This is a genomic window from Streptomyces sp. NPDC016845, from assembly GCF_044332585.1.
Taxonomy (GTDB): Bacteria; Actinomycetota; Actinomycetes; order Streptomycetales; family Streptomycetaceae; genus Streptomyces.
In genome coordinates, this window is sequence record NZ_JBIRPI010000006.1 from 112,519 (window position 1) to 168,533 (window position 56,015).

At 71.9% G+C, this 56,015-nt stretch carries 49 protein-coding genes (1 of these 49 running past the window's edge); 26 read left to right on the forward strand and 23 right to left on the reverse strand.

The features are described from left to right. The 4 genes from ACH4RC_RS18565 to ACH4RC_RS18580 all read left to right on the forward strand — a co-directional run. Nucleotides 1-669, forward strand: the 3' portion of a protein-coding gene (locus ACH4RC_RS18565; protein WP_398201858.1) for an SDR family NAD(P)-dependent oxidoreductase. Its footprint begins 111 nt before the window's first position; 669 of the gene's 780 nt are visible here — the last part of the coding sequence; the start codon falls outside the window, past its left edge; its stop codon occupies nt 667-669. 133 nt (nt 670-802) lie between these two features. Beyond that, on the forward strand, nt 803-1,651 hold the full coding sequence (locus ACH4RC_RS18570) for an alpha/beta fold hydrolase (protein WP_398201861.1): 849 nt from the start codon (nt 803-805) through the stop codon (nt 1,649-1,651). 32 nt (nt 1,652-1,683) lie between these two features. Next, a complete protein-coding gene (locus ACH4RC_RS18575; RefSeq protein ID WP_398201863.1) occupies nt 1,684-2,538 on the forward strand; it encodes an alpha/beta fold hydrolase in 855 nt (284 codons plus the stop codon). Continuing rightward, entirely contained in the window at nt 2,538-3,485 is a 948-nt protein-coding gene (locus tag ACH4RC_RS18580) for a zinc-binding alcohol dehydrogenase family protein (protein WP_398201866.1), read from the forward strand. The genes ACH4RC_RS18575 and ACH4RC_RS18580 overlap by 1 nt, the downstream gene beginning before the upstream one ends. A 201-nt stretch (nt 3,486-3,686) precedes the next feature. On the opposite strand, the gene ACH4RC_RS18585 is transcribed toward ACH4RC_RS18580, so the two are convergent. Next, a complete protein-coding gene (locus ACH4RC_RS18585) occupies nt 3,687-5,198 on the reverse strand; it encodes an AMP-binding protein (protein ID WP_398201868.1) in 1,512 nt (503 codons plus the stop codon). 161 nt (nt 5,199-5,359) lie between these two features. Between ACH4RC_RS18585 and ACH4RC_RS18590 the strand changes: the two genes are divergently transcribed. The 11 genes from ACH4RC_RS18590 (at nt 5,360) to thpR (ending at nt 16,053) form a co-directional block, all read left to right on the forward strand. Then, nucleotides 5,360-6,628, forward strand: coding sequence for a Rieske 2Fe-2S domain-containing protein (locus ACH4RC_RS18590; protein ID WP_398201871.1), 1,269 nt, complete (start codon nt 5,360-5,362; stop codon nt 6,626-6,628). A gap of 115 nt (nt 6,629-6,743) precedes the next feature. Next, nucleotides 6,744-8,099, forward strand: a complete 1,356-nt coding sequence (locus tag ACH4RC_RS18595) for a M20 family metallopeptidase (protein ID WP_398201874.1) — start codon at nt 6,744-6,746, stop codon at nt 8,097-8,099. Further along, entirely contained in the window at nt 8,096-9,055 is a 960-nt protein-coding gene (locus ACH4RC_RS18600) for a catechol 1,2-dioxygenase (protein ID WP_398201875.1), read from the forward strand. Before ACH4RC_RS18595 ends, ACH4RC_RS18600 begins: the two co-directional genes overlap by 4 nt. Nucleotides 9,056-9,210: 155 nt before the next feature. Continuing rightward, complete coding sequence (locus ACH4RC_RS18605) at nt 9,211-9,963, forward strand: IclR family transcriptional regulator (RefSeq protein ID WP_398201878.1); 753 nt, start codon at nt 9,211-9,213, stop codon at nt 9,961-9,963. Nucleotides 9,964-10,124: 161 nt separating this feature from the next. Then, nucleotides 10,125-11,129 carry an NAD(P)/FAD-dependent oxidoreductase gene (locus ACH4RC_RS18610; RefSeq protein ID WP_398201880.1) on the forward strand — a complete coding sequence of 335 codons (1,005 nt, stop codon included), beginning with the start codon at nt 10,125-10,127 and terminating at the stop codon, nt 11,127-11,129. Between the two features lie 7 nt (nt 11,130-11,136). Then, nucleotides 11,137-11,457 carry a ferredoxin gene (gene fdxA / locus ACH4RC_RS18615; RefSeq protein ID WP_398201882.1) on the forward strand — a complete coding sequence of 107 codons (321 nt, stop codon included), beginning with the start codon at nt 11,137-11,139 and terminating at the stop codon, nt 11,455-11,457. Then, entirely contained in the window at nt 11,454-12,260 is an 807-nt protein-coding gene (locus ACH4RC_RS18620) for a 2-keto-4-pentenoate hydratase (protein ID WP_398201883.1), read from the forward strand. Before fdxA ends, ACH4RC_RS18620 begins: the two co-directional genes overlap by 4 nt. Beyond that, nucleotides 12,257-13,213, forward strand: a complete 957-nt coding sequence (locus ACH4RC_RS18625) for an acetaldehyde dehydrogenase (acetylating) (RefSeq protein ID WP_398201886.1) — start codon at nt 12,257-12,259, stop codon at nt 13,211-13,213. Before ACH4RC_RS18620 ends, ACH4RC_RS18625 begins: the two co-directional genes overlap by 4 nt. Beyond that, the gene (gene dmpG / locus ACH4RC_RS18630; RefSeq protein ID WP_398201888.1) at nt 13,210-14,226 is read left to right on the forward strand and encodes a 4-hydroxy-2-oxovalerate aldolase; all 1,017 of its coding nucleotides are present in this window, start codon (nt 13,210-13,212) and stop codon (nt 14,224-14,226) included. Before ACH4RC_RS18625 ends, dmpG begins: the two co-directional genes overlap by 4 nt. Then, on the forward strand, nt 14,223-15,017 hold the full coding sequence (locus tag ACH4RC_RS18635; protein WP_398201890.1) for an alpha/beta fold hydrolase: 795 nt from the start codon (nt 14,223-14,225) through the stop codon (nt 15,015-15,017). Before dmpG ends, ACH4RC_RS18635 begins: the two co-directional genes overlap by 4 nt. 415 nt (nt 15,018-15,432) lie before the next feature. Beyond that, a complete protein-coding gene (thpR, locus tag ACH4RC_RS18640) occupies nt 15,433-16,053 on the forward strand; it encodes an RNA 2',3'-cyclic phosphodiesterase (RefSeq protein WP_398201892.1) in 621 nt (206 codons plus the stop codon). A gap of 118 nt (nt 16,054-16,171) precedes the next feature. Here the strand turns inward: thpR and ACH4RC_RS18645 are convergent, their stop codons facing one another. Beyond that, nucleotides 16,172-16,963 carry an SDR family NAD(P)-dependent oxidoreductase gene (locus tag ACH4RC_RS18645; RefSeq protein WP_398201895.1) on the reverse strand — a complete coding sequence of 264 codons (792 nt, stop codon included), beginning with the start codon at nt 16,961-16,963 and terminating at the stop codon, nt 16,172-16,174. Between the two features lie 205 nt (nt 16,964-17,168). Here ACH4RC_RS18645 and ACH4RC_RS18650 point away from each other — a divergent pair, with 205 nt between their 5' ends. Continuing rightward, nucleotides 17,169-18,056, forward strand: coding sequence for an oxygenase MpaB family protein (locus ACH4RC_RS18650; RefSeq protein ID WP_398201898.1), 888 nt, complete (start codon nt 17,169-17,171; stop codon nt 18,054-18,056). Next, complete coding sequence (locus ACH4RC_RS18655) at nt 18,053-19,549, forward strand: aldehyde dehydrogenase family protein (RefSeq protein ID WP_398201899.1); 1,497 nt, start codon at nt 18,053-18,055, stop codon at nt 19,547-19,549. Before ACH4RC_RS18650 ends, ACH4RC_RS18655 begins: the two co-directional genes overlap by 4 nt. An 11-nt stretch (nt 19,550-19,560) precedes the next feature. Here ACH4RC_RS18655 and ACH4RC_RS18660 read toward each other — a convergent pair whose 3' ends face one another. After that, nucleotides 19,561-20,187 carry a TetR family transcriptional regulator gene (locus ACH4RC_RS18660; protein ID WP_398201901.1) on the reverse strand — a complete coding sequence of 209 codons (627 nt, stop codon included), beginning with the start codon at nt 20,185-20,187 and terminating at the stop codon, nt 19,561-19,563. 119 nt (nt 20,188-20,306) lie between these two features. Here ACH4RC_RS18660 and ACH4RC_RS18665 point away from each other — a divergent pair, with 119 nt between their 5' ends. Further along, nucleotides 20,307-21,446 (forward strand): acyl-CoA dehydrogenase family protein, encoded by a 1,140-nt coding sequence (locus ACH4RC_RS18665; RefSeq protein WP_398201903.1) that lies wholly within the window; start codon nt 20,307-20,309, stop codon nt 21,444-21,446. Between the two features lie 81 nt (nt 21,447-21,527). Here the strand turns inward: ACH4RC_RS18665 and ACH4RC_RS18670 are convergent, their stop codons facing one another. Further along, nucleotides 21,528-23,360: an AMP-dependent synthetase/ligase gene (locus tag ACH4RC_RS18670; RefSeq protein WP_398201904.1), complete on the reverse strand. Its 1,833-nt coding sequence runs from the start codon at nt 23,358-23,360 to the stop codon at nt 21,528-21,530. A gap of 430 nt (nt 23,361-23,790) precedes the next feature. On the opposite strand from ACH4RC_RS18670, the gene ACH4RC_RS18675 reads away from it, so the two are divergent. Together ACH4RC_RS18675 and ACH4RC_RS18680 are read left to right on the forward strand one after the other, a co-directional pair. After that, nucleotides 23,791-24,429, forward strand: a complete 639-nt coding sequence (locus ACH4RC_RS18675) for a TetR/AcrR family transcriptional regulator (RefSeq protein WP_398201905.1) — start codon at nt 23,791-23,793, stop codon at nt 24,427-24,429. A gap of 151 nt (nt 24,430-24,580) precedes the next feature. Beyond that, nucleotides 24,581-25,777 (forward strand): TetR/AcrR family transcriptional regulator, encoded by a 1,197-nt coding sequence (locus ACH4RC_RS18680; protein ID WP_398201907.1) that lies wholly within the window; start codon nt 24,581-24,583, stop codon nt 25,775-25,777. Nucleotides 25,778-25,798: 21 nt separating this feature from the next. Here ACH4RC_RS18680 and ACH4RC_RS18685 read toward each other — a convergent pair whose 3' ends face one another. The 3 genes from ACH4RC_RS18685 to ACH4RC_RS18695 all read right to left on the reverse strand — a co-directional run bounded on the left by ACH4RC_RS18685 (nt 25,799) and on the right by ACH4RC_RS18695 (nt 29,995). Further along, nucleotides 25,799-26,983, reverse strand: coding sequence for an oxygenase MpaB family protein (locus ACH4RC_RS18685; protein ID WP_398201910.1), 1,185 nt, complete (start codon nt 26,981-26,983; stop codon nt 25,799-25,801). 166 nt (nt 26,984-27,149) lie between these two features. Beyond that, nucleotides 27,150-28,367 carry a PP2C family protein-serine/threonine phosphatase gene (locus ACH4RC_RS18690; RefSeq protein ID WP_398201912.1) on the reverse strand — a complete coding sequence of 406 codons (1,218 nt, stop codon included), beginning with the start codon at nt 28,365-28,367 and terminating at the stop codon, nt 27,150-27,152. Then, entirely contained in the window at nt 28,364-29,995 is a 1,632-nt protein-coding gene (locus ACH4RC_RS18695) for a CHASE3 domain-containing protein (RefSeq protein WP_398201915.1), read from the reverse strand. The genes ACH4RC_RS18690 and ACH4RC_RS18695 overlap by 4 nt, the downstream gene beginning before the upstream one ends. Before the next feature lie 120 nt (nt 29,996-30,115). Between ACH4RC_RS18695 and ACH4RC_RS18700 the strand changes: the two genes are divergently transcribed. Genes ACH4RC_RS18700 through ACH4RC_RS18710 form a run of 3 tightly spaced genes read left to right on the forward strand, consistent with a single transcriptional unit; the run spans nt 30,116 to nt 31,324 of the window. Then, entirely contained in the window at nt 30,116-30,478 is a 363-nt protein-coding gene (locus ACH4RC_RS18700; protein ID WP_398201917.1) for a hypothetical protein, read from the forward strand. 1 nt (nt 30,479) lies between these two features. After that, nucleotides 30,480-30,908, forward strand: a complete 429-nt coding sequence (locus tag ACH4RC_RS18705) for a response regulator (protein WP_398201919.1) — start codon at nt 30,480-30,482, stop codon at nt 30,906-30,908. Between the two features lie 17 nt (nt 30,909-30,925). Beyond that, complete coding sequence (locus ACH4RC_RS18710; protein WP_398201922.1) at nt 30,926-31,324, forward strand: ATP-binding protein; 399 nt, start codon at nt 30,926-30,928, stop codon at nt 31,322-31,324. 18 nt (nt 31,325-31,342) lie between these two features. On the opposite strand, the gene ACH4RC_RS18715 is transcribed toward ACH4RC_RS18710, so the two are convergent. Then, nucleotides 31,343-33,019 carry a discoidin domain-containing protein gene (locus ACH4RC_RS18715; RefSeq protein WP_398201924.1) on the reverse strand — a complete coding sequence of 559 codons (1,677 nt, stop codon included), beginning with the start codon at nt 33,017-33,019 and terminating at the stop codon, nt 31,343-31,345. Between the two features lie 141 nt (nt 33,020-33,160). Further along, nucleotides 33,161-35,983, reverse strand: coding sequence for an AAA family ATPase (locus ACH4RC_RS18720; RefSeq protein ID WP_398201927.1), 2,823 nt, complete (start codon nt 35,981-35,983; stop codon nt 33,161-33,163). 225 nt (nt 35,984-36,208) lie between these two features. On the opposite strand from ACH4RC_RS18720, the gene ACH4RC_RS18725 reads away from it, so the two are divergent. After that, the gene (locus tag ACH4RC_RS18725; protein WP_398201928.1) at nt 36,209-36,976 is read left to right on the forward strand and encodes a hypothetical protein; all 768 of its coding nucleotides are present in this window, start codon (nt 36,209-36,211) and stop codon (nt 36,974-36,976) included. A gap of 69 nt (nt 36,977-37,045) precedes the next feature. Then, nucleotides 37,046-40,666 carry an NACHT domain-containing protein gene (locus ACH4RC_RS18730; RefSeq protein ID WP_398201931.1) on the forward strand — a complete coding sequence of 1,207 codons (3,621 nt, stop codon included), beginning with the start codon at nt 37,046-37,048 and terminating at the stop codon, nt 40,664-40,666. A gap of 10 nt (nt 40,667-40,676) precedes the next feature. Here ACH4RC_RS18730 and ACH4RC_RS18735 read toward each other — a convergent pair whose 3' ends face one another. The 13 genes from ACH4RC_RS18735 to ACH4RC_RS18795 all read right to left on the reverse strand — a co-directional run bounded on the left by ACH4RC_RS18735 (nt 40,677) and on the right by ACH4RC_RS18795 (nt 54,072). Beyond that, complete coding sequence (locus tag ACH4RC_RS18735) at nt 40,677-42,263, reverse strand: MFS transporter (RefSeq protein WP_398201934.1); 1,587 nt, start codon at nt 42,261-42,263, stop codon at nt 40,677-40,679. Nucleotides 42,264-42,736: 473 nt separating this feature from the next. Beyond that, complete coding sequence (locus ACH4RC_RS18740; RefSeq protein ID WP_398201937.1) at nt 42,737-43,834, reverse strand: glutamate--cysteine ligase; 1,098 nt, start codon at nt 43,832-43,834, stop codon at nt 42,737-42,739. Nucleotides 43,835-43,901: 67 nt separating this feature from the next. Beyond that, nucleotides 43,902-44,960 carry an LCP family protein gene (locus tag ACH4RC_RS18745; protein WP_398201940.1) on the reverse strand — a complete coding sequence of 353 codons (1,059 nt, stop codon included), beginning with the start codon at nt 44,958-44,960 and terminating at the stop codon, nt 43,902-43,904. 51 nt (nt 44,961-45,011) lie between these two features. After that, on the reverse strand, nt 45,012-45,587 hold the full coding sequence (locus ACH4RC_RS18750) for a transglycosylase SLT domain-containing protein (protein ID WP_398201943.1): 576 nt from the start codon (nt 45,585-45,587) through the stop codon (nt 45,012-45,014). A 297-nt stretch (nt 45,588-45,884) separates the two neighbouring features. Further along, nucleotides 45,885-46,712: an aldo/keto reductase gene (locus ACH4RC_RS18755; protein WP_398201946.1), complete on the reverse strand. Its 828-nt coding sequence runs from the start codon at nt 46,710-46,712 to the stop codon at nt 45,885-45,887. Between the two features lie 103 nt (nt 46,713-46,815). Further along, complete coding sequence (locus tag ACH4RC_RS18760; RefSeq protein ID WP_398201949.1) at nt 46,816-48,231, reverse strand: NAD-dependent succinate-semialdehyde dehydrogenase; 1,416 nt, start codon at nt 48,229-48,231, stop codon at nt 46,816-46,818. A 121-nt stretch (nt 48,232-48,352) separates the two neighbouring features. Then, nucleotides 48,353-49,066, reverse strand: a complete 714-nt coding sequence (locus ACH4RC_RS18765; RefSeq protein ID WP_398201952.1) for a GAF and ANTAR domain-containing protein — start codon at nt 49,064-49,066, stop codon at nt 48,353-48,355. Between the two features lie 185 nt (nt 49,067-49,251). Further along, nucleotides 49,252-49,917, reverse strand: a complete 666-nt coding sequence (locus tag ACH4RC_RS18770; protein ID WP_398201954.1) for an HAD family hydrolase — start codon at nt 49,915-49,917, stop codon at nt 49,252-49,254. Nucleotides 49,918-49,952: 35 nt separating this feature from the next. Next, nucleotides 49,953-50,519 (reverse strand): type 1 glutamine amidotransferase domain-containing protein, encoded by a 567-nt coding sequence (locus tag ACH4RC_RS18775; protein WP_398201957.1) that lies wholly within the window; start codon nt 50,517-50,519, stop codon nt 49,953-49,955. Between the two features lie 102 nt (nt 50,520-50,621). Beyond that, nucleotides 50,622-51,704 carry an iron-containing redox enzyme family protein gene (locus ACH4RC_RS18780; protein ID WP_398202317.1) on the reverse strand — a complete coding sequence of 361 codons (1,083 nt, stop codon included), beginning with the start codon at nt 51,702-51,704 and terminating at the stop codon, nt 50,622-50,624. Between the two features lie 5 nt (nt 51,705-51,709). Further along, complete coding sequence (locus tag ACH4RC_RS18785; RefSeq protein ID WP_398201959.1) at nt 51,710-52,000, reverse strand: CDGSH iron-sulfur domain-containing protein; 291 nt, start codon at nt 51,998-52,000, stop codon at nt 51,710-51,712. Continuing rightward, nucleotides 51,984-52,682, reverse strand: a complete 699-nt coding sequence (locus ACH4RC_RS18790) for a HemK2/MTQ2 family protein methyltransferase (RefSeq protein ID WP_398201962.1) — start codon at nt 52,680-52,682, stop codon at nt 51,984-51,986. Before ACH4RC_RS18790 ends, ACH4RC_RS18785 begins: the two co-directional genes overlap by 17 nt. A 205-nt stretch (nt 52,683-52,887) precedes the next feature. Beyond that, entirely contained in the window at nt 52,888-54,072 is a 1,185-nt protein-coding gene (locus ACH4RC_RS18795) for an alcohol dehydrogenase catalytic domain-containing protein (RefSeq protein WP_398201964.1), read from the reverse strand. Nucleotides 54,073-54,303: 231 nt separating this feature from the next. Here ACH4RC_RS18795 and ACH4RC_RS18800 point away from each other — a divergent pair, with 231 nt between their 5' ends. Next, the gene (locus ACH4RC_RS18800) at nt 54,304-54,690 is read left to right on the forward strand and encodes a hypothetical protein (RefSeq protein WP_398201967.1); all 387 of its coding nucleotides are present in this window, start codon (nt 54,304-54,306) and stop codon (nt 54,688-54,690) included. Nucleotides 54,691-54,718: 28 nt separating this feature from the next. Here the strand turns inward: ACH4RC_RS18800 and ACH4RC_RS18805 are convergent, their stop codons facing one another. Beyond that, on the reverse strand, nt 54,719-55,879 hold the full coding sequence (locus ACH4RC_RS18805) for an aromatic acid exporter family protein (RefSeq protein WP_398201969.1): 1,161 nt from the start codon (nt 55,877-55,879) through the stop codon (nt 54,719-54,721). Nucleotides 55,880-56,015: the final 136 nt, after the last annotated feature.

A 56,015-nucleotide genomic window follows, 5' to 3' on the forward strand; every position in this document is an offset into this window, starting at 1 on the left:
CGGCCCGTGATCGTCACCGGGCGCTCCCCGGAACGCTGCCGGGCGGCAGCGCAGCGGCTCCACCCCATCGCCGCCGACAGGCAATTGGCACTCGCGGCGGACACCACGAACGCCGACGATCTCGCCGAGGCCGTACGCCGAGCCGAGGAGCGGTGGGGCCCGGTCACGGGACTGGTGACGGCCGCCGGCCGGCTCGCCCGCGGATCGGTGCTGACGCTCACGCCCGGCGACTTCCGTGCCGCCCTGGACACCAATGTCATCGGCACCTGGCTGGCGATGCGCGCCGTCCTGCCCGCGATGACCGACGCGGGCTTCGGCCGCATCGTGACGATCGGCTCCGTGCTCGGCTCGACCGGCGCTCCCGAGCGGTCCGGCTATGCCGCCGCCAAGGGCGCGGTCGCCGCGCTCACCAGGTCGGCGGCGCTGGAACTCGCCGCCAGCGGCGTGACCGTGAACTGCGTGGCCCCGGGCCCGGTGCGCACCCCCATGAACGAGGGCGACACCGGTACCGACGCCGCCGCCCAGGCGGCCTTCACCGCCAAAGTGCCGCTCGGCCGCTGGGGCCGGCCCGAGGACGTCGCGCATACGGTGCTGCCGCTGCTCGCGGCGGGCTCGTCCTTCACCACCGGCGCCGTGATCCATGTGGACGGCGGCTACACCGCCCAGTGAGCCCCGGGCGAACGCCCGGTGAACCGTCCGATGGAAGGGGTTCGCTGAGCGGACCGCGGCGCTGGGCCCGGGCCCGGCTCGGTGATGGGCTCGGCACAGCACCCCCTCCCCGCACTCGTACGGAAGGACTCGCATGTCACCAGCACCGGAGAGCCGCTACGCGGACGGCGCGGGCATCCGCTACCACTACCACGACCTCGGCTCGGGGCCCGACACCGTGTTCCTGCACGGCGGCGGCCCCGGCTGCACCGCGTGGAGCGATTTCGGGCCCGTCGCGCCCCTGTTCGCGGCCGACCGGCGCTGTCTGCTCGTCGACATCCACCAGTACGGCAAGTCGGAGAAGTCCCGTATCGAGGGCCCCATGTGGGACCACCACGCGGCGAAGACGGTCGGCCTGCTCGACACGCTCGGTGTGGACCGCGCCGACTTCGTGTGCAACTCATGGGGCGGCACCATCGCGCTCAACCTCGCCGCCGCCTACCCGGACCGCGTACGGTCCCTGGTCATCACCGGCAGCATGCCCGTCTTCTACGGGCCGCTCGCCCCGCTCCCGGAGAACGGGCACCGTGGCCGCACGGCCCGCGACGTCTACTACGGCGGCGAGGGCCCGACCCGCGAGAAGATGCGGCAGCTCATCACGAAGCTGGAGTGGTACGACGGCGCGAAGCTCCCCGAGGGGACGTTGACGCTGCGCTACGAGCAGAGCCTCGACGAGGAGGAGCGCGCGCTGGCGGCCATGTCCGACTCGCCGCGCGGCGACTGGCAGGACCTCACCGAGGAGCTGGGCCGGATCCAGGCTCCGACGCTCTTCATGTGGGGCATGCAGGACGCGTTCCTCACCCCGGACTACCCGCTGATGCTGGCCCGGATGGTCCCGAACGGGAACCTCCACGTGATGGATCACGCCTCCCACCACCTCCAGGAGGAGCGGCCCGAGGCGTACCACTCGGTGGTCAGCGGCTTCCTCGGCTCCCTCAACTGACTGACCCTCAACTCACGTACGGAGCAACGCACATGTCCATCTGGACCGAGATCAGCCCCACCCCCTTCCGCGTGGAGTACGTCGACGCCGCCGGAATCCCCACGCGCACCCTGCGCGCCGGTGACCCGAACGCACAGGCCGTCGTCTTCCTGCACGGCACCAGCGGTCACCTGGAGGCATTCGCGCGCAACATCACCGCGCACGCGGCCTACGACCTGCACGCCATCGACATGCTCGGCCACGGCTACACCGGCAAGCCCGACAAGCCGTACGAGATCGCCGACTACGTGGCGCACCTGATCGACTACCTGGACGCCGTCGGCGTCGACAGCGTCCACATCGTCGGCGAGTCCCTGGGCGGCTGGGTCGGCGCGCGCGTCGCCATCGACCACCCCGAGCGGGTGCGGAGCCTCCAGCTCCTGTGCTCCGGCGGCACCGTCGCCAACCCCGAGGTCATGGACCGCATCCGGACCAGCACCAAGCAGGCCGTCACCTCCGACGACATCGGCCTCACGCGCAAGCGGATGCGGCTGCTCATGGCCGACGACGCCTCCGCCACCGAGGAACTGGTCGAGGTCCGGCACGCGATCTACCACACGCCGGAGTTCGTCGCGGGCGTCGACAACCTTCTCTCCCTCCAGCAGATGGAGCGGCGCCAGCGCAACCTGCTCCGCCCGGAGCACCTGACGCAGATCACCCAGCCGACTCTGGTGGTGTGGGGCCGCAAGAACCCGTTCGGTGACGTGCCCGAGGCGCAGGCGCTGCACGAGGGGATCCCCGGCTCCCGCCTTGAGCTGTTCGACGACTGCGGGCACTGGCCGCAGCACGAGCAGGCCGAGCTCTACAACGCGCTCAGCCTCGACTTCATCGGCAAGGCGGCCGGCTGATGCGGGCCGTACGGTTCCACCAGTGGGGCGGACCTCCGGTCCTCGACGAGGTGTCCGAGCCCGTGCGCGCCCCGGGCGAGGTACTCGTGCAGGTACTGGCGGGCGGGGTCTCGCACCTCGATGTCACCGTCGCCTCCGGTGAGTTCGAACTGAAGCCGTCCCTGCCGTACGTCGGAGGTGTCGAGGGCGCGGGTACGGTCCTGGAGGCCGACGCCGACTCCGACCTCACGCCGGGCGATCAGGTCGTGCTGCGCGGCGGCGGCCTGGGTCTGCTGCGTGACGGCACGTGGGCGGAGCGGGTCAGCGTGAAGCGCAAGGCCGTCACCCCGCTCGCGGCCCCGCTCGATCCCGCGGTGGCGGCGAGCTTCTTCGTCCCCGCGACGACGGCGTACGTGGCACTTCACGACGTCGGCCGGATCGAGAAGGGTGAGGAGGTCGTCGTGGTGGGCGCCGCCGGCGCGGTCGGCGCGATGGTGGCGCAGCAGGCGCTGGCCGCGGGCGCGCGGGTGACCGGCGTGGTCGGTCGCGAGGACCAGCTGGCCGACGTGCCGAAGGGGGTGGAGGCCCTGACGCTGGAGGGCGCGGAGGGGCTGGCGCAGGACCGTGCGGCCTCCCTGCTCGTCGACACACTCGGCGGTGCGGGCCTGGTCGGCCGCAGCAGGTGGGTGCGGCAGGGCGGGCGCGCCGTCGTCATCGGCTATGTGGCCGGTCCGCGCGTCGAGCTCGATCTGCCGAGCTGGCTCCTCGACGAGGTGGCGCTGCTGCCGGTGAACATGATCCGCCAGGAGCGCCGGGCCCGTGAGGTCTCCGGCGACCTGGCGAGGCGCCTCTCCGAGGGCGAACTGTTCCTTGCGGTGCAGGAGTTCGGGCTCACGGAGGCGGCGGCGGCGCTTGACGCTCTGCGGGGCGGGCGGGTGCGGGGGCGGGCTGTTCTGTTGCCCGGGTGACGTCTCGGGACTGCGCGTCCATTGCCGGCTGAAGGTCCGGTGGGGGCTGGTCGCGCAGTTCCCCGCGCCCCTGAAGCATGCGCTACGCGCAGCTTCCCAGACGGGATGCCGCACGAAGTGCGCATCCCAGGGGCGCGGGGAACTGCGCGACCAGCCACGACGAGCCCGCACCCGGCAACGGACCCGCACCCCCCGAAAACCTCACCCGCACCGGTCCCACGTCCCCCCGCTCACCCCTCGCCGCCGCAGCACGGACTTACGTACCTTCCCCGTCTCCGTGAGCGGCAACTCCGCCACCACGTCCACGAACCGCGGTACCGCGAACGCCGGCAACTCTCCCGCACAGTGCCGCGCCACCTCCGCCGGATCGAGCGTGCGCCCGGCTCGCGGTACCACCGCCACCATCACCTCGTCCTCGGCAAGGTCGGAGGGGACCGGGAACGCGGCGGCCTCGGCGACGTCGGGGTGGGCCCGCAGCGCGGTCTCGACCTCGTAGGAGGAGATGTTCTCGCCGCGGCGCCGGATGCAGTCCTTGACGCGGTCGACGAACCGGAACCAGCCGTCGGGCTCGCGCACGACGCGGTCCCCCGTCCGCCGCCACGCACCGGACGGCTGCTCCGGTTCGCCCAGGTACCCCGTGGCGAAGCCGTGCTCGCGATCGGTGCGGACGACGAGTTCGCCGGGGACACCGTCCGGCACCTGCGAGCAGTCCGCGTCCACGACCCGCGCCTCGAATCCGGCGCGCACGGTGCCCATGTAGCCGGGGCGGCAGTCCTCCGGCGCGGAGCCGATGACGAGGTTGGTCTCCGTGGAACCGAACCCGTCGACGAGCGTCACACCGAACCGTTCGCGGAACGTCTCCCACAGCGGTCCTGGCGTGCCGGGACCGAGCCCGCGCCATGCCCGGTGCGCGCGGTCGCCGGGTCCCGGCGGCTGCGCGAGCAGCATCGGCACCATGGCGCCGAGCACATACACGCAGGTGGCGCCCGTCTCGGCGACCCGCGCCCAGTGACGCGAGGCGGAGAATCGGCGGTCCACCACTGCCGAGGCGCCCACCGTCATGGCCTGGGCCAGCGCGTTGAGGGCGTTGGTGTGGAACAGGGGCAGGCAGGTGTACAGGGTGTCGTCGGCGGTCAGGCGCAGCGAGTCGGCCACGTTCCGGCCCCACCAGGCGAACTGGGCGTGCGGGCAGCGCACGCCGCGGGAGGGCCCTGTCGTGCCGGAGGTGAACAGGATGGCCGCCGTGTCGCCGGGACGGGACGGATACGGGTCGAGGACGGGCTCGACGCCAGGGACGGGAGCCTGCCGCGAACCGGTCACCCACACCTCCCCGGCGAACCCCGCGCCCACCGCGCCCACCGCGTCCTCCGCACGTGACGCCAGCTCCTCGTCCACGTACAGGGCTCGCGGTCGCGCCTCGTTCAGCGCGTGCCGGAGCAGCCGTCCGTGCAGCGCGGTGTTGAGCGGGACGACGACGGCACCGAGCCAGGCACAGCCGAGGACGAGGTCGACCAGTTCGACGCGGTTGGGGAGCAGCGCGGCGACCCGGTCGCCGGGTCGGCAGCCGCGGGCCGCGAGCGCGCCGGCCATCGTGGCCGCGGCCATGCGCGTCTGCGCGTAGGTGCGCCGGGTCCCGTCGACGGTGAGGAAGGGACGCTCGCCGTGGAGTGCGGCCGCCGCGTCGACCAGGCCGGGGATCGTCATGCGGTTCATGGGCGGATGCTGTCCGCCCGCGCCGGGGCGATCAAGGGCGCTGGTTCGCTGACCGGTCCGCTTCCGGCCATGGTCCGTTCACCGGAACAGGTTCATAGGCGGGCGCCGCGCCGCGCCGGATGCTCGTGCCGCACACCCACTGAGCAGGAGGCCACGACGAGATGACGACGAGCGAACAACCCCCCGCCGCCCGGAAGACCGCCGCGAAGGACGCCGCCGCCGAGAAGTCCGGCAAGGGCGAGGCCCGGACGCGCCGTGGTGCCGCCGCCGAGAAGATCGGCCGGCAGGACTGGTCGTCCTGGCCCCACTACGACAAGGCGGCGTCCGGATTCCGCGGCTACTGGTATCCGGTCACCTGGGCGTCCCACATCACCGGTGACCCGAAGCCGTTCACGATCTGCGGCGAGAAGATCACGCTGATCCGCGACAGCGGCAAGGTGTACGCGCTGCACAACCGCTGCCCGCACCGCGGAGTGCCGTTGTCCGAGGGCAACCAGCAGTTCCCCGGCACGGTCAGCTGCCCGTACCACGGCTGGACCTTCGACCTGCCCACGGGCAAGCTGTCCGCGGTCATCACCGACGGTCCCGGCTGCCGGCTCACGGGCAAGCTCGGCGTGCGGACGTATTCGGTCGAGGAGCGGCTCGGCATGGTCTGGGTCTTCGTCCCGGTCGCCGACGAGGAGCCGCACCCGATCGACGAGCAGCTCCCCGAGGAGCTGGTGTCGAACGCCTTCGTGATGGGCGGCCGTATCGAGCCGCGCGGCGGCAACTGGCGCTTCGCCTGCGAGAACGGCTTCGACGAGGGCCACGCGAAGTACCTGCACCGCACCGCCCTGTGGCGGCTCTTCAAGCCGATGCCGACGTGGAACATCACCCGGATCGTGCCGCAGGGCCGCTGGATCTACCGGGTGCAGGACGAGGTGTACTGGGAGGCCGACTTCCCCGGCGTGGGCCGCTGGTCCAACAAGCGGTGGTGGAAGAAGCAGCCGCCGAAGGAGACCTTCAACCTCGGCAACACCGGCAAGGCCGACGACGTCGACCCGGTCATCGAGGCCCAGGAGTTCCCCGGTTTCGCGTCCCTGTCGATGCCGGGCGTGCTGCGGATCGCGTACCCGAAGTTCATCCACTACGAGTTCTACGTCCCGGTGGACGAGGACAACCACCGCTACGTCGGCGTGATGGTCAACTTCACGCAGGGCTGGGAGACGCTCCGCTTCTACGGCAAGTACCTCGGCGCCATCCGCTGGCTGTTCCACGGTGAGTTCTCCGGCCAGGACGCCTGGATGGTCGACGTCACCGACGCTCCCCCGGAGAAGCTCTACCGCCCTGATGTGTCACTGACCTCGTGGCGCAATCTCAGCGAGGACGAGTACGGCAAGAAGCTCGCCGCCGCCGGTGTCACCGAACCCACCACCGACGAGGAGGCCTGATCATGGCCCGCACCCTGTTCAAGATCCTGCTCGGTGTCGCCGTCGCGGTGGCGCTGCCCCGCGCCAAGCGGCGATTCGCGCAGACCACCATGACCCAGGTCCACCGGGTCAACCAGTGAGCGGCGACGGACTGGCCGGCCTCGATTCGCGGCGTCGGGGCTGGGTGACGGAGGCGTGGAAGCACGTCACCGAGGAGCGGCTGCGCGAGCTGATCGTCGGCCTGGTCGGCGTTCCCAGCCCGACCGGTGACGAGCGGCCGCTGGCCGAACACATCGCGCGGGCGCTGGAATCGGTCGGCCTGCGCTCGGCCTGTCAGCCGCTCGACGCGCGGCAGGCGAACGCCTGGGCGCGCCTCGAAGGCGACGGTACCGGCCCCGACCTGATGCTGTACGCGCCCATCGACACCTTCACCGTGGGTGACGAGCGCGAGGACGTGCCGTGGATCGGGCCGAAGCTGCGTGAGGACATGCGCCCCGAGGCCACCGTCTACGACGATCTGGTGACCGGGCTCGGCGCCTCCAACCCCAAGGGCCACGCGGCCTGCGTGATGATGGCCGCCGAGGCGATCGCGCTCGCCGGGGTCCCGCTGACCGGGGATCTGGTGGCCGCGTTCGGCGCGGGCGGCATGCCGACCAACGCCCGGCCCGGCAGCGACCGGCTCAACACCGGTCAGGGCGCGGGTTGTTCGTTCCTCCTGGAGCAGGGCGTGTGGACGGATTACGCGGTCATCGCCAAACCCGGATGGACGGTCTCGTGGGACGAGGTCGGCCTGGTGTGGTTCGAGGTGACGGTGCACGGCACCCACACCTACGTGGGCTCGCGCCACCGGCTCCCGTACGACAACGCGATCCGCCGCGCCGGAGAGGTCGTCCAGCACCTGGAGGACTGGTTCGCCGAGTACGCGAAGCGGCACACCGGCGGCACGGTCGCCCCGCAGGGCGTCGTCTCGTCGGTGCGCGGCGGCTGGCCGCGTCTCGCCGCGGCGACCCCGGCTGCCTGCACCCTGCGCGTCGACCTGCGGATCGCACCGGGGACGACGCCGATGCAGGCGAAGCGTGAATTCAGCGCCGTGATCGCGGAGTTGAAGGGCTCCATGCCGGGGCTCGACGCCACGGTGGAGATGATTCTGGCGATCCCGGGGACGACCACCAGCCGGGAGAGCTGGATCTTCCGCAGCGCCGTGGCCGGGTGGGAGGCCATCGAAGGGCGTCCGCACGAGGCCGCGCGCGGCAACAGCGGCGCCACCGACGCGAACATCCTGCGCGGTCGCGGCATCCCGACGGTCCGCGTCGGCATGCCGAAGGTGGCCGAGGCGCCCTTCGACATCGACTTCGCCCGCGGCATGAACACCGTCTCCGTACGGGAGATGCGGAGACTGACCCGCCACCTGATCCGTACGGCGGTCGACACCGTCACCCGTTCCCGCGAGGAATGCGACTCCCCCACGGCACCGGAAGGAGCAACGGCATGAGCGAGATCGTGCTCGGCGTGGGAGCCTCCCACAGCACGCTGATGAACACGCACTGGGAGGAGACGGTCCACAAGGACCGGGCCGAGCGCTTCCGTGACGCGCTCGGCACGGCCCGCGACGAACTGGCCCGCACTCGCCCCGACACCGTCGTCCTGATCGGCTCGAACCACTTCCGCGGGTTCTGGCTCGACCTGATCCCGCCGTTCACGCTCGGCGTCGGGGAGTGTATTGCGAGCGGCGAGTCCGGGACGCCGAAGGGGCCGCAGCCGGTCGATGTGCCGCTGGCGCAGCACATCGCGGACTCGCTGGTGGAGAGCGGGCGGTTCGACCCGGCGTTCTCCGCGCGGCTCCAGATCGACCACGGGCAGTCCCACGCCATCCAGTACCTGCTCGACGGCCTGGACGTCGAGATCGTGCCCCTGGTGGTGAACGTCTTCGCCCAACCCCTGCCGACCCTCGCACGCTGCGAGGAACTGGGGCGCGCCATTCGTGAGGCCGTGCTCGCCTTCCCCGGCGAGCGGCGGGTCGCGGTGGTCGGCTCGGGCGGGCTCTCGCACCGGCTGCCCTGGCCGGACTGGCGCGAACCGCACGGCGAAGACGAGGAGTTCATGGTCGGCGCCTGGCTCGACGGCCGGAACAACTGGCAGGACTACGACGCCCGGCGCCGCGAGATCATCCGGGCCGCCGAGGCATCCCTCACTCCGGAGTTCGACCACGAGTTCCTGGCTCTTCTCGAACGCGGCGAGGCGCATCGGCTCACCGCGTACACGACGGACGAACTGGAGAAGGCGGCGGGCAACGGCGCGCAGGAGCTGCGTACATGGCTGCTGATGGCGGCTGCCCTGGACCACGCGCCCGCACGGCGTCTGGCGTACGAGCCGATGCCCGAATGGCTCACCGGGATGGGGGTCGCGGTCATCGACCCGGCGGCCGTGGACGCGGGGCAGTCGGCATGAAGGCGCCGGCCGGAGCACCGACGGCCGAGCACCGTCCCGCCGCCGCACCGTCCGCCGCACCATCCGCCGGATTCGTTCTCTCCTCCGTGCGACCCGGGCGACCGGCGGAATCTGAGCCGTCGGAGAGGTCGGAGCCGTCGGAGGAACCGGGGCCCGTGGCCGAAGCGGTCGGGGGCGATCCGATGAACTCCGTGCTGGGAAAAGTCCGTCCCATCCTGGAGGCTTTCACCTCCGACGACGCCGCGCTCTCGCTCGCGGAGCTGGTGCGCCGCTCGGGGGCGGCCAAGGCCACGGTGCACCGGCTGGCCCAGGAGCTGGTCACCTGGGGGCTGCTGGAGCGCGAAGGCTGCGACTACCGGCTCGGCCTGCGCCTGTTCGAGCTGGGGCAGCGCGTGCACCGCCAGCGCATCCTGCGCGAGGCCGTGCAGCCGTACATGGAGGACCTGCTCCTGATCACCCGGGAGACGATCCACTTCGCCATCCACGACAGCCTGGACGTGGTCTACCTCGACAAGATCTTCCCGCACCGCGGGCTGAACGCCGAGTCCCGGATCGCGGGCCGGCTGCCGCTGTACTGCACGGGTACCGGCAAGGCGATCCTGGCGCACTCCTCGCCGTCGCTCTTCGTCGAGGTGGTCCGCAGCGGCCTCAAGCCGCTCACCCGGCACACCGTGATCTCACCGGGGCGGCTCCGCGCCCAGCTCGACCGGATCCGGGAGGAGGGCATCGCCCTGGAGTCGGAGGAGATCAGACTCGGCTACGCGAGTCTGGCCGTGCCCGTGTTCGCCGGGGGCACCACGCTCGTGGGCGCCCTGTCCATCACGGCACCCACGTACCGGATGGACGCGGCCGGGCACGCGACCGCCCTGCGGACGGCGGCACTGGGGATCGGCCGGTCGCTGGCGTAGCGGTGTGACGCGCCACGCACGCGAAGGGGCCCACCGGACGGTGGGCCCCTCGCCGCGTTCAGGCGCTGTCCCGGCGCTGTTCCCGTGCTGTCCCGGTGCCGTCCCGGTCACCGGAACGACTCCGTAGGGGGAACCGCCCGCTCGTTCCTACGCTCACGGACATGAGCCAACTCACCGAGAACACCGGTGTCCTGACCACCGATGTCCTGATCATCGGCGCCGGTCCGGCGGGCCTCTACGGCGCGTACTACGCCGGGTTCCGCGGTCTGACCGTCACCGTCATGGACGTGCTGCCGCAACTCGGCGGGCAGGTCAGCGCGATGTATCCCGAGAAGCCGATCTTCGACATCGCCGGTTTCCTCTCCGTGCGCGGCCGCGACCTGGTGGACGGTCTCGTCGCGCAGGCCGAGCCGTACTCGCCCCGCTACCTCCTGGGTCACCGGGCCGCCGAGCTGACGTACGACGCGGAAGGGCTGCCGGTGGTCCGCAGCGACCAGGGGGCGACGGTGCGGGCGAGGGCCGTCGTGATCACGGGGGGCGTGGGTACGTTCACGCCTCGCCCGCTGCCTGCCGGGGAGGAGTTCCTCGGGCGGGGTCTGGAGTACTTCGTCCCGGACCCCTCCGTACACGCGGGCCGGGACGTGGTCGTGGTCGGCGGCGGCGACAGCGCCTTCGACTGGGCGGCGCTGCTCTCCCCGATCGCCCGCTCGGTCACCCTCGTGCACCGCACCGCCCGCTTCCGCGCCCACACGGCGTCCGTCGAAAAGGTCCGCGCCCTCGGCATCGGGATCGTCACCGACAGCGAGGCGAGCCGGCTCATCGGCGCCGACCGCGTGGAGGCGGCCGAGATCCGGCACCGTACGACGAAGGAGACCCGGATCGTCCCCGCCCAGGCCGTCGTCGCCGCCCTCGGTTTCCTCGCCGACCTCGGCCCGCTCCAGCACTGGGGGCTCGACCTCCAGGCCCGCAAGATCACCGTCGACACCCACATGGCGACGAACCTGCCCCGGGTGTTCGCCGCGGGCGACACCACCGACTACCCCGGCAAGGTCCGCCTCATCTCGGTCGGCTTCGGCGAGGCCGCCACCGCCGTCAACAACGCGGCCACCGTCATCGACCCGGAGGCGGCCCTGTTCCCCGGGCACTCCACCGAGAAGGAGCACTGAGCACACCATGGCGTACGTCATCGGCGCGTCCTGCGTCGACATCATGGACCGGTCCTGCATGGAGGAGTGCCCGGTCGACTGCATCTACGAGGGCGAGCGCAAGCTCTACATCAACCCGATGGAGTGCATCGACTGCGGGGCCTGCGAAGTCGCCTGCCCGGAACAGGCGATCACCGTCGACCGCAAGGCCGACCCCGACTTCCGCGAGGACAACCGGCGCTTCTTCACCGAGGCCCTGCCCGGCCGCGACGCCGCACTCGGCTCCCCCGGCGGAGCGACACCCCTCGGCCCGGTCGGCGTCGACACTCCGCTGGTGAGCGCCCGATGAGCGCCGCCGAGGTGACGAAGGCGGCCGACGCGCTGCGGGCGGCCGAGCGCACGGGTGAGCCCTGCCCGCCCGTACGGTCCCTGCTGACCGAGGGCGACATCGACGCCGCGTACCGCGTCCAGCGCGTCAACACCGAGCGCGGCCTGGCCACGGGCCGCCGCATCGCCGGACGCAAGATCGGCCTCACCTCCCCCGCCGTGCAGACCCAACTCGGCGTCGGGCAACCGGACTTCGGTACGCTCTTCGCCGACATGGCCGTCCCCGACGGCGGCACCGTCGCGGCCGGGCGGCTCATCCAGCCGAAGGTCGAGGCCGAGGTCGCGCTCGTGCTCGGTGCGGACCTGCCGCACCGCGACTGCACCGTGGCCGACGTGATCCGGGCGACGGACTTCGCGCTCGCCGCGCTGGAGATCGTGGACAGCCGCGTCGCCGACTGGGACATCACCATCGTCGACACCGTCGCCGACAACGCCTCCAGCGGCCTGTACGTACTCGGCGGCACGCCCGTACCGCTGTCGGGCCTGGACCTGCGCGCCGTACGGATGACGATGACGCGCGACGGCTCACCGGACCCGGTGTCCGAGGGCACCGGTGCCGACTGCCTGGGCAGTCCGCTCAATGCCGCCGCGTGGCTCGCCTCGACGCTGGCCACGGCGGGGGACCCACTGCGGGCCGGGGACGTCGTGCTCACCGGCGCGCTCGGGCCGATGGCAGTGGCCACGCCCGGGGACCGTTTCGAGGCGCGCATCAGTCAGCTGGGCCGGATCAGCGTGCAGTTCGCGCAGGAGGGACACACCGCATGAGTAGTACCCGCACCAAGGTCGCCGTCATCGGATCGGGCAATATCGGCACCGATCTGATGATCAAGGTCCTGCGCCTGTCCGAGTCGCTGGAGATCGCCGCCATGGCCGGGATCGACCCGGACTCGGACGGCCTGGCCCGCGCCCGCCGCCTGAAGGTCGCCACCACCCACGAGGGCGTCGAAGGGCTGGTGAGAATGGAGGAGTTCGAGGACATCGAGATCGTCTTCGACGCGACCTCGGCCGGCGCCCACCGCCACCACGAGGACATCCTGCGGCCCCTCGGCCGCACCCTGATCGACCTGACCCCGGCGGCCGTCGGCCCGTACGTCGTCCCGCCGGTCAACGGCGACGCCCACCTGGGCGCCCCGAACGTCAACATGGTCACGTGCGGCGGCCAGGCCACCATCCCGATCGTCGCCGCCGTCGACGCGGTGAGCCCGGTCCACTACGGGGAGATCGTCGCCTCGATCTCCTCGCGCTCCGCCGGGCCCGGCACCCGCGCCAACATCGACGAGTTCACCGAGACGACCTCCTCGGCCATCGAGCAGGTCGGGGGCGCCACCCGCGGCAAAGCGATCATCGTCCTCAACCCGGCCGACCCCCCGCTGATCATGCGGGACACCGTGCACTGCGTCGTCTCCGCCTGCGCCGAGGAGACCCTCACGGCGTCCGTCGAGGAGATGGTCGGCCGCGTCCAGGCGTACGTTCCCGGCTACCGCCTCAAGCAGAAGGTGCAGTACGAGACGGTCCGCCCCGGCGATCCCCTGCACGCGCTCGCCCCGGCCGGGACCGGCGAGGCCCTCAAGGTCTCCGTCTTCCTGGAAGTGGAGGGCGCCGCCCACTACTTGCCCGCCTACGCCGGAAACCTCGACATCATGACGTCGGCCGCGCTGCGCACCGCCGAGCGTATGGCCGCGCACCACGCCACTGCTGCGAAGGAGGCGGCCAAGTGACGAGTCTCTACGTCCAGGACGTGACCCTGCGGGACGGCATGCACGCCGTCCGCCACCGCTACACCACCGGCCAGGCCCGCTCCATCGCCGCCGCCCTCGACGCCGCCGGGGTCGCCGCCATCGAGATCGCCCACGGCGACGGCCTCGCGGGGTCCAGCGTCAACTACGGCGTCGGCGCGCACACCGACTGGGAGTGGATCGAGGCCGTCGTCGACGCCACGACCACCGCGATCCCCACCACGCTGCTCCTGCCCGGCATCGGCACCATCCACGACCTCAAGCAGGCCCACACGCTCGGCATCCGCTCGGTGCGCGTCGCGACGCACTGCACCGAGGCCGACATAGCCGCGCAACACATCGCCGCCGCGCGGGAGTTGGGTATGGACGTCGCCGGGTTCCTGATGATGTCCCACATGGCCGAGCCCGCCGAACTCGCCCGCCAGGCCAAGCTCATGGAGTCCTACGGCGCACACTGCGTGTACGTCACCGACTCCGGCGGCCGCCTCACGATGGACGGGGTACGGAGCCGGTTCCGTGCCTACCGCGATGTCCTCGACCCGGCCACCGAACTGGGCATCCACGCCCACCACAACCTCGCGCTCGGCGTCGCCAACACGGTCGTCGCCGTGGAGGAGGGCGTCACCCGCGTCGACGCCTCCCTCGCCGGGCAGGGCGCGGGCGCCGGCAACTGTCCCCTCGAAGCGTTCGTCGCCGTCGCCGATCTGATGGGCTGGAAGCACCACTGTGATCTGTTCCCGCTGATGGACGCCGCCGACGACCTCGTACGCCCGCTCCAGGACCGTGAAGTGCGGGTGGACCGGGAGACGCTGAGCCTCGGGTACGCGGGCGTCTACTCCAGCTTCCTGCGCCACGCGGAAGCGGCGGCCGCCCGCTACGGCCTGGACACCCGCACCATCCTGGTCGAGGTCGGGCGGCGCGGAATGGTCGGCGGTCAAGAAGACATGATCACGGACATCGCGCTCGACCTCACCACGAAAGCGACCCACGCATGACGGACACGGACGCCCTGCGGAAGGGCTACGTGCCCAGCCGCTTCGGGCAGTTGCACTACGTGGAGTCCGGCGACGGGGAGCCCGTGCTGCTGCTCCACCAGACACCCCGCTCCTGGACCGAGTACCTCGGCGTCCTCCCCCTGATCGGGGCCCGCCACCGGGCCATCGCGATGGACACCCTGGGCTACGGCGCGTCCGCGAAGCCCGCGGGGCCCCATTCCGTCGAGCGGTTCGCGGACGGCGTCGGTGATCTGGTCGAGGCGCTCGGCCTCGACCGGTTCCACCTCGTAGGCCATCACACCGGCGGGGTGATCGCCGTCGAGGTGGCGGCGCGGTTCCAGGACCGGGTGGCGAGCCTGCTGCTGTCGGCGACCGCGTTCGTCGACGACGAGAAGCGCGCCGGTACGGGCGGCCACGGCCGCGTCGACCACGTGGACCCGAAGCCCGACGGCTCGCACCTGCGCGAGTTGTGGGACAGACGGCGCGGCTTCTACCGGCCGGGCGAGGAGGCGGCCCTGACCCGGTACGTCATCGACGCGCTGACCGTCCTCGACCGGGTCGAGGAGGGCCACGAGTCGCTGCGCCGCTACGCCATGGAGCCCCGCCTGCCGCACATCACCGCGCGCACCCTCGCCGTCTGCGCACCGGACGACCACTTCTCGCTCCCCTCCCTGGCGAAGTTCGCGGCCGCGCTCGGTTGCGGGACGAGGGTGCTGTCCCATGGGCATGTGGCGGCGCCGGAGCAGGTGCCGGAGGAGTTCGCGCGTACGGTCCTCGCCTGGGTGGGGTGATCCCCTCGGCCCACGGTCACCCGATGCCGATGCCTGCCCTGAGCACGGCTGAGATCGCCGCAGGCAGCAACGTCTCGGGGGTCAGCGTCCGGGAAGGCCAGGCCACCACTTGCTGTGCGACACCGACTGGGAGCACACCGTCGACGCCGCGTCATCCGACGGCAGGCGCGAGCTCGAAAAGAAACGGAGCCCACGAACCAGGCGGCAGGCACCCTTGACCAGCCGCACGAAGAGGGGGCCCGCCGGTGATCCGGCGGGCCCCGGCACGGGGCGTCGGACCCGCAGCCCCGTTCGGCCGAGGCTTGTCGTGATGTCGCTGTGCCGCGCGGCACCAGGGGCGTACACCGTCCCTCCCCCTGGCTGCGGGCACAGTCGGTCTTCGGCCCGCGCGGACGCATGCGGTAAGAAGACATCCGTGACCGAACCGCACCGGACCATCACCCAGCACGCGTTCATCGCCCTCGCGCCGCCCGACGAGGCGAAGAACGAGCTGGCGCACGCCCTGGGCCCGGCCTACGCCGCCTTTCCGGACCTGCGCTGGAACCGCATCGAGGACTGGCACATCACCCTGGCCTTCCTGGGCGAGCTGCCGGTGCGAACCGTCCAGCGGCTTCGTCCGCCCCTCGCCGCCCTGGCGGCTGCCCGCCCCTCTCTCGAACTGGCGCTGCTCGGTGGCGGACATTTCGACGACCGAGTGCTCTGGAGCGGCGTCGAGGGCGATCTCGACGGACTGCACGAGCTGGCCGAAGCAGTACGGGCGCGGGTCAGGGACTGCGACGTCGCCTTCCCCGAACGTCCGCTGCGTCCGCACCTCACGCTGGCCCGCGCGCGCCGCTACGACAGCACGTCCATAGGAGCGGCCGCCGCCTGCCTCGACGACTTCACCGGAAGCCCGTGGCAGACCGAACGCCTCCACTTGGTCGGCAGCACACCACGAGGCCACGAGGGCCCGCGACGCTATCAGGACATCGACGCTTGGACCCTGGTCACCGGGGACTGGACGAAGGCTTCCCGATCCGGTCCGGTCGGACGGTGACGCCGCTGACGGGCGCAGCGGGCGCAGCAGGGGCAGCGGGCGCGGTGGTGCCCGCACACGGCGATTCCCACTTCGCCCGTCCGCCCATCCGCCCATTGGCCCATCCGGTGATCACGCCTCAGATGGCCAGGATTCCGCCGTCCACCGCGACATGGCTGCCGGTGGCGAAGGAGGAGCGGTCGCTGAGCAGCCACAGCGCGGCCTCCGCGACCTCCTGCGGCTCGGCCATCCGCTTCTGGACCTGCCGCGCGACGAACGCCTCTGCCAGCTCCGGAATCGCCTCGACCGCCAAGCTGATCATCTCCGTGCGCGTGGTCCCCACGACCAGGGAGTTGACGCGGATGCCCTGTGCCCCGTACTCGGCGGCGGCCGTCTTCGTCAGCCCCAGCACGGCGTGTTTCGCCGCCACATAGGGGGCCGGTGCCCCGGTGGCGATGAGCCCGGCCGAACTCGCCGTGTTGACGATCGCGCCCCGGCCGGCGGCCAGCATGACGGGGATCTGGTGGCGCAGGCAGTTCCAGGTGCCCCGCACGTTGACATCCATGATCCGGTCGAAGTCGTCCTGCGGCTGCTCGTGCAGCGGGCCGAAGACGCTACCGGAATAGCCGGCGTTGTTGAAGGCTCCGTCGAGTCCGCCGAAACGCTCCACGGCCGTGGCGACGGCTCGTTCGACGTCCTCGGGCCGCGCCACGTCGCCGGCGCTCGCCACGGCGCGTCCGCCGGACTTCTCTATTTCCTCGACGAGTTGGGTGAGGCGGTCCGCACGACGGGCCATCAGGACGACGGCCGCGCCCTCGGCGACGAACAGCCGCGCGGCGGCCGCACCGATTCCGCTGGACGCCCCAGTGATCATCACGGTCCGGCCGGCCAACTGCGCCGCGCCGCGCGACTGTTGCTCTCGATCATTCATGGATCCGAGTAAAGCATCCAGGACGTGGCGCCGGCCGCCTCCGCGCACTCGCCCCGGGGCATCCGCTGCCCCGGGCGCACTGGACGCTCGCTCAGCGGCTCGGGTAGCCCGTACGTGAGCGCCCTATTGACGCCCCATGAAACAAGTCAATAGTTTGCGTATCTCCGACTCACCTGGGGTCGCGCCTCCCCCGAAGGGACCGCGCATGGGCCGTTACAGCCGTCTTCGCCGCGTCCAGCACATGGATCCGGAGCAGGACTTCGAGCAGATCTACCGGTGGATCACGCAGTACGAGTTCCCCCGTGACTACCTGCACGGGACGTCGATCGCGTTCCTGCGGGACTACGGGGTGCCGCGGATCTCCCGGTTGCTGGACCGTACGCAGGAGTTCGAGCGAGCCGGGCAGAAGCGGTACGACGACACGGTGCTGATCATGTACGAGATGGTCAGGGACGGGACGGGGTCGGAGCGCGGGCTGGCCGCGGCCGAGCAGCTGAACCGGATCCACGGGCGGTATCGGATAGCCGACGAGGACTTCCTTTATGTGCTGGCCACCACCGTTGTCGGGCCGAAGCGGTGGATCGATCGGTACGGGTGGCGGCGGCTGGCCCCGCAGGAGACCGAGAGTCTGGCGCTCGTCGGGCGGCGGATGGGCGAGATGATGGGGATCACTGGTGCGCCCGGCACCTACGCCGGGTTCGAACAGCTCCACGACGACTACGAGCGGGCGATGTTCGCCTACGACCCGGCCAATCGGAGAGTCGCCGCGGCCACCTTGCGGATCATGGCCTCCTGGTACCCGGCCCCTGTACGGCGGCTCGCGTCGCGGGTCGCGCTCGCTGTTCTGGACGAACCGTTGCTGGAAGCGCTGGGCTTCCGGCCCGAGCCGCGATGGCTGCAAAGGGCCGCAAGGCGCGGGCTGCGTGTCAGGGCCGCCGTCATCCGGCTGCTGCCCGGGCGGCCCGAGCGGTTTCCGCGCCGGCCCGAAGCGCGTACGTACCCCTTCGGCTGGACACTGGACGATCTCGGTCCGCACTGGGCGCACCCCCGGCCCGCTACTTCGCCTCACCCCGACCGTCAGGAGACCCGATGACCGACACCGCCGCGCCCCGGACCGGGACCTTCCTCACGTACTCCCCCGCGACCGGGAAGCCGATCGCCGAGCACCCCGTGCACGGGCCGGAGGAGGTGGACCGTGCCGTGTCCCGCGCCCGCGTCACACAGGGCGGCTGGGCGGCGCTGCCCGCCTCGCGCCGCCGTGACCATCTGCTGCGCTGGAAGAAGGCGCTGGCGCATCGCCTGAACGCCGTGGCGCGGACCATCGCCGAGGAGACCGGGAAACCCGCCGGGGACGCCGCCCTCGAGGTCGTCCTCACGCTGGAGCACCTGGGCTGGGCCGCTCGGCACGCCGAGCGGGTGCTGCGCAGGCGGAGCGTGGGCACCGGGCTGTTCACCGTCCACCAGCGGGCCTCGCTCGTGCACCGGCCGGTGGGCGTGGTCGGGGTCATCGGGCCCTGGAACTACCCGCTGTACACGCCGATGGGATCGATCGGGTACGCCCTGGCCGCCGGGAACGCCGTCGTCTTCAAGCCCTCCGAGCTGACCCCGGGCACGGGCGTCCTGCTGGCCGAACTCTTCGACGCCGCCGTGCCCGCGCACGCGGGGCTGTTCACCACCGTCACCGGCGCGGCCGGCACCGGCGACGCGCTGGCCCGGTCCGGTGTCGACAAACTGGCGTTCACCGGGTCGCCCGGGACCGCCCGCAAGGTGATGGCGGTGTGCGCCGAGACGCTGACACCGCTCCTCGCCGAGTGCGGCGGCAAGGACGCGGTGATCGTCACCGGGGACGCCGACCTCGACGCGGCCGCCGACGCGATCGTGTGGGGCGCGCTGAGCAACGCGGGGCAGACCTGCGCGGGCGTGGAGCGCGTCTACGCCGTACGGGACATCCACGCGGCGCTGTGCGAGAAGGTCGCCGAGCGGGCCCGCGCGATCCACCCAGGCGCCGAGACGGACGCCGGCTACGGACCGATGACCCTGCCGGGCCGGCTCGACGTCGTCGAACGGCACGTGTCCGGCGCGGTCGCGGCGGGCGCGCGGGCCGTGCTCGGCGGGGCCGGGTCCGTGCGCGCCCCGTACGTCACGCCCGTAGTCCTCGCCGATGTCCCCGAGAGCGCGGCGGTGATGACGGAGGAGACCTTCGGGCCGGTCGTCGCCATCAACCCGGTGCGCGATGTGGACGAGGCGGTGGAGCGCGCCAACGCCTCCCGTTACGCGCTCGGGGCCGCGGTGTTCTGCCGTGGCGGGCGTGCCGGTGCGGCCATCGCGGCGCGGCTGCGCGCGGGCGCGGTCTCGGTCAACTCGGTGCTGGGGTTCGCGGCGGTGCCCGCCCTGCCGTTCGGCGGTTCGCGGGACTCCGGGTTCGGGCGGATCCACGGGGCGGAGGGGCTGCGCGCCTTCACCTCCGTACAGTCGACGACGGTGCAGCGGTTCACCCCGCCGATCACGCTGACCTCCTTCGACGTGCCGGCGGCCACGCGGGAACGCGCCGTACGCCTCGCCCGCGCACTGCACCGGCGCCGCTGAGGCGCACCGCGTCAGGCGTCGAGCAGCGGGGCCAGGTAGCGGCGGGCGAACGCGCGCGCCTGGTCCTCGTCCTCCAGCTCGATGCAGCTGACCGGGTTGAGCAGGAAGGACACGGCGACCCGCACCATCAGCTCGGCGACCGGGCGCAGGTCGCCGTCCGGGCGGCCCTCCGCCTGCTGTGCGCGGCGCAGACGGTCCGTCAGGTACTCGACGGTGACGGAGAGGGACGGGCCGCCCTGCACGGTGAAGAAGGGCAGCACCAGCTCGGGCTCGACGCGCAGGAGGCCGCCGAAGAGCGGGTGGGCGCGGGTGTGGCGCAGGGCGACCACGAACCCCTCGACGACCCGCTCCTTCATGTCGGGCAGCACGGCCACCGCGGCGTCGAGGCGCTGGAAGAACCGGCCGAGCTCGCGCAGCAGGACCTCTTCGACCAGCGTGTCCTTGTTCTGAAAGCGCCGGTAGACGGTGACCCGGGAGACCTTCGCGCGCTTGGCGACATCGTCCACGGAGGAGCGGCGCAGGCCGAGCAGCGTGAACTGTTCGAGGGCCGCGTCGAGGATGCGGCGCGCCGTGTGGTCCTCGGGCTCCGGGCGGTCCAGGGCGCGGGCGAGCCACGCGTCGTTCGTGTCAGGTCGCATGGTGCGGTCAGTTCTCATGGTGCCCCTCACGATACCGGTGAACCAGCCCCTCAGAGCCGTTGTTACATCTAACATATCTTTGTAACGCACGCTGTGTTCCGCTGGACCGGGAGGACCTGATGGGCAGTCGACTCACCGAGGAGCAGGCCGCGTTCGTCGCGGCCGTACGCGATTTCGCCAAGCGCGAGTGCGGCACCCGCGAGCAGCGCGGCACGCTGTCGGCGGACGGTCACGAGGCCCACCACCCGCAGGTGTACGGAAAGCTCGCCAATCTCGGCTGGCTCGGGGTCTGCCTCCCCGAGGAGTACGAGGGCTCCGGCGGCGGCCTCGCCGACGCCTGCCTCTTCCTGGAGGAGACCTCGTACGGCATGGTCCCCTGCGGCGGCTTCGTCACCACGGTCATCACCGCGAAGGCGTACGAGCGGTTCGGCACCGGGCGGCAGCGGCAGGAGGTGCTGCCGGGCGCGGCGCGCGGCGACGTCCTCGCGATCGCCATGTCGGAGCCGGAGGCCGGGTCGGACGTCGGCGCGCTGCGCTGCCGCGCCCGGCGGCAGCCGGACGGCACCTGGCTGATCGACGGCCAGAAGACCTGGATCTCCAACGCGCACCTCGCGCGGAGCATCCTGCTCGTGGCCCGCACCGGCGAGGACAAGCACGGGGGCCTGACCATGTTCCATCTGCCCGCCGGCACCCCGGGCGTGCGGGTGCGGGGCATCGGGACGATGCGCGGCCGGGAGGTCAACGACGTCTACCTCACGGGTGTCCGGCTGCCCGCGGACGCGGTCGTGGGGCAGGTGAACGACGGCTGGCGGCAGTTGATGGCCGGGCTCAACCACGAGCGGCTGTTCCTGGCCGCGAACATGCTGGGTCTGGCGCGCCGCGCCTTCGACGACGCCGTCACCTATGTCCGCGGGCGCGAGCAGTTCGGGCGGCCGGTCGGTTCCTTCCAGGCGCTGCGGCACCGGATCGCCGATCTCGCCACCGAGATCGAGTGCGCCCGGCTGCTCGTGCGCGAGGTGGCCCTCGACTGCGACGCGCGGCCGGACACGCTGTTCCCGCGCGAGGCGTCGATGGCCAAGCTGAAGGCCACCGAGATCGCCAAGCGGGCGGCACTCGAAGGGATGCAGATGATGGGCGGCTACGGCTACACCACCGAGTTCGACATGGAGCGCCATCTGCGGACCGCGGTCGTCTCCACGGTCTACGGCGGGACGAGCGAGATCCAGCGCGACGTCATCGGCAAGAGCTACGGCCTCTGACGGCCTCTGAACGGCCTCTGGAAAGACCGGTGCCGCCTTCCCCCGGCGGGCAGGGCGGCGCCGGTCATGACGCCGGGCGGCTCACCCCTCGTACAGCCCCGACAACTCCCGCGCGTACTTGTCCCGGATGACCCGCCGCCGCATCTTCAGCGGCGGCGTCAGCTCCCCGGTCCCCGGGCCCCACTCCTCGGCAAGCAGCTCGTACCGTTTGACCTGTTCGGTGCGGTTGAGGCGGGTGTTGGCGGCGGTGACGGCGCGGTCGACCTCCGCCCGTATCTCCGGGTGGCGGACGAGCCCGGCCGGTCCGCCGTCCGTCCGCACGCCGTGCGCCGCGGCCCAGGCGGGGGCGGCCTCCGCGTCGAGCACGAGCAGGGCGACCAGGTAGGAGCGGTGGTCGCCGTGGACCATCGCCTGGCCGATGAGGGGGTGTTCCTTGAGCGCGTTCTCCACCAGGGCCGGTGAGACGTTCTTGCCGGTGGAGGTAATGATCATCTCCTTCTTGCGGTCGGTGAGCCAGAGGTAGCCGTCCTCGTCGACGCGGCCGATGTCTCCGGTGGGCAGCCAGCCGTCTCCGTCGAGCGCGGAGCGCACCGAACCGTCTGGCCGCAGATAGCCGCTGAAGACGGACGAGCCCCGCACCAGGATCTCGCCGTCCTCGGCGACCCGGATCTCCACCGACTCCACCGGCCGCCCCACCGAGCCGATCCGGAAACCGGTCCTGGGGCTGTTGCTGGTGGCCACGCCGGTGGTCTCGGTCAGCCCCCAGGCGTCCATGACGACGATGCCGAAGCCGGCCCAGAACCTGACCACGTCGACCGGCATCGGCGCCGACGCGCTCGCCGCCCAGGTCACCCGGTCGAGGCCACCCGCGACCAGGAGCGGCAGCAGCACGTCCTTACGGGCGCGGAGGTAGCGCTCCTCCAGCTCGGCGGGCGGCGTCTCACCCCGCTCGCGGTACGCGACGTGCTCGCGGGCGACCTCGAACGCCCCCTCGATCACCGCCTGTTGCCCGGCGGGCAGCAGCGAGAGGGCACCCCGCACGGCGGCGGAGAGCTTCTCCCAGATCCTCGGTACGCCGAAGAACTGCGCGGGGCGCACCTTGCGCACCACCTCGCCCACGCGCGTGGGATCGGCGCAGAGGTACACGTGCGAGGCGCGGTGGCAGGGGAGGTAGAGGCCCAGCATCCGTTCGGCGATGTGCGCGAACGGCAGGTAGCAGATGTGCTCGACGTGCGGCGGCAGCTCCACCACGGCGTCGAGCGCCAAAGCGTTGGACAGCACCTCGCGGTGGGTGAGGACAACGCCCTTGGGCTCGCCGGTGGTGCCCGAGGTGTAGACGACGGTCAGCGGGTCCCCGGGGCGTGCGGTGTCCAGCTCCTCGGCGAACTCGTCCGGCGCCTCGGCCCGGAGCAGCGCGGCGTACGGGTGGTGGCCGCCCTCCGCCCCGGCCTCGACCACGACGAGGTCCTCCAGCGGGGTGCCGGCGTCGGACAGCAGCGGCTCCCACACGGCGACCTGCGAGGCGCCCTCCACGACGGCGAGGCGGGCGCGGCAGTTGCGGGCGATGTGCGTGATCTGCTCGGGCGCGGAGGTGCCGTAGACGCTGACCGGGACCGCGCCCAGGCGGACGAGGGCAAGGTCGGAGAGCCAGTGTTCGGGCCGGTTCGCCATCATCAGGAGCACGTGGTCGCCGCCGCCGACGCCGAGCGCGCGGTAGCCGGCGGCGAGACGACGGGTGTGCTCGTCGACCTCCGCCCAGGTGAGCGTCGTCCACTCACCGTCCCTGTCCGCCGACTGCCAGGACAGGGCCGGGAGTCCGGGGTACGAGGAGGCATCGCGGGCCAGCAGTTGTGGCAGGGTCCGCTCGGCCGGGTCGCCGGGCAGGTCGCCGGTGGTGCGGGGTGCTGACGGCATGGGTCTCCTCCAGGGGTCACAGCCAACTCCGGACGCGCTCGATCAGCCGCGCGGGATCGGGGCCGGCCGGGGTGACGTCGAGCGTCGTCACGCCGCCGCCCGGAAGACCTCGACGCGGTCGCGGACACAGCCCTCGGACCCCGCCAGGCACAGCCGTTCGCACAGCTCAGCCGGTACGGCGGCCTCGGCCACCCATGCGGCGTCGAGACCCGCGGGCTCCAGAGCGGCGGCCCGCGGACCGGCGGCGTACGCCAGGGGTGTGGTCAGATGCGTCAGCAGGGGCTCTTGGGCGGATACCGAGCGTTCGCTAAGAACGTAGGGGGAACGTATTGAGCGGTCAACTCCCTGTGCGGGTATGGATTTTGCGGGTCGGCCCTGGGAAGGTGGCGGAAGAACTGAACGAGCGCTAAGTGGCGGAGAAGGAGGGATCGTGGGTTCACGGACCGACGAGGTGCGATCCGGGGCGGAGGGCGTGGTGCGGCACTGGCGCGCCTACGGACCGCTCGACCTGCATCCGATCCTGGTCCACGCCATGGAGGCGTTCAACGAGCACGGCTACCACGGCACCTCGGTACGGGCCATAGCGGCGCGGGTCGGTGTCACCGTGCCCGCGCTGTACTACCACTTCGAGAACAAGCAGGCCCTCCTCGCCACCCTCCTGGAGACGTCCATCAAGGACGTCCTCGACCGCTGCCGCGCGGCGGCCGAGGAGGCCGGGGACGATCCGCTCGCACGGTTCCGCGGCATGGTCGAGTCGATCGTGCTGTCCATGGCGCACCGCCGCCGGCTGGCGTTCCTCGACACGGAGATCCGCAGCCTGGAGCCCGAGAACCGAGCGCGCTACGTCGCCCTGCGCGACTACCTGGAGCACATGCTGCTCGACACCGTCGAGGCGGGCCGCGCGCGGGGCGTCTTCACGACGCCGATCCCGGCCGACGCGGTGCGGGCGGTGCTCGTCATGTGCCAGGGCGTCGCCAACTGGTTCCGCGCGGACGGCCCGCTCAGCGCGGAGGAGGTCGCGGAGCGCCATGTGCTGCTCTGCCTCGGCACCGTGGGGCATCGCAGCTGACCGCTTCGCCCGTCATCGACGACGAGAGGCCACGTGTGGACGTGGCCGTGGCCGCCATGCGGGACGCCCGTGTGGTGAAGCCCGTCCTCACCTTCATCACGAGGCCCTGAGCAGGGCAGGTCCGTCATAGGCATGTGGTTGACTGACGCGCATGGCTCCCGGTTCCCCGTCCGCGCGGTCGGCCGCGACCGCCGGTGCGGCGGCGGCCGGCCGGCCCCGCAACCGCAAGCAGCTCATCGTCGACGCGGCCGGGCGGGTCTTCAGCGAGCGCGGCTACCACAAGGCGTCCATGGAGATGGTCGCCGCCGAGGTCGGGATCACGGCGGCGGCGCTGTACCGGCACTTCCCCAACAAGTACGCGCTGTTCGCCGAGTGCGCGCACGTCATGGTGGACGGGCTGGTCGCCGCGCTCGACGAGGTGGCGCCCGGGGCGCCGCTCGCGGACGTGCTCGCCGCCGCCGCCCGGGTCACCGTCGCCCATCGCGCGTCGGGCGGCGTGTACCGGTGGGAGGCGCGCTACCTGGAGCGCGAGGACCGGCGGCGGCTCGGCGTGCAGTTCGGGCGGCTCGTCGCGCGGGTCGACGAGGCGGTGCTGCGCGAACACCCGCTGTCCGACGACCGGTTGCGGGCCATGGCCGCGCTCGGGGCCATCGGGTCCATCACCATGCACCACACGTCCATCGGCCCGCGCGGCGCGGAGGAGCTCCTGGTCGGCGCCGCGCTGCGGGTGGCCGCGACCGACCCGGCGGCGGCCGTGCCGGGCGCGGCCCCCGTCGAGCTGCCCGCCCGGCCGGTGCCCGGCACCCGGCGCGCGGAGATCCTCGCGGCCTCGGTCCCGCTGTTCGCCCGCGACGGCTTCGCCAACGTGACCAACGGGCAGATCGCCCGCGCCGTGGGGCTCGCCCCGTCCGCGCTCTACCGCCACTACCCCGGCAAGATCGACATCCTGGCCGCCGCCTGCCTCCAGGCGGCCGAAATCCTGGCCCGGGGTGTGGAGGAAAGCCTGCGGGACGTGACGGGGCCGCGCGAGGCCGTCGCCGCGCTCGCCGCGACGTACGTGGCCTACAGCTTCGAGTACACGGAGCTGAACAGTGTCGCCGAGGCCGAGGTCGCCGGTCTGCCCGACGATCTGCGGCGGCCCCTGGTCCTCGCGCAGCGCAAGCACATCGCCGTGTGGGAGCGGCAGCTGTGGCGGGCCCGCCCGGAGCTGGCGCCGCGCCAGGCCCGGGTCCTGGTGCACGCGGGCTTCGGTGTGGTGGTCGAGGCGGGGCGCCGGCTGCGCTGGCGGGACACCCCCGCCCACCGCGCGGCGGTGACCGCGCTGGCCGTGGGCGCGCTCGGCCTGTGACGGCGCTCCGGGAACAGGCGCTCAGCCCGCCCTGTTGCCGGTCGGGATCGTGATCGGGGTGGTGGAGCCGGAGCCGCCCTTGTTCAGGAAGAGCATGGCCAGGGCGCGGATGAACTGGTCGAACATGTAGAAGGTGCCGGGCATGACGGGTGAGAGTCCCTCGCGGAACAGGATGAACGCGGGCCACACCGTACGGACCAGGGCCGCCGCCGCGTAGTCGCGCTTCAGGCCCAGCCAGTCGCCGACCTCGTCGCTGAGGACGTAGCGCACGAACTCGTTGAGGAACCCGCGCGTGACGCCGAGGTCGATCTGCGCGGTCAGGCCGAGCAGCTCCTCGGCCAGGGCGATGCCCTCGGTGGACGGGGTGAGGATCGGGGTGAGAACCCGCGCCGACTGCTTCTCGGCCTCCGCCCATGTCTTGGGGATGTGCGCGTCGGGCACGCCGAGCAGGTGGACGGCGACCTGCCAGGAGTACAGGAACGCCTCCTGGTCGGCGGCCGGGTACGGGATCTTCCAGTCGAGCAGTTTGCGGTGCACGTAGGTGCCGAGGCTGTGGAACGTGACGAGGATGTCGGCAGCGCTGATCGGCACGGTCTCGTCGGCGACCGCCCGCCAGTGCGGCGACTGCGGCAGCAGGTGGCGTACGGCGGCGTGCACGACGCGCGTCTTGTTGGCGGTGACGACGAACTGGCCCGTCGGCCTGAACGCACCGAGCTGGGACAGGTCGTAGCCGAAGGTGAACGTCTTGGCGGCACGGTCCCGCATATCGGCGCCGCCCGCCGACCAGTAGACGCTCTTGGCCTCGCGCGGGATGACGGTGCTCATGATCCCGCTGCCGAGTCCGTACAGCATGAAGAGGTACGTGTCCCTGCGCCGGTTGAAGTCGGCGGCGCGGGCCAGCTTGGTCCGGTCGGCCCAGCCGGGCAGCTGGTCGACCTGGCGCAGGTAGGCGGTGAAGTCGGCGGGCAGCCCGCTGGGCAGCGGGTCGTTGTTGTTCACCCAGGACGCCCACGCGGAGTTGATCGCCGGTACGTGCCCGTTGTCGAGCATCGACGCCATGAGGGGGTCGGCCGCGTCGTCCCAGACCCACTCAGGGCCGCTGCCCGCGCCCGTCGACGCCCTCGCCTGCTGGAGCGGGTCCACCACGCCCACGAGGCCGAGCGCGACACCCAGCGACAGAGCCCTTCGCCTGCTGAGGTTCTCCATTGACTTACCTTCTTCCCGGAAGGGGCAGATGGTGCAACTACCTAGGCAGACCTGCAGTTTGCGCGACCAGGGCGGCGTTATCCACCGTCGCACTGATGTGATTTCTGGTTAACATAGCGAGGCGTGCCGCAGTGGGCAATGGGCGTGCCGGTACGAAGCCCGAGGGTCAGCGGCGGTGTTCGAGCTGCGGCTCCGCGAGCAGCGACGTCCGCGGACCGACGCCGTTCCACTCCAGCCGGAGGATGGCGAGGTCGTCGGTGTGCCGGTTGGCGTTGAGCTCGCGGACCCGGGTGATCAGCTCGTCGAGGTGCGCGTCGGTGTCGTCCGCCGGGATGCGGTCCATCAGACGGATGAGCCCCTCGACGCCGAGGCGCTGCGGCTCCTGTCCCTCGTGGCCCTCGACCAGGCCGTCGGTGTAGATCATCAGCGCCCCGTGCTCGGGCATGAGGAGTTCGCTGGCGTGCCAGTTGGCGTAGCCGGGCGCGATGCCCAGGGCGATGCCGTGCCGGGCGGGCACCTCGCGCGTCCTGCCGTTCGTGGTCAGCAGCGGGGCGTGATGACCCGCGAGGTACAGGGTCGCGCGGGCCTCGGCCGGGTCCAGGCAGGCCAGGGTGACGGTCGCGAACAGGTCGCTCTGCGTGCGCTCGGCGACCAGCATCCGCTCCAGGAGCAGCAGCAGCTCCTCGGCGCGGTGGCCGCCGAGCGTGAGGGAGCGCCACGCTATGCGCAGGCACACGCCGAGCGCGGCGGCGTCGGGGCCGTGCCCGCTGACGTCGCCGACGATGGCGTGCAGTTGTCCGTCCGGGGTCTGGACGACATCGAGGAAGTCACCGCCCAGTAAGGCCCGCTCGCGGCCCGGCAGGTAGCGGCTGGTGGCGCGGATGCTGGAGGCGGAGATCATCGGCTGGGGCAGCAGGCCGCGCTCCAGGCGGGCGTTCTCCTCGGCGCGCAGCCGTCCGGCCTGGATGTCGGCGCTGGTGCGCTCGGCCTGCTTGCGGTGGACGGCGTAGCGCACGGCGCGGTGCAGCAGGTCCGGGGCGACCTGGCCCTTGACGAGGTAGTCCTGCGCACCGGCGGCGACGGCCTCGCCGCCCGCCTTGGACTCGGCGAGCCCGGTCAGAACGATGATCGCCGAGTCGGGCGCGATCTCCTGGACGGAGGCGACCGCGCCTATGCCGCTGGCGTCGGGGAGGTGCAGATCGAGCAGGATGCAGTCGGCGGAGTGCACGGCCGGTTCGGTGCGGACGGCGGCGAGCGAGGTGCACCGGACCAGGGTGTAGCGCAGTCCGGTGTCGATCAGGAGCTCCTCCACGAGGAGGGCGTCACCGTCGTCGTCCTCGACCAGGATGATCCGTACGTGCTGCTCGGACACGGGGGCGTTCATCGCGCGGCCGCGCCCTCGGCGGTGTCGTCCTGCGGGGCGGGCTCCTCGGCCGCGGCGAGCGTGAAGACGATCCGGGTGCCCGGCGTGTGGTCCGGGTCGATGCCGATGGTGCCGCCGTGGAACTCCGTGATCTTCTTGCACATGGCGAGGCCGATGCCGCTTCCTGGATAGGCGTCCTTGGTGTGCAGGCGCTGGAAGATGACGAACACCTTCTCCGCGAACTCCGGGGCGATCCCGATGCCGTTGTCGCTGACCGCGAAGTGCCACAGGGCACCGTCGCGGACCGCCTCGATCCTGATCTCGGGCGCACGGTCCGCGTGGCGGAACTTCACGGCGTTGGCGATCAGGTTCTGCCACAGGATGCCGAGCTGGGTGGCGTCGCCCGTCACGGTGGGCAGCGGATCGTGGACGACGCGGGCCCCGGACTCCTCGATGGAGACGCTGAGCGCGTCGAGCGTCTGGCCGACGACCTCCTCCAGGTCGACCTCGCGGTGGTCGTTGTGGACGCGGCCGACGCGCGAGAACTCCAGGAGGTCGTTGATGAGCTTCTGCATGCGGTTCGCGCCGTCCACCGCGAACGCGATGTACTGGTCGGCCCGCTCGTCGAGCTGTCCGGCGTAGCGGCGCTGCAGGAGCTGGCTGAAGCTGGAGACCTTGCGCAGGGGTTCTTGCAGGTCGTGCGAGGCGACGTAGGCGAACTGCTCCAGCTCGGAGTTGGAGCGGCGCAGCTCCGCCGCCTGTTCGTCGAGGCGGTGGCGGGCCTCCTCGGTGAACGCCAGTTCGTCCAGGAGGCGGCGGCGCATCGCGTCCATGTCCGCACCGAGGCGGCGCAGGTCCGCGGGCCCGGTGGCGACGACGGGGTGCTGGAAGTTGCCGCCGGCGACCGCGCGGGCGTCGGCGCCCAGCTGGGCGAGCGGGTTGGTGACGCCGCGCCGCAGACCCTCGAAGATCAGGACCGTGAGCAGCAGGATGACGACGGCGATGCTGATGAAGATGGAGTCGCGCAGCCGGGTCGCGCCGCGCAGGTCGTCCAGGGCCGCCTCGCGGGCGACGCGCTGGTGGTCCTGCTGGACGACCATCGCCTTGCGCAGCGCGTCGAACGAGGACTTGCCCTCGTTGGTGCGGCGCGTGGCGGTCTCCACCGGCTCACCCGCCGGGGCCTCGGCGATGGGCTCGGCGAAGGAGCGCTGCCACGCGCCCGCCTTGGCGAGCACGTCGTCGAGGTCGGCCCGTCCCTGGCGGTCGTCGGCGACCAGCGTGCGCAGTTCCTTCTCCGCTCCACGCTGGTCGTCGATGCCCTCCTTGTAAGGGGCCAGGAACGAGCGCTCCCCGGTGAGCCCGTAGCCGCGTACGCCGGTCTCCTGGTTGACCAGGGCCGCTTCCAGGCGCACGGAGTTGGACAGGGCGGGGCTTCGTTTGTCGACCAGTTCGTCGGTGAGGGCGGACGCCCGGTTCAGGGCCCACAGGCCGAGTCCGCCGAGGACGGTGAGCACGACGAGGGCCAGGGTGGCGCTCACCAGCAGCCAGCGGTGCGTCGTCCACGACGCGCGGGACGCCGCACGGGGCGCCGCGGGAGGCGTGGCCGCGCGAGCGGTTTCGGAACGTCGGCTTGTGACGTCGGTCGCCATTCCGGGGCGCTCCTCGGGGATCAGTCAGGGCCGCCTCATCTGCGCGCGGCGTGCATACTGTAACCGCAAACCGACAAGTCATGTTGTCGGACCGATGGCAGGTTCCCTAAGGTGGGCGGCATGCCTGGCAAGCAGTTCTCGCTACGCGTGACCGAGGAGGAGATCGCCGAGCTGACCAGCGGCGCGCTCGACGACCTCGTCCGCCGGCTCACCACCCACGCCCTCGATCCCCGTCCCGCCGACGGCACCGTCACGCCACAGTCGCAAGCACTGTCACGGCTGTACATGATCCTGCAGCTGCGCGGCGCGCTGGACCGCCTCGAGTACCAGGCGGCACAGGACGCGGTCGCGGCAGGTGCCGGTTACCCCCAACTCGGCGGTGTACTCAACATCACCCGGCAGGGGGCCAGGAACCGCTGGCCCGACCTGATCACGCACCCGTCCCACACCGCAGCCCCTTCCACCCCGCCCCGGAGCCCATGAGATGACCACGCCGCCCCGTCCCTACGACGTCCTCCTCGTCGAGGACGACCTCGCCGACGCCATGCTGGTCCAGGACGCGCTGACCGCGCGCGGCGCCCGTAATCTGCACCAGGTCGAGGACGGACTCGCCGCTCTGGAGTACCTGCGCTCGCCGCAGTCCACCCGCCCCGACCTGATCGTCCTCGACCTCAACATGCCGCGGATGAACGGGCGCGAACTGCTCGCCGTACTCAAGGGCGACGACGACCTGCGCACGATCCCGGTCGTGGTCCTCACGACGTCTGCGGCGCCGGACGACGTGACGGGCGCGTACCGCCAGTACGCCAACGCCTACGTCACGAAGCCGGTCAACCTCGACGACTTCGAGCAGGCGGTCCAGAGCATCGACGCGTTCTACCTCGACACGACCACGCAGCTGCCCCGTTCCTGAACGCTTGGAGGAATCCCGTGGGTGCTCCGGACGCATCCGACACGGAGCGCTTCACGTGCGCGCAGGCGCGGACAGAGACCAGTGAGGCCGTGCTCCCGCTCTGCGCCGACCTGCCCGCGCCGCGCGCCCGCCGTCTGCACGAGGACGCGCTCCTGGTCGCCAGCGAGCTCGCCTCGAACGCGCTGCGGCACGGCGGTGGCCTCGTCCGCTTCGGCGCCCGCGCGCACGATGGCGCGCTGGTGATCGAGGTCGCGGACGGGAGCCCCGAGGTGCCGCTCCTGCGGCCGCACGACCCGGCGGTCCCCGGGGGGTTCGGCTGGATGATGGTGAACAACCTGGCGCACTCCGTCACCGTCGAGCCGCACGGCGGCGGCAAGACGGTCCGCGCCGTTCTCGACCCGGCGTCCTACCGCTGAGCCCTTGCCCCGGGACCGTCACGCGTCGGAGTAGATCTCCAGGGCGGACAGCTGGCCCGCGGGCCATCCCGTGTTCGCGGTGAACCGCAGGCGTACGTGGCGGACGGTGGCGGCGGTGACCGTCAGCGTCACGGTGTTGCCCGTCGCCGGGTCGAAGGTGCGGGCCGCGGGCGCGAGCAGCGTGGTGAAGTCGCCGCCGTTCCCGCTGCCGAGCACTTCGAGGGTCTGGGTGCGCCTGGCCCAGGCCGGGTCGGGCGGCAGGGACAGGACGAGGCGGCGGACCGTCGTCGCGGCGCCGAGATCGACCTGGAACCACTGCGGGAACGCGTTGTTCGGGCTCTCCCAGTACGTCCGCGCGTCCCCGTCCACCGCGTTGCCCGGCGCGTAGACCTGGGTGTGTCCCGAGGCGGTCGCGGGCCTGCGCAGCGCGAGGTCCCCGCGCGGCGGCGTCGTGCCGCCGGGCATCGGCGGTGTGGGGCGGACGGCGGTGAGCGGGATCTGTCCCTTGAGCATCCGGCCGCCGTCACCGGTGAGCCGCAGGTAGTAGTCGGCGGAGCAGGCGGTGCCGTCCTCGTCCAGGCCGAGGAAGCCCGAGTCCGTGGGGACGAAGGCCGCGCTCTCGGCGGTCTTGGCGATCTGGTTGCCCTCGTTGTACTCGTCGAACATCGAGATGTAGATGCCCTGCGCGCCGAGGCGGACCATGTTGTAGAGCTGCCGCCACATGAAGTCGCCGTGGGCGCGCTGGCGCGACTGGACATCGCCGGGCAGGACGCAGGGCTGGTAGTCGATGCCATGGGCATTGCAGTCGGCCTCGTCCGGGGTGTTGACGTCGGTGAAGAACCGGTCGGTGTCGGCGACGGTGCCGATCCTGCCGACCATCCACGGCGAGAGCATGTCGAAGGCGTGGTAGACGTCGAGATAGCCGGGGCGCGAGTCCTCCCGGCCGGTGCGCCAGTGGGTGGGCACGCCGCCCATCACGTAACAGCCCTGCGCCTTGAACCAGTTGACGACCTCCAGGCAGTCGGCGGCGGGCCACGCCTTGTTCGGCTCGTTGAAGCCGAAGCCCCAGATGCCGACGACGGGCTTGCCGTTCTGCCGCGCGTAGGCGGGCGACGCGGTGTGGGCGCGCATCTTCGCGGTCCAGTCGGCCGGTATCCCGGTGCGCATGTCCGTCCAGCCGGTGGCGTCGTACATGATGTAGAACTTCCGCCCCGAACTCTCCGCCGCGCCGCGCACCTTGGCGGCCATGGCGTCCCGGGTCGGCCCCTCGGAGCTGTTGGGGTCGAAGCGCTGGAGCGCGGCCGTGTCGATGGCGTTCTCCCGCATCCACCGGAAGTGGGTGTCGACCGTCTGCTGGTCGTACGAGGAGAAGAGGGTGGCGGGCGAGCCGTTGCCGAGGTTCGCGTAGGCGGTGCGGTGGCCGGAGGTGTAGTCGCGCATGTCGGGCCAGCTGCGGATGGCGTTGTTGCCGGGCGAGGGCGGCTGCCCCCAGTTCCCGCTCCAGTGCCACCACCCGTCGATCGGCGCCCCGTCGCCCCGGCAGGCGAACCAGCCCTGATAGCCGACGGTGATCCGGCCGACGACGTCACCGGGCGGGGACGCGGCGGCCGCCCGGCCTGCGGCGGGGAGCCCGACGGCGGCGACGGCGCCGGTCGCGAGAGCGGATCCGAGGAGGGTGCGCCGCGTAAAGGTCATGGGGGGTCTCACCTTCGAAGGGGGCGGGGGCATGACAACTTTGCGTAGCGACGGCGTAGGCCACAAGATGTGTGAGCGCAAAGTATGGACTGGCCGACTCAAAAAACCTATGAACAGCCGGAGTCACCCCCGCGGAAGCCGTCAGCTCAGCGCGTCGGCCGTCACCAGATACCGGGCCAGTTCGGAGCGCGACCGTACGCCGAGTTTGCGGTAGACCCGGGTCAGATGGGCCTCCACGGTCTTGCGGGACATGAAGAGGGCCGTCGCCGCCTCACCGTTGCTGCGTCCGTCCCCGATGGCCAGGGCCACCTGCAGTTCCTGGGCTGTGAGCCGGTCGATGTGCGGCTCCGGAGTGCGCGTACCGGCGGCCCGGTGGCCGGCCGCGGCGAGCTCCACCGCCGCACGGCTGCGCCAGGGGACGGCGCCGAGCCCCGCGAAGGCCACCTCCGCGGCGAGGAGCAGCACCCGCGCCGCCTTCGGCCGCCGGAAGCGGCGCAGCAGCTCTCCGCAGACCAGTTGGGCCCGCGCGAACTCGAAAGTCATCTCCTCGCGTACGTGGACACGTTCGGCGGCACCGAACCACGTCTGCGCCTCGTCCGCGGACCCGGCCAGCATGATGCGGCAGTGCGCGTGCGCGGCCCGGGGCCAGGCGAGGCCGGTGGACCTGGCGCGCTCCTCGACCCAGTCGGCGAGGCGGACCGCTCCGTCCCGGTTGCCGGTGCGCAGATACGCTTCGGCCAGCTCCGTCAGGAAGGGCATCAGCCGGGGGTTGCCGAGTCCTGCCTCGTGCGCGAGGGACAGGGCACGCTCCAGGTGGACGGTCGCCGCTTCCGGCTCCCCCGCGGTGAGCGCCGCCGAGCCGAGCGCCGCCTGCGCGCAGACCTCCAGCCCGCGGATCTTGCCGCAGTGCTGCTCGTAGGCGGTGATCCGGTCCTCGCACCCCGCCCGGTCACCGCGCAGTCCGTCGAGCCGCGCCAGCAGGATCAGCGCGTAGCCGGCCATCGCCCGGTGGCCGAGCTCCTGGGCCCAGCGCAGGGCCTCGGCCCCCGCCGCCCGGGCCGACGGCCAGCGGTTCCACGACGCCGCTTCGCATCTGCCGGTCAGCGCGTACGGCAGCAGAACGGGAACGCTGTCGCGCCTGGCCCGGTCGATGACCGCGTCGAGGACCGTCGTCGCCGCCTCCGGCTCGTCCACCCAGGCAAGGGCCTGACCGATCTGCACGGCCAGCTGCTGTTCCTCCACCGGCCAGTCGCCGTGCAGCGCCGCCCGGCCGGCCAGCAGGAGCGTGCGGCCCTCCCCCACCTTCCCGGCCAGGGCCATGGCGCGGCCCCGCATCACTTGGGCGAGGTGACGGGACGCGGCCGTCCCCGGCGTCCGGCCCTCCCGCGCCTCCAGGGTGTCGGCCAGCGCCATGGACCGTGCGGAGATGTCGAGGGCCAGGGTGATGCGGCCGTCCATCGCCGCGGGCACGGTGGCCGCCCCGTACAGCGCGCAGGCCCGGGAGCGGTCCACCGGCTCCACCGCCTCGGCCGCGGCGAGCAGGCAGCGATGGGCCTGCGCCGGCTCGCCGAGCCAGGCGCGGGCCTGGCCGCGCAGCAGCTCGATGTCGGCGGTCAGGCGTGCGTCCGCACTCCAGCGCAAGGCGTTCTCGCACCAGTCGACGGCGTTCCGCGAGGCGCCGCCGTAGAAGGCGTCCCGCGCGGCGTCGAGCCACCGGCGGGCCCGGTCCGCGGGCGCGGGCGACAGTTCGGCGGCGCGGTTCCAGGCCTGGGCCGCCGCGCCTAGCGCCCCGCGGCGGCGGGAGCGTCCGGCCGCCCGCGCCAGCGCCGCGGCCACGCTCTCGTCGGGTCCCGTCGCGGCGGCGGCGAGGTACCACGTCCGTACCTCCCCGGTCGACAGGTCCGCCAGTGTCTGGTAGGCGCGCAGCCGTCGGGCGGCCGGGCAGTGCCGGAACACCAAGGGCCTGAGCACCGGATGACGCAGTTCGTAGCCGTCGTCCAGAAGCCGGACGAGGCCGCGCTCCTCCGCCTCGTCCAGGGCGGCGAGCGGCAGTCCGTCCGCGTTCAGCGCGCGCTCGAGGAGGGCGAGTTCGGGGACCCGGCAGGCCGCGACGTACACGAGGGCCGCACGCGTCTCGCGGGAGAGCGTCCGCATCCGTCCGAACCAGGCGCGCTCGACCAGCGGGCCGGGTGTCTCCCAGGCGGCTATGGGGAGTTCGCCGCCACGCTTCCTGGCTTCGGTGTGCGCCGCCGCGTACTCCACGAGGACCAGCGGGTTTCCCATGCTGAGCCGGATGAGGCGGGTGGCGGCCGGCTCGGCGGCGGCCACCCCGCGGCGCTCCAGGAGCTGTCGGCAGTCGTCCTCGTCGAGGGGTGCGACGGTCAGCCAGGGGACGCCCTCCCAGGCGACGTCGTCGTCGGCGGCCGGGCGCACGGCCATCACCAGTGCCACCCGCTCGGTGTCGAGGCGGCGGGCGACGAACTGCAGGACGCGTCGCGACGAGGGATCCGACCAGTGCAGGTCGTCCGCCAGCAGGACGAGTGGTTCGCGCTCCCCGGCGGCGGCCAGCAGGCCCACCGTTCCGGCACACACGGCGTACGGGTTCGGTTCGGCCGCGTCGACCAGGGCGAAGCACGTCTGCAGCGCCCTGCGCTGGGTCGCCGGCAACTCGTCGAAGTGGGCGCGCAGCGGCAGCAGCAGATCGGCGAGGACCGTGTAGGGCAGCACGGCCTCCGACTCGATGCCCCGGGCCCGCAGCACTCTGTGGTGCGTCGAGTCCGCGACGTGGCCGAGCAGATGGCTCTTGCCGATGCCGGGCTCGCCCCGCAGCAGCAGCGCCGCCCCCCGGTCGGGCAGCGACTCCAGCAGCCCTTCGAGCAGCGCGCACTCCCGGTCGCGCCCGACCGGCGCCCGTGCCCCGTCCTGTTCCGCGGTCCGTTCCCCGCGCAGCGTCGGCTTTTCCATGATGCCCCCGTGTGCATCATCGCCGCGGCCCTGCGCCGCTCGACCAGCATGCTCCTCGGGGGCGGTCACCCGGGGGCCGCAGACCGCCATTCATCCCGTGCTACGCCATCCTGCGGATGCTCGTGTCCGGCACGGGGAGCGGGGAGTTCCCCGATGCGCTCCCGTGTGCGCGGGCGGTCAGCTGTGGAGAGGTGCGTGCCTTGTGTGCTCCGCGTAGGAGGCGTCGTGGTCGTTGGCGAGAACTGGCCGGACGTCGTGGAGCTCAAGGTGGACCTGGACCCGGAACAGGCGCGCGACGCGGGGATCTGGGACGCCGCCGTGGGGCGTGGCCTCAGCCGCAGGATCTGGTTCTGCGAGCGGCCCGGAGCGTCGCCCGTACGGCTGCCGCTGCTCGACTCCGGTGTGATCCTGCGGCTGCGCGAGACGCGGGCGCGCCCCGACGAGACCACCGCGCGGCTGCGGCCCTGCCGCCGGTCCCGGCTGACCGCCGACTGGTTCACGCCACCGCACACCGGCAGCGAACTCCTCGACTGCGTGTCGGACTGGTGCGGCGACAGGCGGTGTCTGTCCGTGTCGGTCACGGCCCGGCACCCGGCCGGTACGATCGCCCGCGCCCTGGCCGAGGGCGCGCCGCCGGGCCGGCTGTTCACCGCCACGCAGCGGAAGTTCCTCACCGCCTGCGCGGACCGCCCCGTGCTGTCCGGGCCGGGGACGGTCCTCGGCCCCGTGCACGTCCGCCGGTGGCCGGCGCTCGTCTGGTGCCGTATCCCCGTGAGCGTCGAGCGGTGGGCGGTGACCGGGGCGTCGGGGGTCCGTCTCGACATCGTCGAGCTGTCCCGCCGCGTCGAGCGGCAAGGCGCGGAGATCGCGCAGCTCGCCCTGGAGAGCGGGCTGCGCAGGCGCGGCATCGAACCGGGTGACGCCGGACAGGGCTCCAAGACGCGCCGCTTCCTGGAGCTGCTGGAAGCCGCGCGCTGGGGAACTCCCGGATGACGGGGGCGGGCGGGGTGGGGTCCGCTGGTCCACGAGCCGGACCGCGCGGCCGTGAAAGGAGCTGTCCTCATGCCCTCCACCCTCCGCCCCCCGCGTGTCGGCGTCGTCGTGGGTCCGCCGGAGGGCGGCGTCCTCCGGGAAGCGTGGGCGCATGCGCGGCGCCCGTTCCTGGCGGTCTTCTGGCGGTCGCGCACGCAGTGGCTGCTGCGCCGCGGCACCTCGGAGCCGAACCGGTGGCGCAACCCGTTCTGGACCTTGGTGCTGGTCTGTGTCAACTGGCTCCTGGCCCTGCTCCTGACCGGCTGGGTCGTCCGGTCCGTGCTGACCATCGTGTTCCACCGCGACAGCGGCGGCTGGAGCTGGGGAGGGTTCGCCCCGGACAAGGGGTGCACGCAGATCGCCACCTCGTGCGGCGCCGTCACCTCGGTCACCATGCCCGTACTCCTGCTGGCCGTCTCGACCGTGCTGTTCCTGTCCTGGCGGCTCTGGCGCGTGAACCGCTTCTGCACGCTCCTGGCCAGGACGTCCCCGGACCGTCTGGTGCAGACGGCCGGCAGTCTCATGGACGACGTGGTCGGGCGCGACCACCTCTGCAACGCCATCATGAACAACCTCTCCGACCGGGACGCCCGCCGCCCGCACGTCGTGGTGGGCACGGTGGGCTCGGGGAAGACGGCGCTGCTGGTACGGCTCACCGGGAAGCTCGCCGCGAAAGGGGCCGTCCCCATTCCCCTGCGGCTGTGCGACGCCGACCGGGAGCTGGACTTCAGCCGGCTCGCGAGCGAACGCTTCCGCGAAATCGTGAAGCCGAAAGTCCGCTCCGACGCGGAGCTGGACAGGATCTGGCGCTGGCTCAGGCAGCGGGCGAACCGGATCGTCGTCCTCGCCGACGGGCTTGAAGAGGCCCTGAACCACGACAGGGTGCGCGGTCAGCGCGACAACCTGATCCGGGAGGCCATCCGCAAGGCCGACGCGGAGGGGCTGCCGCTCGTGATCGCGGCGAGGCCGCACGCTCCCCTGCGAGCCATGGAGTCGGCCGTCACCGAGCTCGAACCGCTGAGCGCGGAGGCGGCGCTGCACTACATAGCCCGTGGCGGCAGCTGGCGCTCCGATCCGCTGATGCTCGACCGGATCGTGGAAGTCGCCAACATGACGGAGTCCCCCCTCTATCTGCAGATCGCCAAGGACCTCCACCGCAGGGACCTGCTCGAACCGCTGTGGACGGAAGGGGTGGAGAACCCGCTCCTGCACGACACCTGGGCCCTGCGCACCGATCTGCTCGAGCAGTGGGTGGACGCGCTCGTCCAGGGGGACGTGCACCCCGAACTGCCGATCGACCAGGACACCCGACAGGCCGTGGTCCAGCACCTTTCGGCGCTGGCCTGCATCGGTCTGGCGACGGACCGGGCCCAGGTGGGGCTGTGGGAGCTCGACCCCGCGATCGGCGCGGGGCAGCACAGCACCGGCTTCCAGAACGGGGGCGCGCCACAGCCGCAGGCCAACAAGGACTGGGTGCGCCTGGTCGCCGAGGAGCTGGACCAGCAGCTGTCCCGGTACACCGAACCGTTCCCGGCCGGGTCCGGATCCACCGCGAAGGCCCCGTCGGGGCCCCGGGTGGACGTCCGGCTCGCCGCGACCTGGGGCGCACGGATGGGGCTGGTCCACGAGTACGGCGAAACCGTGCGCTTCCAGCACAGCATCATGCAGGCCCACCTCGCCGCCCGCTGCCTTCAGGCGGTCTTCCGTGGTTCGCCCGATACGCAGCAGCACATCAGTGAGGCGCTGAGGCGGGGCGGACGGGAACTGCTCATCGCCCTGTCCCTGTACTCGCGTCTGCCCGAGGGCCGCTGCACCTGCCTGGACTGCTGCCGGCGGGATCGACGGCGCACCTGCCCGGTCACACGTATGCGCGCCTTGTTGCTCGACGAGTGCGATGCCCTCCTGGAGCAGTCGAGGACGGCCAGGCTCGCGCCGCGGCACCGCGCGGCCCCCGGCGACCGCATCCTCGACGACCACGGCAGTCCCCGGCTGCGGGCCATCGAGGTCTACGGCACCGCCGTCGAGATCGACAGTGTCGACGAACACCCGGACCAAGCCGCCCTGTTCGCGGCGGTCCGGGAGCACTGGAGGGAGTTCGGGCGGGGCGAGGACCCCGACCGGCTCCGCGCGGCGAAGCTGGCGCTGATCGCCCAGTGCGGATTCGCGGCGCGCCGGGTGGCGGCCACCCGGAACGCGGGCGCGCCGTCGCGCCGGGTGGCCGCCACCCGGGGCGCGGGCGCGCCCCCGCCCTACCGGTCGCTGTTCGAGATCGGCCGCGGCGACTCCGACCGGCAGGTGCGCGGCGCCATCGCGCGCGAGATCGGGGCAGGGGGCCCCACGGCGTACCGGGCGATGTACAAGGATCTCGCCGAGCCCAGGACGGTGATCGACACGAACCGTCCGCCGACGACGCCGCCCGACCCCGGGAAGGCGCCTGAGGGCTGTCCGCCCGCAGCCCGCAGGGGCGACCAGCGGGAGCGCCGCGGCCGGTGGCGCCGCCGGACCCGGGACACGGAACAGCTGGAACGCAAACGCGCCGATCAGGAGATGACACAGGAATGGGAGGAGTGGAACCGCGAGATCATGTGCGCGTGGATGCTTCCCCTGCTCGTCGTCACGACCCCCATGAGCCACCACCTCGGCAGCCCCCGCGACGACCTGGAGAAGTGGGTGGCCGTCGCGATCCGCAACACGGCCGAGAGGGACGACGCGGGCCGGGCACGCGGTCTCGGCCTGGCATTAGCCCACGGCTTCAAGTACGCCGCCAACCTGCGCCCGGATCCGCGAGCCGGTGACGGCGCACGCGAATACCTCATCAAGCAGGCCCGGGAACTTTTGCAGCACAGCACGTTCTGGTACACCAGGCTGACGCTCCTTCAGGCGCTGACCCTCTGGGCGCTGCCCGACGACGTCACCGAGCCCTACCCGATCCGCGGCCACCACTCGGATCCGCGAGGACAGGTCCGGGAGTGGCTGGGCGACCGGCGACAGCACCCCTTGGTCGAAGCGGCCGCACGGCTGGCGGTGCGGGCTCTGCAGACCCGGCGCCCCGAGCGGTTCCTGTGGATCGACGAGACCGGTCTGGCCGCCGAGGTCGGCACGGAGGTCGGCCCGCCCGGGGAGCAGCGGGTCCACAACCTCTGGCTGCCGCCGTCCACGGGCTGGAGCACCCTCGACCCCGCCGCCCAGCAGCTCCTCGCGGACGTGCTGCTGCTCGTCGTCCTCAGCGAACGCAAATACCGGCCGAAGTACCTGTTCCGCTTCCTGGGCGGCGCCCCCGAGGCCCATGCGCAGCTGCCGTCCTGTCTCAGCAAGGACCGGACACGGCTGGATCCCGTACGCGCCACGGGCCGCACCGCACAGCCGGGGGACAACTGCACGGACGACTGCGTGCTGAAGATGTGCCCGTACCCCGCGAAGGTGGAGACGGTGCGGTCGGAGTTCACCGAGGTCTTCTGTCTGCGCCTGCACGAACTGCTCAGGCGGTGGCGCCCGCACGACTGGGTGTTCCTTCGCTTCCGCCGCAAGATGCCGTGGCAGCGCAGGGTTCCGGTGGCGGTCATGCGCCGGTTCTGGAACGAGATGGGCAGCCGGGCCCGGGACGCCGACCCGCGGAAGTCGGGCGACGCACGCGGCCGCCCGTCCGCCTGACGCGGCCGGTTCACGCCGCTGTGGTCTCCGGCGTCTCCTCGCGCTGCGCGCGCTGGGCCGTGGACCCCGCCTGCGTGACCCCCGGCGTCTCCGCCGGGAGCTGGGAGAGCGGGCCGCGGGTGTACTGGGCGGCGACCAGGGCGGCCGCCTCCTCCTTGGTGCCCACCGAGGGCGGGGAGCCCTCCAGGGGCTGGCGGGCGGTCTCCTTGATGAACAGGACGGCCACCGCGCCGACCACGGCCGCGAGCATGATGTAGAACGCCGGCATCAGGTTGTTGCCGGTGGCGCTGGTCAGGCCCTCCATGACCAGCGGTGTGGTGCCGCCGAAGAGCGAGCCGGCGACGTTGAAGGAGATCGCGAGCGCCGAGTAGCGCACCTCCGTGGGGAAGAGCGCCGGGAGGACCGCCGACATCGTCGCCAGGAACGTCAGCAGGCACAGTCCGAGCAGCAGCAGTCCCGCGTAGATCGCGACGTGGCCGCCGCTGCGCAGCAGCAGGAACGCCGGGACGGTCAGGACGACGAAACCGGCCATGCCCGCGAGCAGGATGGGCTTGCGTCCGACCCGGTCGGAGAGGGTGCCGAGCGGGTGCACCAGGCACATCAGCACGACCATGACGATGACCAGGGCGACGAGCCCGGCGGTGGAGCCGTAGTTCAGCTCGTCGGTCAGGTAGGTCGGCATGTACGAGAGCAGGCCGTAGTCGGCGATGTCGTAGGCGGCGACGAGGATCATGCAGAGCATCAGCGCGCGCCAGTGCTCGCGGAAGAACGGGCCGAAGCGGAACTTCGGACGGTCGGCGCCCATCTCCTGCTCGCGTTCGAGCTCCTGGTAGGCCGGGGTGTCCTCCAGCTTGAGCCGCATGTACAGGCCGATCAGGCCGAGCGGCCCGGCGACGAGGAACGGCACGCGCCAGCCCCAGGAGGTCATGGCCGAGTCGTCCAGGAACGTGGTGAGGACGGTGACGAGGCCGGCCGCGCCCACGTATCCGGCGAGCGTGCCGAACTCCAGGTAGCTGCCGAAGAAGCCGCGCTTCTTGTCGGGCGCGTACTCGGCGATGAAGGTGGCGGCGCCGCCGTACTCACCGCCGGTCGAGAAGCCCTGGATCACGCGGAAGAGCAGGAGCAGCACCGGGGCCCAGATGCCGATGGCGGCGTACGAAGGCACCAGACCGATGCCGAACGTGCCGAGCGCCATCATGATCATGGTGAGGGAGAGCACCTTCTTGCGGCCGATGCGGTCGCCGAGCGGGCCGAACACGAACCCGCCGATGGGCCGCAGCAGGAAGGCCGCGGCGAAGGCGCCGAAGGAGGCGAGGGTCTGCGCCGTCGGATTCCCGGACGGGAAGAACACCTTGCCGAGGGTGACGGCCATGTACGAGTAGATACCGAAGTCGAACCACTCCATGGCGTTGCCGAGCATCGCGGCCTTCACCGCGCGCCGTACCGTCGGCTCCTCGGTGACGGTGATGTCACTCTGCCGCAGCTTGGGGTTGCGCCGCCGTTCGATGACCCGGAAGAGACCGCGGTGGCGGCGTACCGCCTCCGGATCCCACTCCGGCTCGCTCTCGCTCGCCGCCTGCGTCGTCTCTGCGCTCACGGACGGTAGTCCTTCCTCCGGCCACCCGCCGGACGGGGAGTGCGGCCGGTTCACCCGGCCCGCACCGTCGACTCTCCTCGAACGACGACGCGCCTCCCTGTCGAGGAGACGCATCATCGTCCGAGCAGGAGGGCAATCGCCCTCAGGCGACCCGCTTGCCCACTGATCGTCCTTTCATGCAGGTCAGGGCCTCGGCCGTGCACTTCGTCGGCGCGGATGAAGGTGCGGGCCCGCCTTGTCGGGCCCGGCGAAGCGGTGCCGGCTCCGGTGCCGTGGCTTGCGGACATCCTCACTCCGGTCCGCGGGGCGGGCAACCGGCGGGGGCGGCGGAGGGCGGTGCCGGGGGCCGCCGCACAGGTCGAGGACGGGCAGTGGCACGGACGGCCGCGGCGGGCGTTCGTCGCGACGGTGCTGCTGCAAATGGAGGGCCGGGAACGGTCAGGCGGTCGCCGGGATCGCCCGGGCGCCGCTCCTCACGCCGGGTGGCTCGTGCGCCGTACGCACTCTTCGACCACGTCCCGCAGGCTGCCCGTGCGGGCGAAGACCTCGCGCTGGATGCGTGCGCCGTTACCGTCGCGCAGGACCCGGTCGAGGCGGGAGCGCGCCTCGTCGTAGTCACCGGCCTCCTCCAGGGCGGGCCTGACGTGCTCGAACAGCGACTCCACCGCGTCGAGCGCCGGTACGGGGCGCATGTCGACGGGGCTGACGAGCCGGTCGTCGAGGCCGGAGCGGCTCGCGCGCCAGTTGGCGAGGCGGAGCAGGGTCACCGGGTGCGCGGCCGGCGGCTCACCGGCCCGCCACTCGCGGGCCGCCGTCTCGACGAGGCCGCGTACGAGCATGGCGTGCAGCACCGTCATGGAGGGTTCCAGGCAGACGTCGGCCACCCGTACCTCGACGGTCGGGTGGTTGGCGGAGAGCCGGGCGTCGAAGTAGATCATGCCGTCGTCGAGCAGGGCGCCGGTGGCGACCATGGCGTCGACCTGCCGGTGGTACGCGGCGGCGTCGTCGAAGATCTCGACGGGCCCCGCGGACGGCCAGCGGCCCCATACCCGGCTGCGGTAGCTGCTGTAGCGGGAGTCCTTGCCCTGCCAGAACGGGGAGTTGGCGCTCAGGGCGACCAGGACGGACAGCCAGGGCCTGATGCGGTTGAGCACCGCCACGCCCTCCTCGTCGGACTCCACGTGGACATGGACGTGGCAGCCGCAGGTGAGCTGTTCCTGGGTGGTGAGGCCGAACTGGTCCTCCAGCCACTGGTAACGCTCGCCGCTGCCGACGGTCGGGCTGACCGGCAGCGGTGAGGTGGCGAGGGCGGCGATGGTGGCGCCGAGGGTCTCCGCGTGCCGGGCGGCCTGCTCGCGCCAGCGGACGATCTCCTGGGCGAGGTCGGGCATCTTCTCGTGCGGACTGGTGGCGAACTCCAGTTGCTGGCGGTGGAGTTCGGCCTCGAACGCCTCGCTGTCGCCCTGCCCGTCGCGTGCGGCCCGCGCCAGGACCGCGTGCGACAGGGCGCGCGCCTCACCGCTCTCGCCGTCGACGAGCAGCAGCTCCTCTTCGACCCCGACACTGCGCATCCGTACCGTCCCCATAGTTGAGTTGAATGGGCAAGTTAAGGGTCCGTTCCGGTGAACGGACCGGGCCTCAGGAGTTCGCCGACACCGGCGAGTCGGTCCTGTCGGCGACCGAGCCCTTCGTCGCCGACTCCGGTATCGGCCGGTCGTGGCGCAGCGCGCTCCACACCTTCCGCGACTCCTTGTCGAGCGGCAGCACCCGGCCCGAGTCCTGCGCGTCGAAGGTGACCGGCAACGTGACCATGTCCGTATGTTCAGGGCTTATGCCCTTCAGGTCCTTGCCCAGACCGAGAAGTTTGTCGGTGGAGGCCAGGCCGGAGTCGGCGCTGATCGTCTTGGTGGCGGTGTCGGCGAGGTCGTAGGCCTTGGCAGGGTGGCTCAGCGGGTCGACGGTGTTCGCGCGGTGGATCAGCGCCTTGATGAAGGCCTGCTGAAGCTGGATGCGGCCGAGATCACTGCCGTCGGCCACGCCGTGGCGGGTGCGGACGAGCTGCAGCGCCTGCTTGCCCTTGAGGGTGTGATGGCCGGCGCTCAGGTCGAGGCCGCTACTCGGGTCGTCGATGGCCTTACGGGTGGTGATGTCGACGCCGCCGAGTTCGTCGACGAGTTTCTGGAAGCCCTTGAAGTCGACCTCGAGGTAGTGGTCCATGCGGATGCCGGACATCTTCTCGACCGTCTTCACGGTGCAGGCGGGGCCGCCGGCCTCGTAGGACGAGTTGAACATGGCCTCGTGCGCGGCGGGCGTGGTGGAGCCGCCCTCGGTCGCGCACCGCGGCCGTTCGACCATCGTGTCGCGGGGGATGCTGACGACCGACGCCTTCTTGTGGGTCTTGTCGACGTGCAGCACCATCGCCGTGTCGGCGCGGGCCCCGGCGACGCCGCGGCCGTACTCGCCGTTGGTTCCCGCCCGGGAGTCGGAGCCGAGCAGGAGGATGTTCATCGCCCCGTCGTGCTGGGCGCCGGGCCGGTCCTCGCCGAGGACGGCGTCCACGTCCGTGCCCTTGATGTTGCCGTTGAGGTGCTGCCAGGCGTACGCGGTGCCGCCCGCTCCGGCCAGGACCAGGCCCAGGGCGCCCCAGGCGGTCCAGCGCAGGGCCTTCTTCCGCCTCGTTCTGTCGTGCTGCGGCATGCGCTCCCCTTCGTCGTCGGGCCCGTGTACCCGGTTTCGTCGGTTTGCTGCTCAGTAAGCCGAGTTCACATTGTCGATGGAGCCGTAGCGGTGGGCGGCGTAGTTGGCGGCCGCGGTGATGTTGGCGACCGGGTCGGTCAGGCTGTCCTTGGTGCCCGCGACGTGGAAGCGGTCGAAGGTGGGCTGGATGACCTGGAGCAGACCCTTGGAGGGGATGCCGTTGCGGGCGTTGATGTCCCAGTTGTTCACGGCGTTCGGGTTGCCGGAGGACTCGCGCATGATGTTGCGGTGCAGCCCCTCGTAGGAGCCGGGGATGCCCTTGGACTTCATGATGTCGAGGGACTGGCGGATCCAGCCGTCGAGGTTGTTCGCGTAGGTCTTGGCGGCCGCGGGCTTGGCGGCGGCCTTGGCGGCGGGCTTCGCGGCGGCCTGGGCCGGGGCCTGCGACGTCTTGGCGCTTGCCGCGGCGGCCGGGGCGGAGGCGTTCGCGGTCGAGGGGACCAGCGTGAGGGCGGCGGCGACGGCACCGGCGGCGGCTATGCCGGAGAACGAGATCTTGCGCAGGCGCATGGCGCTGTCGGTGCGGTCGGTGCGGTCGGTGCTGGTCTGCGTCAGGGCGATCGACATGCGGGGTGACTCTCCAATGCGAGCGGTACGTGGTGAGGAGCCCGGCGCGGTCTCGGCGACCGGAACGTTCACCAGGTTTAGGGACGCCCGGAAAGAGATGCAAGAGTGTGACGTACTACTCCATTACGCAGAAAAGTCCGGTTCTGACGCCTATAAGGGCTCAGGAGGCGCGAATCGGGCGTATGCCGCACTACTACCCTTCTTCGCATGTGATCTGGCTCCTATGGGTGGGGTCACGGAAAACAGGCACGAAAAAGGCCCGGTCCAGGGGACCGGGCCTTTCTCTGGGGGCTGTTCTCAGCCGTTGAACGTGTCCGGGTCGGGGCCCGTGCGCTCGTCGCGGTTGAGGGCGGAGATCTCGCCCATGTCGCCCTCGCTCAGATCGAAGTCGAAGAGGTCGAAGTTCTCCGCGATCCGCTTGTGGGTGGAGGACTTCGGGAACACGATGTCCCCGCGCTGGAGGTGCCAGCGCAGCGTCACCTGTGCGGGCGTCTTGCCGGCCGCCTGCGCGATGCGGTTGATCGCGGGGTCGTCGAGAACCTTGCCCTGCGCGATGGGCGACCAGGCCTCGGTGGCGATGTCGTGCTCGGCGCCGAACGCCCTGGCCTCCTCATTGGTGAGGTAGGGATGGACCTCGATCTGGTTGACCGCCGGCACCACGTCACTGCCCTCCAGGAGGCGGCGCAGGTGGTGGGGCTGGAAATTGGAGACGCCGATGGCCTTGGCGCGGCCGGAGCGGTAGATCTCCTCCATCGCCTTCCACGTCTCGACGAAGTCGCCCTTGCCGGGCAGCGGCCAGTGGATGAGGAAAAGGTCCAGGTGGCCGATGTTCAGCTCGTCCATGGTGGTGTCGAACGCCTTGAGGGCGTCGTCGCGGGCGTGGGCGCCGTTGTTCAGCTTGCTGGTCACGAAGATCTCGGAGCGGTCGATCCCGGAGTCGCGGACGGCCTCGCCGACGCCCTTCTCGTTGCCGTACATCTCCGCCGTGTCGATGTGGCGGTAGCCGGCCTCGAGCGCCGCCAGCGTCGTCTCCCGGGTGTCCTCCGGCGGGATCTGGAAGGTGCCGAAGCCGAGCTGGGGGATCTTGACGCCGTTGTTGAGCATGATGGTGGGAACTGCGGTCACAGTCATTCTCCTGACGCGTGTATGTGGAAACGGGTGTGGGAGCGGGAGCGGCGTACGGGGACGGGGCCGGGCTCCGGCCCCGTGCTGCCTCGGCCGCCGCGCCTCAGCCCGCGATGCCGCTCAGCTTCGCGTCCGGCGGCAGGACGCGCACCAGCTTGCGGTTGACGAACTCCTGCATGCCGAGCTTCGACAGCTCACGGCCGTAGCCCGAGCGCTTGACGCCGCCGAACGGCAGGTCGGGCTGGGTGGAGGTCGGGTGGTTGACCCAGATCATGCCGGTCTCCACGCGCTCGGCCACCCGGCGCCCGCGCTCCACGTCGGCGCAGAACACGGAGCCACCGAGGCCGTACTGGCTGTCATTGGCGAGCGCGACGGCCTCGTCCTCGTCGGCGACGCGGTAGACCACCGCGGCCGGGCCGAACAGCTCCTCGCTGTAGGCGCGCATGCCCGGCTTGACGCCGGTGAGGACCGTCGGCTCGACGAAGGCGCCGGGCCGGTCGATGCGATGGCCGCCGGTGACCAGCTCCGCGCCCTGCTCCACCGTCTCGCGGATCTGGTCGGCCAGGTCGGCGGCGGCCTTCTCCGAGGAGAGCGGGCCGAGGGTGGTCGACTCGTCCGCCGGGTCGCCGGGGCGCAGCTCCTCGAACTTGCGGCGCAGCCCTTCGACGAAGTCGTCGTAGACCTCGTCGAGGACGATGAACCGCTTGGAGGCGACGCAGCTCTGGCCGGTGTTCGCCATCCGGCCCGCCACGGCGGCGCCGACGGTGCGCTCCAGGTTCTCGCCGTCGAGGACGATGAAGACGTCGCTGCCGCCGAGCTCCAGGAGGCTGGGCTTCATGTTGCGCCCCGCGCGCTCGGCGACCTGGGCACCGGCCCGCTCGCTGCCGGTCAGGGAGGCGCCGCGCACCACGGGGCTGTCGATGATGCGCTCGATCTCCTCGTGGCTCACGAACAGGTTCGTGTAGACGCCCTCGGGGGCTCCGGCGTCGCGGAACAGCGACTCCAGGGCGAGCGCGGACTGCGCGCAGATACCGGCGTGCTTGACGAGGACGGTGTTGCCGAGCACCAGGTTGGGCCCCGCGAAGCGGACCACCTGGTAGAGCGGGAAGTTCCACGGCATGACGCCGAGCAGGGCGCCGAGCGGCTCGCTGACCAGGTACGCCTCGCCGTCCCGCACGTCGAGGGGTTCGGGGGCCGCGAAGCCGGGGCCGTGCTGCGCGTAGTACTCCAGGATCGAGGCGGCGAGGTCCACCTCGCCGCGCGCCTCCGAGATGAGCTTGCCCATCTCGGTGGTGATGGTCCGCGCCAGCTCTTCCTTGCGCTCCTTCATCAGTTCGGCCGCGCGTCCGACGACGGCGGCACGGTCGTCGATCGGCCGCTCGCGCCAGGCGTCGAAGGCGTGCCCCGCTGTCTCCAGCGCGGCATCGACCTGGGCCCCCTCGATGGCCGGAAACTCCGCGAGGGTCTCCCCGTTGTAGGGGTTGACGGTCGCGAACGAGCTCTTCCGCTGGTCCGACATGAGACATCTCCAGAACGACTGCTGAGGGTGTACGACGGAACGCGGTGTTCCGTCTCCTTTCACACGGGTCGGGGTACCCGGAGGCCCAGGCGAAAAACAGGACAAACGTCCTGATTGAGCCCTACGTCGGCAGGAAGTCGGGGTTCTCGAGGATGTCCTCCGCGATGTCCGGCAGGGAGCGGCCGGTGCCGAAGGCGCGGGCGCGCATGCGGGTCAGCGCCTCCTCGGCGCTGATGTCGAGCTGGACGACGAGGACGCCGACGGCGGCGTGGGTGGGGCCCCAGTACGAGTCCATGATGTCCTCGGGCTCCCACATCGGCAGGCCGCCCTGGTCCACGGTCTCCTGGTAGGAGTGGACGAGGGCCTGGCTCGCGGCGCGCGCGGCGATGACCCCGGCCTGCACGACGTCCGGGTCCGGGTCGAGCGGGTCGCGGCACAGCACGTCGACCGCGCCCAGGGTGCGGCGGGCGTCGAGCCGCAGCGGGAACGCGTAGATGGCGCCCACGTCGCGGAGCTGTTCCTGGGCGCAGGAGCCGAACACGGGCCAGCCCGTCATCTCCTTGTGCAGATCGCCGACCACGACCTTGTCGCCCGTCCGCGCGGCCGTGACGCACGGCCCCTCCCCCACGCCGAACTGGAGCTTCTCCAGACGCAGCGCCGCGTCGCTGGTCGCGCAGAGCAGCTGACGGTGCGGGGTGTCCGTGAACAGTGACAGCGTGCCGGCCTCCATCGACACGCTCTCTTTTATGGCCTCGCACAGACGCCGGGGCAGACAGGCCGGATCACCCTCGGCAGCCTCCCGTACCGACTGCTCCACAGCGGAGCGGTCCACCATGGCGTCCCTCCTGCCTCGTTGTGCCACGTTCGTACTGCTCTCGAAGTGGCCGGGTGTCCCACTGAACCCGGGGCAAACAGGGCATGGCATCGGCGCGCACGAGAAAGTCCCGGGGCCGGCGTGGTGCCGGGCCCGGGACTGCCGCTCGCGCCTCTTGTCCTACGCGCTTCCGCGCAGGCCGGCTCTCAGGCTCGGCCGAAGGCGCTGTCGTTCAGCTCGCGCAGGAGTTCCGCGGTGTCCGCGTAGACCGCCTCCGCTCCGGCCTTCTCCAGTTCGGCGCGGCTCACCCCGCCACTGAGGACGCCGAGGGGGACGACGCCCGCGCGCCGTGCCGCCCGCATGTCCCAGACGGAGTCGCCGACGAAGACGCTGTCCCGCGCTTTCGCGCCGACCAGGTCGAGGGCGTGCTCCACCGGTTCGGGGGCGGGCTTGCCCTCCTCCACGTCGTCGGAGCTGGCGGTCGCGTCGATCGCGTCGTCCGCGTCGATCGCCGCGCGCAGCGCCTCCAGCTCGGAGCCCTCGGCCGAGGTGGCGAGGACCACCGACCAGCCGTCGGCGTGCAGCCGTCGCAGCAGGTCGGCGGCGCCCTGGACGGGGGCGAGGCGCTCGAACCAGGTGGCGTACAGCGTCTTGTGCGCGGCGCTGAGCGAGGCGTCCTCGTCGCGGTCGCGGTCCTTGCCGAGCAGGTGGTCGAGGAGGTCGGAGGAGCCGAGGCCGATGGCGCCGAGCACCGAGACCATCGGCACCTGGTGGCCGGCCTGCCGGAGCGCCTCCCACCAGCACACGGTGTGCAGCGGGGTGGTGTCGGCGAGGGTGCCGTCCACGTCGAAGACGGCCGCGCGTGCGCTCATGGGGCTCCTTCCGGGTCGTAGCCGGTGGTGTGTGTTCAGGCGGCCTTGAGGGCCTCGCCGATCGCGCCCACGAAGTCGTCGAGGTCCTTCGGCGTGCGCGACGTGATCAGCGTGTAGCCGGACGCGGTGCACCGCACGACGGACTCGTCCACCCATGCCTTGGCACCCGCGTTGCGGATGTCGGTCCGCAGGGAGGGGTAGGAGGTCAGCGTCTTGCCGTCGAGGATGCCCGCCTCCACCACGAGCCAGGGGCCGTGGCAGATCGCGGCGACCGGGCGCCCGGAGGCGGCGAATGCCTTGGCCGTGGCGACCGCCTTCTCGTCGAGCCGCAGCGTGTCGGCGTTGAGCGTGCCGCCGGGGAGGAGGAGCAGGTCGTACCCGTCCGCGTCGACCGCCTCGATGGTGGTGTCCGGGTCCACGTGCTGGCCCGGGTCCTTGTCGCCGACGAGCGTCTGTACGGCGTCCGGGGACTGGGCCGCGATCGTGACGTCCGCGCCCTGCTCCTTCAGTTTCTTGACCGGGACCACCAGCTCGTCCTGCTCGACGCCGTAGTTGGTGACGAGTGCGAGGACACGACGGCCGTTCAGCTGGATGTCAGCCATGATGGTGCGCCTTTCTCTCTGTTCTCTCTGTGCGGGTCTCTATTTCTCTGTGCGGTCTCTATAGGGAGTGCTCGCTACGGCTCCGGTCATTCCTCCCGATTTTCACCCGTTTTGTCCCAGCGGGGCCAGCGGGGCCGGCGGGGCCGACGAATCCACGGGTGACGGCAGCGGGATACGCAGCGCGCTCTCCTCCTGGCGCCACTGCGCCAGCAGACGGGCGCCCAGACGGTCCTCCAGGAAGCCGGTGGCGGTGACGCCGAAGGCCACGTCGGCGTCGAGGCCGGGCTCGGCGCTCAGCAGCCCGCCGACCACCTCGCGCCGCACGATCTGCTCGTGCACGGCGTCCGCCTCGACGTGCTCGTCGTAGAACCGCTGGGCGGCCGGGCCCGCGCCCATGCGGCGCAGCGCCTCCGCGAGGCGGCGCGAGCCGGGCGAGGAGGTGATCTCGACGGTGGCGAAGTGGCCGACCAGGGCGCCGCGCAGGCCGCGGTGCAGGCCGAGGAGGGACATGAGGTTGACGGTGGCGAGCGCCTGCGCCGGGGCCGCGTCGAGGTAGCGCCCGTACGTCGGGTCCAGGCCGAGGTCGGCCATCAGGGCGGCGAAGAGGCCGGCGTGGATCTCGTCGGCGCGGCCCGCGCCGAACTCGTCGTACTCGACCGCCACCATGGCCGCCTTCGCCCGGCCGTGCAGCCGGGGTATGACCCAGGCGTGCGGGTCCGCCTCCTTGAGGTGGTAGAGCGAGCGCAGGGCGGCGTACTCGCGGAACTGCCACAGCTCGCCGTCGCGCCGCAGATGGTGGCTGACGCTGTTGTCGTCGAAGCCCGCGGGCTCGATCTGGAGCGCGGCGAGCGTCCGCTCCGCGTCGGCCTCGGGCGCGGCGTCGATGCGCAGCGCGTCCAGGAAGCGGCGCTCCAGGGTGCGGCGCAGGTCGAGCAGGCGCGGCTCCCACTCCTGGTCCGCGTCGACGCCGTCGAAGCCCTGGTAGTGCAGTTCGTAGAGCACGTACAGCGCCAGCTGGAGGTCGAGGCCGTACGGGTCCGCGCCCCGGGCGCTCTCCTGTGCGGCGGCGAGGGGGCCGGACGGCAGCTCGCCCTCGCGCAGCGCGGTGACGACGGCGCCGGACAACTGGCCGATCGGGGACGGGAGTTCGGGCTGTGTGCGCCGGGACTCCGGCAGCGTGCTCACTGCGCTCACCGCTCGCTCCTCTCCGTCGTGGTGGCGCGGTCCGCCGTTCCTTCCTCGTCCGGGCGGCGGCGTCCGCGGTGGCTGGTGTCGCACCAGGGGTAGGTCTTGCTGCGGCGGCAGGTGCAGATCGCGGCCTGGAACCGGCGGGAGACGTGGGTGGTGCCGTCGGCGTCGACCACCTCGACGGGGCCCTCGATGAGCAGGGGGCCTTCCGCGCGGTCGACGGTGACGCGGCGCGGGCGTTCGGAGGGACGCGGGCGTTCGGAGGAGTGCGGCCGGTCAGAGGAGTGCGGCACGGATCACCACCAGTTCTTCGTGGGTCGCGGCGTCGTCGAGCCGGCCCTGGGCGCACAGCCACGAGCGGCGTGCGAGGGTGACGGGACCGAACGGCACGTGTGCCTTGTCGATGACCGCCGCGCTCATGCCGTGCCCCGCGAGGCGCATGAGGCTGGCGTCGGCGTCGCACAGCTGGGAGTGGACCATCAGGAGGGTGCCGCCGGGGCGCAGCGCACGGGGTGCGGCGTCGCAGACGCCGTCGACGACGGAGCGGCCGTCGAGCCCGCCGTCCCAGGCACGGGCGGGTCCGCGCGACGGGAGGGCCGCCGACGGCGAGGGCACGTAGGGCGGGTTGCTGAGGATCAGGTCGAAGGAGGCGGGCGGGAACGCCGAAGCGAGGTCGCCGTGGCGGACCGTGACCGGCGCGCGGTTGAGGCGGGCGTTGAGGCGCGCGGTCCACACGGCCCGCCACGACCGGTCGACCGCGGTCACGCGGGCGCCGAGCCGGGCGGCGGCGACGGCGAGGGCGCCGGTGCCGGTGCCCAGGTCGAGCACGTCCGTCCACGCGTCCACCCGCTCCTCGTGCAGGGCCCGCAGGAGCAGGTCGGTGTCGTACTGCGGGGCGTAGACGCCGCGCGGGGCCAGCAGGCGCGGCGTCCCGAGTGGTGCACGGGGCTGCCTGGGCCGGGCATGTGTGGTCATCAGCACCTCACCCTGCTCTGTTCCGGTTCTCGGACAGGAACACCTGCCCCTCCGCCCTCCGCCGGGCCGCACCCGGTCACCACTCGGGGAAACACCCACCGTGAGTGGTCGGGGCGGAGGGAGTGACAGGCGTTCGCTACCGGGACGGAGTGCCCCTTTCAGCTGCGCGTACACCCGGGGCCGGCGGCGCCGGGCGGGCGGGCGGTCAGGGCGTCAGGAGCGTCTTGACCATGCCGTCCTCCTTGGCCTGGAAGGTCGCGTACGCCTCCGGGCCCTGCGCCAGCGGCAGGTGGTGGGTGGCGAAGCCGTCGACGCCGAGCGGGTCCCCGTCGGTGAGGAGCGGCAGGATGTCCTCGACCCAGCGCCACACGTTGGCCTGGCCCATGCGGATCTGGATCTGCTTGTCGAACATGGTGAGCAGCGGCATGGGGCTGGCCGCGCCGCCGTAGACGCCGCTGATGGAGAGCGTGCCGCCGCGGCGCACGGCGTCGATGCCCGCGAGCAGGGCGCCCATGCGGTCGATGCCCACCTTCTCCATCATCGGCCGGGCGAGCTTGTCGGGCAGAAGCCCGTTGATCCACTGCGCCGCCTGCGCGACGGGGGCGCCGTGCGCCTCGATGCCGACGGCGTCGATGACGGCGTCCGTGCCCCGTCCTGCGGTCAGGTCGCGCACGGCGTCGCCCAGGTCCTTCTCGTGTTCGCGCACGTCGATCGCGGTGAAGCCGTTGCGCCGCGCCCGTTCGAGGCGGGTGTCGACCAGGTCGACGCCGATGACCTGCTCCGCGCCGCGCAGCCGGGCGATGCGGGCCGCCATGTCGCCGATGGGGCCCTGGCCGAGGACGGTGACGCTGCCGCCCTGCGGGATGTCGGCGTACGCCACGGCCTGCCAGGCGGTGGGCAGCACGTCGGAGAGGTAGACGTACCGGTCGTCCGACGGGCCGTGCGGGACCTTGATGGGCAGCTTGTTGCCGAAGGGGACACGCAGGAACTCGGCCTGGCCGCCGGGCACCTGCCCGTACAGCTTGGTGTAGCCGAACAGGGCGGCACCGCTGCCCATCGACTTCACCTGCGTCGTCTCGCACTGGGACTGCAGCCCCTGGTCGCACATCCAGCAGTCGTTGCAGGAGACGTTGAACGGGATGACGACCCGGTCGCCCACCGCCAGCTCGGTGACCTCGGGGCCGATCTCCGCGACGACGCCCATGGGCTCGTGCCCGAGGATGTCGCCCGGGTCCAGGTACGGGCCGAGGACCTCGTACAGGTGCAGATCTGAACCGCAGATCCCGGTGGACGTCACCTGGACGATGATGTCGTCGGGCTTCTCGATGCGGGGGTCGGGGACTTCCTCGACCCTCACGTCACGCTTTCCTTGCCAAGTCAGAGCGCGCATGCTGCGCCTCCCAGCGATGAGTTGCCTGCGGGTGGGGCTCAGCGGACCACGGCGTGGGTGCGGCCCCCTACCAGGGGCTCACACTGTGCGGCGCCTCGCCATACGAGCCGTACGAACGGCGTCCCGCGTACCCATACCGGGGACCTTGATGCGCGCCCGCGGATGTCACTGGGTGCGCGGGGCGCCCCGGTGGGTCACGCTGAGGAAAGACCGCCGATCCAGGAGACCCGCATGAACGCGACCGCCCAGACCGCCAACGACCATCCGGTCACCGTGACCCTCAGCGACTGCTCGGACGACGACGCCCGCCGTGTCCTCGCGCACCTCGCCACGGAGTTCACCGACCGCTCCCCCGGCCAGGAGACGCCGGGCGAGGAGCACACCCGGGCCACGGTCTGGACGGCCGAGCTGGACGTGACCCCCACCGGTTCGGCCAGGGCGGCGACGGCGCGCGCGGACGGTCTCGACGGGTCCGTCTGCCTGACCGCGCAGGGCGCCCCGCACGACGTCACGACGGTGCGGACGTCGCTCGCGGAGGTGTACACCGTCCACGACGCGGGATCGGTCTCCGGGGACCAGGAACGCGAGTGCCAGTACGAGCTCACGTCCGCGCACTGACCCGCGGTACGTCGAGGCTCCGACGGGCTCAGACGTCGGCGGTGTCCCGCAGGACGTCGCAGGTGTGCTGGAACTCCTCCATCAGCCGGGTGGCCTCGACGACGAGGACGCCGTACGGGCGGGTCGCGTCGGCCAGCGGCAGTCCGTACTCCGAGGCCGCGTCCAGGACCTCCTGGAGCGCCTTCTGCGCCTGGTCCGCCGTCTCCTTCATCTCCTCGGCCTGCGCGGTGAGGCTGTCGCCATCGAGCTCCGCGATGACGTGCGCGAGATCGCGCAGGCGCGCGGCGAACTCTCCGTAGGCCTTCAGGACCGGTGTGAAGGTGTACGTCTGCTCGGTCTCCTGCCACCGGCCGAGGCTGCGGGTCAGCGACGCCAGCTGGTAGACGGCCCGTTCCATGGCGGCCAGGACCTGGCGGTAGCGGGTGAAGGACAGGTGGGAGCGGTGGGCGGGCAGCAGGCGCCGGGGGTTGAACGGCAGGCTGTTCTCCGCCGTGCTCAGGCCGGCCCGGGCCTGGCCCACCGCCGTCTGCGCGCGTTCACCGGCCGCCCGCCACCGCTCGGCGCGCTCCTCGCTCACGTCGCTGCCGCTCAGGCCGTCCGCCATGTCGTCGAGGAGGGTCTCCATCTCGGCGGCCAGGACGTGCAGCCCCTGCTCGGCGCTGCGGTAGCGCAGCGGGGGCGCGACGGTCAGGTTCACGGTCAGGCCGATGCCGCAGCCGATGAGCACGAGCAGGACGATCTGGCTCAGCTGCTGGACCCGGTCGGTGTTCGAGGTGGACTGCGAGTAGACCGAGAAGGCGAAGAACGCGGCCGTGGCGACCTGGGGCCCCTGCTCCCCCAGCGTGCGCGCCTGGCTCAGGGTCAGCGCGATGACGGCGACGATGACGAAGGCGAACAGGTCGGGGCCCGCGCTGAAGCCGATCGCCGCCTGCACCGCCACACCGACGACGACGGCGGCCACGTAACGCAGGGTCTGCCAGACCGAGCGGTGGATGGTGACGGACATGGTCAGCACCGCGGAGAACGGCGCGAACGCCGGGGAGGTCGCGTGCACGAGGCCGTGCGCGACCCACCAGGCGAGCGTGGCCGCGAGCACGCTCTTGGCGACTATGAGAACCGTCTGGCGCTCGTGCCCGGACGAGCACCACGCGCGTGTGAGCCATGCCCAGGCACTCTTCAACCGACCCATTACGCGCTTTGTCGTCCTTTCCGTGCCTGGTCCGAGCGGTCCGGCGCATCGCACCGGGAACCGGACATGACAGGTATCCCACAACAACCGCACTGAAACAGGACGAAGGCGCCGCCGCGGGCTTCGCGGCAGCGCC

What these genes read in the sequence shown, in the direction of transcription:
- ACH4RC_RS18665 (WP_398201903.1), top strand. Translation starts at nt 20,307, where the DNA reads ATGGGCAGTCGACTCACCGAGGAGCAGGCCGCGTTCGTCGCGGCCGTA.
- ACH4RC_RS18730 (WP_398201931.1), top strand. Translation starts at nt 37,046, where the DNA reads ATGCCCTCCACCCTCCGCCCCCCGCGTGTCGGCGTCGTCGTGGGTCCG.
- ACH4RC_RS18660 (WP_398201901.1), bottom strand. Translation starts at nt 20,187, where the DNA reads ATGCGACCTGACACGAACGACGCGTGGCTCGCCCGCGCCCTGGACCGC.
- ACH4RC_RS18695 (WP_398201915.1), bottom strand. Translation starts at nt 29,995, where the DNA reads ATGGCGACCGACGTCACAAGCCGACGTTCCGAAACCGCTCGCGCGGCC.
- ACH4RC_RS18790 (WP_398201962.1), bottom strand. Translation starts at nt 52,682, where the DNA reads ATGACCACACATGCCCGGCCCAGGCAGCCCCGTGCACCACTCGGGACG.
- ACH4RC_RS18720 (WP_398201927.1), bottom strand. Translation starts at nt 35,983, where the DNA reads ATGGAAAAGCCGACGCTGCGCGGGGAACGGACCGCGGAACAGGACGGG.
- ACH4RC_RS18635 (WP_398201890.1), top strand. Translation starts at nt 14,223, where the DNA reads ATGACGGACACGGACGCCCTGCGGAAGGGCTACGTGCCCAGCCGCTTC.
- ACH4RC_RS18705 (WP_398201919.1), top strand. Translation starts at nt 30,480, where the DNA reads ATGACCACGCCGCCCCGTCCCTACGACGTCCTCCTCGTCGAGGACGAC.
- ACH4RC_RS18800 (WP_398201967.1), top strand. Translation starts at nt 54,304, where the DNA reads ATGAACGCGACCGCCCAGACCGCCAACGACCATCCGGTCACCGTGACC.
- ACH4RC_RS18805 (WP_398201969.1), bottom strand. Translation starts at nt 55,879, where the DNA reads ATGGGTCGGTTGAAGAGTGCCTGGGCATGGCTCACACGCGCGTGGTGC.
- ACH4RC_RS18690 (WP_398201912.1), bottom strand. Translation starts at nt 28,367, where the DNA reads ATGAACGCCCCCGTGTCCGAGCAGCACGTACGGATCATCCTGGTCGAG.
- ACH4RC_RS18600 (WP_398201875.1), top strand. Translation starts at nt 8,096, where the DNA reads ATGAGCGAGATCGTGCTCGGCGTGGGAGCCTCCCACAGCACGCTGATG.
- ACH4RC_RS18585 (WP_398201868.1), bottom strand. Translation starts at nt 5,198, where the DNA reads ATGAACCGCATGACGATCCCCGGCCTGGTCGACGCGGCGGCCGCACTC.
- ACH4RC_RS18575 (WP_398201863.1), top strand. Translation starts at nt 1,684, where the DNA reads ATGTCCATCTGGACCGAGATCAGCCCCACCCCCTTCCGCGTGGAGTAC.
- ACH4RC_RS18795 (WP_398201964.1), bottom strand. Translation starts at nt 54,072, where the DNA reads ATGCGCGCTCTGACTTGGCAAGGAAAGCGTGACGTGAGGGTCGAGGAA.
- fdxA (WP_398201882.1), top strand. Translation starts at nt 11,137, where the DNA reads ATGGCGTACGTCATCGGCGCGTCCTGCGTCGACATCATGGACCGGTCC.
- ACH4RC_RS18715 (WP_398201924.1), bottom strand. Translation starts at nt 33,019, where the DNA reads ATGACCTTTACGCGGCGCACCCTCCTCGGATCCGCTCTCGCGACCGGC.
- ACH4RC_RS18700 (WP_398201917.1), top strand. Translation starts at nt 30,116, where the DNA reads ATGCCTGGCAAGCAGTTCTCGCTACGCGTGACCGAGGAGGAGATCGCC.
- ACH4RC_RS18760 (WP_398201949.1), bottom strand. Translation starts at nt 48,231, where the DNA reads ATGTCGGACCAGCGGAAGAGCTCGTTCGCGACCGTCAACCCCTACAAC.
- ACH4RC_RS18610 (WP_398201880.1), top strand. Translation starts at nt 10,125, where the DNA reads ATGAGCCAACTCACCGAGAACACCGGTGTCCTGACCACCGATGTCCTG.
- ACH4RC_RS18625 (WP_398201886.1), top strand. Translation starts at nt 12,257, where the DNA reads ATGAGTAGTACCCGCACCAAGGTCGCCGTCATCGGATCGGGCAATATC.
- ACH4RC_RS18580 (WP_398201866.1), top strand. Translation starts at nt 2,538, where the DNA reads ATGCGGGCCGTACGGTTCCACCAGTGGGGCGGACCTCCGGTCCTCGAC.
- ACH4RC_RS18750 (WP_398201943.1), bottom strand. Translation starts at nt 45,587, where the DNA reads ATGTCGATCGCCCTGACGCAGACCAGCACCGACCGCACCGACCGCACC.
- ACH4RC_RS18590 (WP_398201871.1), top strand. Translation starts at nt 5,360, where the DNA reads ATGACGACGAGCGAACAACCCCCCGCCGCCCGGAAGACCGCCGCGAAG.
- ACH4RC_RS18770 (WP_398201954.1), bottom strand. Translation starts at nt 49,917, where the DNA reads ATGAGCGCACGCGCGGCCGTCTTCGACGTGGACGGCACCCTCGCCGAC.
- ACH4RC_RS18740 (WP_398201937.1), bottom strand. Translation starts at nt 43,834, where the DNA reads ATGCGCAGTGTCGGGGTCGAAGAGGAGCTGCTGCTCGTCGACGGCGAG.
- ACH4RC_RS18645 (WP_398201895.1), bottom strand. Translation starts at nt 16,963, where the DNA reads ATGAATGATCGAGAGCAACAGTCGCGCGGCGCGGCGCAGTTGGCCGGC.
- ACH4RC_RS18655 (WP_398201899.1), top strand. Translation starts at nt 18,053, where the DNA reads ATGACCGACACCGCCGCGCCCCGGACCGGGACCTTCCTCACGTACTCC.
- ACH4RC_RS18745 (WP_398201940.1), bottom strand. Translation starts at nt 44,960, where the DNA reads ATGCCGCAGCACGACAGAACGAGGCGGAAGAAGGCCCTGCGCTGGACC.
- ACH4RC_RS18775 (WP_398201957.1), bottom strand. Translation starts at nt 50,519, where the DNA reads ATGGCTGACATCCAGCTGAACGGCCGTCGTGTCCTCGCACTCGTCACC.
- ACH4RC_RS18680 (WP_398201907.1), top strand. Translation starts at nt 24,581, where the DNA reads ATGGCTCCCGGTTCCCCGTCCGCGCGGTCGGCCGCGACCGCCGGTGCG.
- ACH4RC_RS18765 (WP_398201952.1), bottom strand. Translation starts at nt 49,066, where the DNA reads ATGGTGGACCGCTCCGCTGTGGAGCAGTCGGTACGGGAGGCTGCCGAG.
- ACH4RC_RS18670 (WP_398201904.1), bottom strand. Translation starts at nt 23,360, where the DNA reads ATGCCGTCAGCACCCCGCACCACCGGCGACCTGCCCGGCGACCCGGCC.
- ACH4RC_RS18620 (WP_398201883.1), top strand. Translation starts at nt 11,454, where the DNA reads ATGAGCGCCGCCGAGGTGACGAAGGCGGCCGACGCGCTGCGGGCGGCC.
- ACH4RC_RS18570 (WP_398201861.1), top strand. Translation starts at nt 803, where the DNA reads ATGTCACCAGCACCGGAGAGCCGCTACGCGGACGGCGCGGGCATCCGC.
- ACH4RC_RS18685 (WP_398201910.1), bottom strand. Translation starts at nt 26,983, where the DNA reads ATGGAGAACCTCAGCAGGCGAAGGGCTCTGTCGCTGGGTGTCGCGCTC.
- ACH4RC_RS18650 (WP_398201898.1), top strand. Translation starts at nt 17,169, where the DNA reads ATGGGCCGTTACAGCCGTCTTCGCCGCGTCCAGCACATGGATCCGGAG.